Here is a 54,449-nt window from a genome sequence, read left to right as displayed (position 1 = left end):
CTGACCTCTTGGTCGAGCGGTTCGGGGGGCGACTCGACTTCTTGATCTACTCAGTGGCCGCCCCTCGCCGCACTGACCCGGACACCGGTCACGTGTATGCGTCGGTCCTCAAGCCGATCGGTTCGCCGTTCACCACCAAGACCCTCGTCTTCGACGAGAACGGTGTCCCGGAGGTGAAAGAGGTCACCACCGCGCCCGCTGAGGGCGACGACATCGAGCAGACCGTAGCGGTGATGGGCGGCGCCGACTGGGAACGGTGGATCACGTTCCTGGCCGACCGCTCCCTGCTCGCCGACGGCTTCACCACCGCCGCCCTCTCCTACATCGGCTCGCCCCTCACCGGGGCGATCTACCGGCAGGGCACCATCGGCGTCGCAAAGACCCATCTGGAAGCCACCGCACGTACGTTGGACGAGCGCCTCGGCAAGACCCTGGGCGGCCGGGCCGTGACCTCGGTCAACGCCGCTGCGGTCACCCAGTCCTCCACCGCCATCCCCGGCATTGCCCTCTACGTCGGGCTGCTGCGCGGCGTCCTGGGCGACGCCATGGTTGACCCGATCGGTCAACTGGTGCAGCTGTGGGACCAGCTGACCGGCGCCCGCCCCCTCGACCTCGACGCCGAGGGCCGGGTTCGCCTCGACACCTGGGAACTCACCCCAGCCGTGCAGAACGCCGTGGCCGACCGCTGGAGCACCGCCACCAGCGAGACCATCACCGAACTCGCCGACCTCGACTGGTTCAGCGACGAAGTCCGCAGACTCTACGGGTTCTCTGTCCCTGGCATCGACTACACCGCCGCCGTAGAAACCGACGTTCCCTGGCCCGCCCTCACCATTTGACCCGCGCCGCGACTGCCGCAGATCGCGTCGGGCATCGAGCACGTCTTCGCTGACGCGACTGCGCGGTGCTGACGGTGGTCGACTGGGGCGAATGCCGGGGCCGGCCGCCGTAGAGCCCAGGTTTGTGGCGGCTGCGGACCTTCGTTTCCATCTCCGAGCGCGCGCACTCCCCACACCTCGCATCGGCCCGACAAACCGGCTGAGGGGAAGGTGGATCTCGCCTCTGCTCAGGCGCGATGCATGGCCCGGTACGAGCGACGAGGGCTACCCTGTGACACCAATGAGGCGTACCATTTCACATATTTAGTCCGTTATGCGTATGGATGTTTACGGGGGGTACGACAGGAGCGAGCCCGCGTTGCGCCGGGCGGGCGTGGAGGTGAGAGGCATGGGAGCAGGCAAGAAGGTCAAGAATGCCGGGAAAACGACCAAAGGCAAGGTGAAGGAGACCACGGGCAAGGCTGTGGGAAACGAGAGCCTGGAAGCCAAGGGGCGGGGCGAGCAGGCGCTGGGTGACGTCAAGCAGGCTGGTCAGAAGGCCAAGGACGCGCTCAAGCACTGACGCTCAGGTGTCGAGGAGGCCGGCGGATGTTCCGCCGGCCTTCGTCGGCCCCCGCCCGCCTTCGCGCGGGGCTTGGTGCGCCGCGTACGAGGACACGCCGGCAGGTGGGCGGGTTACCCGCCGGTCTTACCTGGAGCGTGAGCGTCGGCGCCGCCGGGGCGGGGAGGTCTCGTACTCCTCCTCCTCTTCGTCCTCTTCGTCCTCCTCGTCCGGTTCGCCCTCCGGTTCGTCCTCTCCGGCGTACTCCGCGTCCTCTTCCTCGTCCGTGTACTCCCCGTCGTCCTCTTCCTCGTCCGCGTACTCGTCTTCTTCCTCGTCCGTTGCGGCGCCGTCGTCCTGGTCGGCGTACTCGCCCTCGCCCTCGTCCTCGTCTTCCCCTTCCCCTTCCTCCTCGTCCTGGTTCTCGTTCTCCTCGTCCTCCATGGCTTCTTCGTGGGTCCGGACGACCTCGCCGTCGCGGATCTCGCCGCGCCAGCCTTCCGGCTCGTCGGTGGTGAGGGTGGTGTGGCGCAGGAAGTTCTTGAGGTCGAGGCGCAGGCGGCGGCCCTGTGCCCGCCACAGGTTGCCGGTCTTCTCGAACAGCCCGGAGGGGTAGTACTCGACGACGATGACGATGCGGGTCAGTGTCGGAGCCAGCTCGTGGAAGCTGACGCAGCCGCGTGTGGTGCCCTTCGCGCCCTCGGAGGTCCACACGATGCGGTCGTCGGGTATCTGTTCCTGCACGGTGGCTTTCCAGCTCCGGGTGGAGGGCCCCACCTTGACCTTCCAGTCGCTTTCCGTTTCTTCGCCTCGGGAGACGTCGCGTACGCCCTTGGCGAATCCGCTGAAGTCCTCGTACTGGGTCCAGAAATCGTAGACCGTGCGCAGGGGGAGGCCGACGTCGAGCGCTTCGACGATGTTGACCACCTTGCCGCCGCTCTTCCGGCCGCGGCCCTTGCCGCCGCCGAGGCCCTGGGAGACGGTGTCGGTCACCTTGTCCTTGAGGTTGCCGAGCTTCTGCCCGGCAAAGGCCTTCAAGGGGGAGTCGCCCTGGAGGAGGCGACCGCCGATGCCGGCGACGTCGGAGAGGCTGCCGCCGTTGTCGGCGACGTCGTAGAGCTGATCGGTGAGGTCCGAGAGTTTGTCCGTGACCTTGTCGGCAAGCTGGTCGGCCTGGGCGCCGAGGTACCCGGACGCTTCCTTCAGCAGCTGGTCCAGCCCCGAGGGCTGGGACGAGGAGCGGTCTGAGGTTGCCATGGCCTACCTCCGCGTGGCCGTCTTGCGGGCCGCAGTCTTCTTCGCGGCCGTCTTCCGGGCCGGCGTGCGGCTGGTGGTCTTCTTGGCCGCGGTCTTGGACGCGGCGGACTTGGACGCGGCGCTCTTGCGCCCGGGGCTCTGAGCGGCTGTCTTCTTGCGCGGCGCGCCGCTGCTCTTCTTCGCGGCCGGTTTCGACGGGGCCGCCTTGGGGGCGGAGCTCTTCTTCGCGGGTGCGGACGCGCTCTTCGACGCAGTCCGGCCGCCGGCGGCCTTCGTCGGCGTGGCCTTTTTCGCGGTCGTCTTCCGCGCGTTCGCCGTCGTCGCGGTCGTCTTCTTCGCCGCCGTCTTTCGGGCCGGTGCGGAGTCCTTCGCCGGAGCCTTCTTGGCCGGGGCCGTCTTCTTCGCCGGTGCGCGCTTGGCAGCTGCGGTCTTCTTTGCGGGGGCGGCCCTCTTCGCGGGGGCGGGACGCCCTGCGGCCTTCTTGGCGGGCGCGGGGGTCCTGGCGCCCCGGGCGCGGGCCGGGGCGCGGGTCCGGCGCGGCGGGGAAGGTGCTTCTTCTTCCTCTTCTTCTTCCTCCTCAGGCTCCTCCTCAGGCTCCTCTTCCTCTTCTTCTTCCTCTTCTTCTTCTGCTGCTTCGTCCTCGGGCCCGGCGCCCTCCTCGTCTTCCTCTTCCTCCTCGTCGTAGCCCTCCGCGTCCTCGCTCTCGTACGGCTCCTCGTCCTCGTCCTCGGAGCGCTCCTCTTCCTGGTCCTGGTCCTCCTCGTCCCGGTCGCGGCCGGCGCCGCTGCGGGACAGTTCCCGGGTGCGTTCGTGGAGGGACCCTGCGAGGTCGGTGAGCTTGCGGTTGGCCGCCGCGGCCAGTGCCTGGCGGCCGGCGTCGAGGGCTTCGCCGCGCAGTTGCTCACCGAGGTCGGCGAACTGCGGCATCTCCTTGAGCCGGGAGGTGCCTTCCTTGAGCAGTTGCCCCGGTCCGAGTCCGAAGCGGCGCCCGGCGAGATAGGTCGCCGCGGTGAACGCCAGGCGGCCCTTCTTCGTGCGGCCGAGTAGGTAACCCCCAGCCAAAGCGGCTCCGAGTGCGATCTTGCTGGTGTCCTCCATGATCATCCCCTACCAGGGCACTGATGGACTGGTTGCTCTCCCGAGGGCGGCGGTTACACCGCTGCGTTCGCCCACCGAGGAGTGGGTGTCCGGCCAGGGCGGTCCGTGAAAAACTTCTGCCCCTACGGCGAGACTTATACGCGGATATAGTGACATTCTAGGTTCTGTGAGGCGGTCTTCCCAGAGGAGGGATCCATGACCGCAGCGGAGTCAGCACGCCCTGGGCGCGCCTCGCCGCACCCCGCCCGTGAGGACGGAGAACCGGAGAGGAAAGCACCCCGGCGCCCCGCACCGCGCCGCCGTTCCGGTACGACCGGTGCGGCTGCGGCGATGCGCGCCGCGGCCGAGCAACTCGCGGAACTCCTGGGCCGTTTCCCCGAATCGGTCTCCTCGCTGAAGCCGGCCGAGGACGGGTGGGAGGCGCAGGTGGAGGTGGTCGAGCTGGAGCGGATCCCGGACACCACCAGCGTGATGGCCAGCTACCGGGTCGCGCTGGACGAGGAGGGCGAGCTGATCTCCTACGAACGCACTCGCCGCTACAGCCGCGGCATGATCGACCGGCAGACCTGAACCGGGCCGCCGGCGGAAGGAGGCGCCATGACCATGGTGCCGCAGGGCGGCAGCCCCGTCGCGCGAGGGCAAGGGGGCGGCACGGGCAGCCTCTACGACGTCCTGGAGCTCATCCTCGACCGCGGACTGGTCATCGACGTCTTCGTCCGCGTCTCGCTGGTGGGCATCGAAATCCTCAAGATCGACGCGCGGATCGTGGTGGCAAGCGTCGACACCTACCTACGCTTCGCCGAGGCCTGCAACCGCCTCGACCTCGAAGCGGGCCGCAAGGCCCCCGCCCAGCTGCCGGACGTCATGGGCAACATGCTGGAGGGCGGTGCGCGGGGCAAGACCAAGGGAGCCCTCGGCGGGGCCGCCGAGGCCGTGAGCGATGCCCTGACCGGCAAATCGTCCAAGTCCGTGGAGCCGGAAGAAGAAGAGGAAGAGGTCGAGGAGGCACCCCGGCGCCGCCGGCCCGCTGCACGGCGGCCCGTACGGCGGGAGCGGGAGAAGGAGTAAACGATGCCCCTCTACGTGTACTCGATCACCGCCGAGGACCACCCCCGCCGCCTGGACGGCGTCAGTGGTGTCGGATCCGAACCCACAGCGCTGCGGACGGTCGCCGCCGGTCCCCTGTGCGCGGTGGTCAGCGACATCGCCGGAGAGGTCCGGCCCAAGCGCCGGGACCTCACCGCACACCAGGAGGTCCAGCAGCGGCTGATGGCCGACGGTGCGGTCCTGCCCCTGCAGTTCGGGTATACCGCCGCCGACGACCTGGCGGTCCGTCAGGCCCTGGAGAGTCACGCCGAGAGCTACCTGAGCACGCTTGAGCGCCTTGAGGGCTGCGCCGAGTACCACGTACGCGCATCGCAGACCGACGAGACGCCCCTGCTCCAGCAGATCCTGGATGATCTGCCCGAGGCGAGAGACCTCAACGCGCGGATCCGCGGCGGGGACCAGGACCCGCGCCTGCCGCTGGCCCTGGGAGAACTGGTCGCCCGTGAGGTGGAAGCCAGACAAGAGGCCCTGGCGGCCGGTTTCACCGAGGCGCTCGTTCCCTTCTCCCGAGAACACATCGCCCGGCCGCCGTCGGCGAACGATTTCCTCAACCTCTCGCTGCTCGTGCCGGACGGACAGCAGGAAAACCTCCGCGCGACAGAGGCCGACCTGGCCCGCGACGTCGGCAGCGGCGTCGAGCTGAGGTTCTCCGGCCCCCTGCCGCCCTACAGCTTCGTGTGATCCGCAACCACACCGCACCACACCAGACCGCACCGCACCGTCACCCGCACCACCAGGGAGGAGGCAGCCGGATGGGACTGCTGACCAGCCTCTTTACACTGCCCGTCGCTCCGGTACGTGCCGTCACCTGGGTTGCCCAGCGTGTGGTCGACAGGGCCGAAGAGGAGTACTACGACCCGGCGCCCATTTGGCGCCGGCTCGCCGAGCTCGAGCAGCAGTTGCTGCAGGGTGAGATCGACGAGGAAACCTTCGACCGCCAGGAGGACGAACTGCTCGACCGGTTGGAAGAGATCCGCGAGTTCCGGCAGCAACTGCCTTGAGAGCACCGGGAGCCATTCGTGAGCGAACCTCTGCCGGGCCGACCCGGATCCTTCGCCTCCCGCGCGCCGATGCAGTACGGGCAGAGCTCCTCGTCCAGCCTCGCCGACATCCTCGAACGGGTGCTGGACAAAGGCATCGTGATCGCCGGAGACATTCGCATCAACCTCCTCGACATCGAGCTGTTGACCATCAAACTCCGGATCCTGGTCGCCTCCGTGGACAAGGCCAAGGAAATGGGCATCGACTGGTGGGAGCACGACCCCTCCCTGTCCTCCCGGCACACCGGTAGCCCTCTCGAACAGGAGAACCGCCGCCTGCGCGCCGAGCTGGAAGCCCTGCGCCAGGAGCGGACGGGCGGGCGCGAACCCCTGGAGAGCGCCGAGGAGCCCGGCGGAGCGTCCGGCGGGGCGACGTCCGGCGGGGAGACGCACCGTGGGACGACGCCTGGTGGGACGACCGCCGGTGGGACGACCTCCGGTGGGGCGACACGAGGGCGTCCGCAATGACCACCGAACAGGACACACTCACCTACGTGTATGCCGTCACCCGGCACACGGAGCCGCTGCGCGAGCTCCTCGGCGGCCTACGGGGCGTGGGCCGGGCCCCCGTCGTGCTGCTGGAGGCGGGCCCGCTGGACGCCGGCGCGGTGGACACGGATCCACTGGCCGCCGGCCCGCTGGACTCCGACCGCGAGGCCGGTCCGGCCCCTGCCACCGGGGCCGCTGAGGCCCCTCTCGCCCTGGTCGTCAGCCCGGTACCGCGCCGGGAATTCGACGAGTCGGCCCTCAAGGACCACTTCGAAGACCTGGAGTGGCTCGAGAACGTCGCCCGCGCCCACCACGAAGTGGTGCAGGCCGTCGCCGCCCGGGAAACGGTCCTGCCACTGCGCATGGCCACCGTCTACCGGGACGACGGCCGTGCCCGTCTGGCCCTGTCCGAACAGCAGTCCGCCTTCGCCCGACGGCTGGCCGAGCTCAAGGACCATACCGAGTACGGCGTCAAGGTCTATCTCACTCCCTCGACCCCGGCCGCCGCCGACGCACCGCCCGGCAGTGCCGACGGGCCCGGCCCCACCACGCCGGGCAAGGCATACCTGCAACGCCGCAAAGCACAACACCACGCCCGCGAGACGGTCTACCAGCAGGCGCAGCAGGCATGCGAGGCCATCGAGGCGATCGCCGCGAGCTACACCCCGCACCGAATACGCCACGCTCCCCAGAGTGGAGCACTGACCGGTCCGGGGGAGGACCGCAGGGAAAACGTCGTCAACGACGCCTACCTGGTGCCAGATGGAGAGGCCGCCCGGTTCCGGGCCGATATCGAGCAGGCCGCCCGGGATTACCCTCGCATCCACGTCGAAGTGACGGGCCCCTGGGCCCCGTACTCCTTCGCCATGACACCCGATGACGAAGCGGCCCCGGCTGGTTCCGAGGGGCAGGGACAAGGACAGGGGCAGGGGCCATGACGCCGGCAGAGCCGCGCGAGCCGCTGGCCGGACGCCAGGTCGCCCTGGTCGACCTCCTCGACCGGCTCCTCAGCGGGGGAGTGGTCGTGACGGGTGACATCGTCCTGTCGATCGCGGACATCGATCTCGTCCGCATTTCACTGCGCGCCCTCATCGTGTCCGCCAGTTCCCAGACGGTCCCCTCCGGGGCGCCGAACCTTGCGGCAGGCCGACGTGGACGGTGACCCCCCGCAGGAGCCCCGCCGCGCCCGCACCGACCCGGATCTGGACAACGTGGGCGACACCATGGCGCGGGCGTTCCGGCTGGTCCAGGCGCCCCCCACACCGCGCGACGCCGGAGCGGCCAGTCCCGCCCACCGTATCCACGCCGACCCCGACACCGTGGGGGAGGATCTGCTCAAACTCGTCCTCACCATCATCGAGCTCCTGCGCCAGCTCATCGAACGCCAGGCCCTGCGCCGGGTGGACGCCGGCGACCTGACCGATGAACAGGAAGAAGAGCTCGGAGCCACTCTGCTGGCCCTCCACGACAGCCTCGCCGACCTGTGCGCCGAGCACGGCTACACCCTGGAAGACCTGAACCTCGACCTCGGGCCCCTCGGCACACTGCTGCCGCGCGAGGAGTGATAGCGCCGGGTTGATTGTCGGCTGATGGCATGATCTCCGCGTGACCAGCGAACTCAAGCAGCCAGGTTCCGCGAAGTATGTTCTCTTCGACGTCGACGGAACGTTGATCGACGCAGTCGCCAACCAGCGTCGGGTCTGGGAGGTGTGGGCGGCACGCTACGGACTTGACCCGGCTGCGGTCTATGAACTGGCCCTGCGGACACGCCCTGTGGAGACCTTCGCGGCGGTGGCCCCGGAGCGGGACCCGCACGAGTGCCTGGCCGTCCTGCATGAGCTGGAGGACGAGGATGTTCGGTCCGGCGTATATACCGCTTTCGAGGGCGCGTCGGAGTTGCTGGCCGGTCTTCCCTCGGGTTGCTGGGCCCTGGTGACCTCGAACTACGAGCACCGGGTGCGCGGGCGGTTCGCCAGGACCGGGCTGCCGGTTCCGGGCGTGCTCGTGGATGCCGCAGCCGTTACGGAGGGCAAGCCGTCACCGGTTCCCTATCTGCTGGCCGCCGAACGGCTCGGCGCCAGGCCGGAGGACTGCCTCGTCATCGAGGATGCGCCATCTGGAGTCGAGTCCGGGCTGCGGGCCGGTATGACGGTGTGGGGCGTCAACACCCCGGTCCCCGTGGACGGAGTCCACCGCCACTTCGCGACCCTGCGCGAGGCAGCATCCGACATCCTCGCCTTCACTTTGGAACCGGCGCGCAGTGCGTGAAGGGCTACCGCACGAGGCTCAGCCCTTCTTGACCCTCACACCGTGTCAGGCGGTCAGCTCGGAGACATCATGTTCACCATCGGAGACTTCGCCCGGCATGGCCGCGTCTCAGTACGGATGCTGCGTCACTACGACGCGACCGGTCTGCTGCGTCCGGCCCACGTCGACCCTGTCAGCGGCTACCGCTACTACAGCGCTGCCCAGCTCGCTCGCCTGAACCGGATCATCGCCCTCAAGGACCTCGGATTCGTCCTCCAGCAGGTTCGGGACATCGTGGAGGAGAAGGTCAGCGCGGACGAACTGCGCGGCATGCTGCGGTTGCGGCGGGCTGAGTTGGAGACCGCCATGGCTGCCGCAGGAGAACGGCTGGTCCAGATCGAGGCGAGGCTCCGAGCGATCGAGAGCGAGGGGCACATGCCCACGAACGACGTTGTGATCAAGAGCGTCCCCGCCGTCCGGGTGGCGGAGCTGACCGGGACTGCCGCGAGTTTCCAGCCCGAGGACATCAGCCCGGTCATCGGGCCGCTCTACGACGAGCTGTTCCGGCGCCTGGGCTCGGCGGGTGTCTCCCCCACGGGACCCGGTGTGGCCTATTACGAGGACGCCGCGGAGGGCGGCGGGAAGATCCGCGTCCATGCGGCCGTCCAGGTCTCCGCCCCGCTCCAGGAGGGCGCCGTCCGCATCCTCCACCTGCCACCCCTGGAGCAGGCGGCAACCATCGTGCACCACGGTTCGATGGACACCATGCTCCCCACGGCCCAGGTTCTGGCGCGCTGGATCGACGCCAACGGCTACCAGTTGACCGGGTACCCCCGCGAGATCAATCTGGAATGCCCCGAGGATCGGGACGAATGGGTGACGGAGCTGCAGGCACCGGTGATCCGGGTCTGACCTATCACCCCGGGCCCCCTGCCCCTTCGCCGCACCGCCCGGCCTGGTGCCGGGCGCCGCGTCACCGGGTGACCTCGCGGTTGAAGACCGAGCGCGACCACAGATAGCCGAGCAGGGCGAGCCCTGCGCACCAGGCAAGCGCCAGCCAGCCTTTGTTGCCGATCGGGGTGTCGAGCAGCAGTCCGCGCAGCGTCTCGTTGATCGGGGTGAAGGGCTGGTATTCGGCGAACCAGCGCAGCCCGGTCGGCATGGAGTCGGGGGTGACGATCGCGCTGCCGAGGAAGGGAAGGAAAGTCAGGGGCAGTGGGGCGTTGCTCGCGGCCTCGACGGTCTTGGCGCCCATGCCCATCGCGGCGGACAGCCAGGCCAGACCGAACGCCAGGAAGAGGAGCAGGCCCAGGGCGGCGACCCACTGGAGGGGCGAGGCGTGGGGGCGGAAGCCGATGGCGAGGGAGACGCCGGTGACCAGGACGAGTACAGCGGAGACCTGGATGACGCTGCCGAGGACGTGGCCGGTGAGGACGGAGCTCCGGGAGATCGACATCGTGCGGAAGCGGTTGATGATGCCTTCCGTCATGTCGGTGCAGACGGACACGGCCGTCGCGACGGCCCCCGACGTCGCGGACATCAAGATGATGCCGGGTACCACGTAGTTGATGTAGGCGCCGCGGTCGGTGCCCGTACCGATGCCGGTGCCGATCGCGCCGCCGAAGACGTACACGAACAGCAACAGCATCAGGATCGGCATCACGACGATCGAGATCGTCATCGACGGGTAGCGCTTCATGTGGATGAGGTTGCGGCGCAGCATCGTCATCGCATCGCGCAGCGCGTACGAACGTGTGGGGTTGGCGGCCTTGGGCGAGGTGAGGGTGACGGTGCTCATCGGTTCGACTCCTGGTGAGTTGCGGGGACGGTGTGGCTGTTCTGGCGGCCGGTGAGGGTGAGGAAGACGTCGTCGAGGTCGGGAGTGTGCACGGTGAGCGATTCGGCCTGTACGCCGCTGTTGTCGAGGACGTCCAGGACGGCGCGGAGATTGGCGAGGGAACCGTCGCTGGGGATCTGAAGGGTGAGTGATGCGTCGTCGCGGGTGGCGATGCCGAAGACCCCGGCCGCGGTGGCGAGGTCGGTCTCGTCGGTGAACTGGACCCGGACGTGCCCGCCGGGGATCAGCCGCTTCAGCTCCTCGGCGGTGCCCTCGGCGACGAGCCGGCCGTGATCGAGGACTGCGATGCGGTCGGCCAGGTGGTCGGCCTCGTCCAGGTACTGCGTGGTGAGGAAGATGGTCACGCCTTGCTCCGTGACCAGATCGCGGATGAGCTCCCACATGACGCGGCGGCTGCGCGGGTCGAGGCCGGTGGTCGGCTCGTCGAGGAAGATGATCCGTGGCCGGCCGACCAGCGTCATGGCCAGGTCGAGCTTGCGGCGCATCCCGCCGGAGAAGGTGGCCACGTTCTTACGGGCCGCCTCGGTCAACTCGAAGCGCTCCAGGAGCTCGGCGGCGCGCCGGCGTCCTTCGCCGCGGCTCAGGTGGTGCAGGTCGGCCATGAGGAGCAGGTTCTCCTCGGCGGTGAGCAGCCCGTCGACGGCTGCGAACTGACCGGTGACGCCAATCTGGCGCCGGACGCCGTCGGGGTCCTCGGCGAGTTCGTGGCCGCCGACCCGGGCCTGGCCGGCGTCCGCGGTGATCAGCGTGGAAAGGATCTCCACGGTGGTCGTCTTGCCGGCGCCGTTCGGACCGAGCAGGGCGAAGACCGTGCCCTCCGGTATCCGCAGGTCAATGCCGTCGAGGACCACCTTCTCGCCGTACGACTTGCGCAGTCCGACGGCGGAGATCGCGGCCGGACGGTGGCTGCCGGGGGTGGCGGCGTCGGGGGCCGGAGCTGGGAGCGGGGCTGCGGGGGCCATGACGGGTCCTCTCCTTACGTCGAGCGCCGGTATGGCGCCTCGATCGCTATCGATGTCGCCAGAGTGGCACATGTATGGCGCCATGTCGAGCACGTATGACGCCATTTACGGGAAACCTGTGGCGCCGGCATGCCTGAACCTCGGGATGCGAAGGCCGGATTACGCGAAGGCGCCCCCGCGCAGGCCCGGAGGCCGGCAGCGAGGGCGCCTTGGCGGTGGACGGGGCGTGGAGACGCTCCGCCGATGAGGCGGGGTCTCCTGCGGCCCCGGCCGGGGGACTACGCGCGGCGGATCACAATGTCGCCCACGCTGGTGCGGCCGTAGACCTCGACCGTCTCCTCGGACGTGTCCGGGCCGTCCGCTGTTCCCAGCTCGTTGCGGACGCGGCCCGCCTTGGACCGCACGTCGAGCCAGGCGGCGGTGCCCTCGGCGATGCCGATTTCGAGGCCCCCGGCAGAGGTCTCCAGCGTGATCCGTCCGCGTGCGACCGCGTCGACGCGGATGGCACCATTGGCCGACTTCGCGGTGACCGAGGACTCGGCGCGCATGACGTTGATCGGTCCGTTGGACGACTTGACGTGCAACTCGCCGCCGATCTCGCCGATCACCGTCGCCCCGTTGATGTTCTTGATGGTCGCCGCACCATCGATCCGGCTCACCCGCACCCGGCCCGACCCGTAGATGTCGGCCTCGCCCGTCGTGCGGTCGACGCTGACATCGCCGTGCGTGGTCTTCAGCTGTACGTCGGCAGCTTCTTCGAGCTCGATGTTGCCGGCGGCGACCGTCAGACGGCAGTCCCCGAACCGCCCCTCGCCGATGAGATCGCCGAGGCCCGTACTGCCGGTCAGCTCCGAGCCCGCAGGTAGTTCCACGGTCACGTCGACCGCACCGTACTTGCCGAAGGGGGAACGTTTCCTGGGCCCCTTGACCAGGAGTTTTCCGTCCGCGCAGGTGACCACGGTCTCCTCCGCCGCCTGGATGTCCTGCTTGTTGCCCGGGTCGCTGGGCGTCACCGCGACCACGGTGTCGACGCGCTTGCCCGCGATGATCCGTGCATGTCCGACCTGGATGTCGACGGTGGCGGAGAGGGGCTGGGGGGTGTCGAAAGTAGGCATGGCTGTGCCGTCCTTTGTGTCAGTGAAGGTGCGTGCGCGTGTTCGGTTGGAACGCAGTGGTGCGACGGCGACTTGGGACAACTGGCGGGAGCCGCGGCCGGGTGTGGCGGAAGCCGCTCCCGGTGGTGGCTAGCGAACCCAGCCCGTGAAGCCCTGACCGCCCCCGGTGCTCCGCCCGGTTGGGCTTTTGCGGCTGTGGTCCGTCGTGGGTTCGAGGGCGGCGGCGACGGCCCGGACCAGCCAGGCGTTGACCGAAAGGCCCTCGCGGTTCGCGGCCTCCTCGACCCGGACCTTGAGCTGGGCCGGCGGCCGGAAGTTGATGCGTGAGGTGGCGCCATCCTCGATGTCTACGGGGGCTGCCGCCGGAGGCTGCGGCGCCTGCACTGCTGTGCGGGCCTCTTCGAAGGCGTCGGCCGTCGGTGGCGCCGTCACCACGAACTCGGGGTTCAGGCCCCGCAGGCGTACGTCCACCGAGCCGGGCGCCAAATCGCGGGTGACCTCGTCCATCGCGTCGGACAGGGCGTTGAGCAGGGTGAGCCGGGCCGCCGATTCGAGCGGGGTGGTGAGCCGCTGGGCGAGGGCACGGGCTTCTTCGCCACCTGCCTCGGCGGCGAGCGCGAGCTCGTGCCGGAGATTATCCACGTACGGAGTGAGGTCCATGACGCAATAATGGCACCGCCATGGCGCCATGGCAAGCTCTATGGCGCCATGGTGTGGAGCTCTGTCACGGATGTGGCGCCAAGGGCCACATCGGCCAGCGGGCGGGAGGGGGCGCCCGTTCGTACGGGCACCCCCCCCGGGAGACGCCAGCCGCCCCGCTCCGGTGCTTGTCCCTGAACCTACGAGCCCGCCAAAGCGACTCCGCCCTGCGCCTCGTCGCGGCGCACCATGACTGGGCCTCTGACGCTCAGCCGGTGTGGACACGGGGACGGCGGACGCGGTCGGGCTCGGCCTCGCGCAGGACCTCTCGGGTGACCGGGGCGACCTCGCCCTGGCCGAAGAGGAAGAAGCGCAGGAAGTTGTGGAAGGGGTTGCCCTCGGTCCACTCGAAGTAGATGTGTGGAATGCAGCCCGTCGTGTCACGTACGTGGAGGAGCAGTGCCGCAAGGGCGTTGGGGATGGACGAGGACTCCAGGGTGAGCACGCGGTAGCGGTTGTGCAGGACCTCGCCGCGTACGGTCAGGCCCGCCTCGAACTCGGACGGGTCGAGCACGGTGACCTCGACGAAGACGAAGTCCTCCTGATCCGGCATGTCGTTGTCCGTCCGGATCTGATCGATCTTGTCGCGGTACTCGGCCTGGTCCCGGCTGTCGGGCTCGTTGGCGATGAACCGCATCTTCCGGCTGGCCATGTCCCGTACGAATCGTTCCGCCGTGTCGTCGAGCGTCACGCTGGTCACGCGCAGCTCGAAGGCGCGGGCCAGGCGGGAGAGCAGGGAGACGAGGACGATGCCCGCGATGAAGCAGGCGCCGATCTTGACACCGTCGGGGCGCTCGATGACGTTCACGACCGTCACATACAGAAGGACCGCCGAGACGACCGCGAAGCCGACGGTCCAGCCCCGCTGCGCCGCCTTGCGCGCGGCGATGGTCACGGCGATCGCGGCCGAGGACATCAGGACCAGGACGCCGGTGGCGTAGGCGCCGCCCTGGGCGTCGACATCCGCTTCGAAGATCCAGGTGACCAGGAAGGCGACCAGGGTGAAGACGATGACCATGGGGCGCACAGCACGGGCCCAATGCGGGGCCATGCCGTAGCGGGGGAGGTAGCGGGGCATCAGGTTGAGCAGTCCGGCCATCGCGGAGGCGCCGGCGAACCACAGGATGGCGATCGTCGAGACGTCGTACACCGTGCCGAAGGCGTTGCCCAGGTACTTGTGGGCCAGGTAGGCGAGAGCGCGACCGTTGGCCTGGCCGCCGGTCTCGAATTCCTTCTTCGGGATCAGCCAGGTGGTGATGAAGCTGGTGGCGATCAGGAAGACGCTCATGATCAGGGCAGCCGTTGTCAGCAGCTTCTTGGTGTCCCGGATGCGGCCCTTCGGCTGCTCCTCGGTGTCACCAGGATCGCCCTGGACGTGCGGCATGACCGCCACGCCTGTCTCGAAGCCGGAGAGACCGAGTGCCAGCTTCGGGAAGACGAGCAGAGACATGCCGATCATCACGAAGATGTTCCCGTGTTCGGCGGTCAGGGCGGTGGTCCAGTCGGTGACGACGTGTCCCTCGGTGAGTACGTGCCACATGCCGACGATCACGACCATGACGTTGAGCGCGAGGTAGGCCACGACCAGGGCCACCGCGACGCCGATCGCCTCCAGGAACCCCTTGAGGAACACGGCGCCGAGCAGCGCCACGAGGATCAACGTGATGAGCATCTGCTTGCCGTGCAGAGTGCTTTCCAGGTGGGGGTTCTCGATCAGGTGGGTGGAGGCGTCCGCCGCGGAAAGTGTGATGGTGATCAGGAAGTCGGTGGCGGCGAACCCCAGCAGGGTCAGGACGAACAGCTTGCCCTTCCAGAAGGACAGCAGCCGCTCCAGCATCGCGATCGAGCCCTCGCCGTGCGGGCTCTCCTCCGCCACGCGCCGGTAGACCGGCAGGGCGCCGGCCAGGGTGACGACCACGAGCACGATGGTGGCGACGGGGGAGAGGAGTCCGGCCGCCAGGGCTGCGATGCCGGGCTGGTAGCCCAGGGTCGAGAAGTAGTCGACGCCGGTAAGGCACATGACCCGCCACCAGCGCTGGCCCTTGTGCGGGTGCTCCGGCTCGGCGTGCGGCCCGGTGTGGCCCCCGGGTTTGCCCATGTCGGACAGACCCTGCAACATCCACGTCCGTATCCGGCTCGGAGGCGGGTGTTCGGTGGTCGCCATCGGCGTGCTCTCCTGACGTGCGGCTCAGCGTGCGTTTTCGGCCATCACGTGGACGGCGGCACCAGCGTATGCAGAGAGTGACGGGCGGGCGCGTGGATGACGCGTCCGAGGGCGTCAAGCTTCCGTTAAGAACAACCCCGTGGTGGCGACAGCGCATCGAGACGAAGAGGTCCACGGCGAATACGTACACGGGCTGAGTCGTTTGGACGAGCGGGGCGGCGAGTCAGGAGCGGACACTCAGTGTGATGTCCTGCGGTGGCTTGTGAGGTCTGGCGACCTCGTGCGCACGGATCCCGTCGCCGGCTTCGGCCAGGCCCTCCACCAGTGAGAGGAGCCCCTGCTTCTGCCGGAAGCCGTCGGAGCCGGACCGGGCGATCACCTCGGCTCGGTGGGGTTGCCCCAGCACCGCCCAGGCCGCGGGCGAGAGTGCTCAGGCCGACCTCCCGACACCGCGGCTAGGACCAAGGCACTTCATTGCGTTGGCCGTTGTCGGCGGGAATGCGACATCACCCGTGAAGGCAAAGGTGCAGTCGCAGATCTGCCAGCCACCTCTCGATGAGACCTGCTGGACTGATCGCGAAACGCGCTGCCTTTCACAGGACGGAACGCCATGACCACCACTGCTTCAGCCAACGGCCAACTCCAATCCTCCCGGTCCCCGCTGAGGGGGTGGCTGGCCGTGGTCTCGGTGATGCTGGGACTCTTCGCCATCGTCACCACGGAGATCCTGCCGATCGGTCTGCTGACCTCGATCGGATCCAGTTTCACCGTCTCGGACGGGATGGCCGGACTGATGATGACGATGCCCGGCTTCCTGGCGGCGATCGCCGCTCCACTGGTCACCGCGGCCACGGCACGCCTCGATCGCCGACTGATGCTCTGCATCTTCGTACTCCTGCTGGCACTGGCAAACTTTCTTGCCGCCGCGGCACCCGACTACTGGCTCGTTCTGACCTCCCGGATCACGGTCGGGATCACGATCGGCGGCTTCTGGTCGATCGGGGTGGGGTTGGCGGAGCGACTGGTGCCGCCGGCTTCGGTCGGCAGGGCAACTGCTGTGATCTTCTCTGCGGTCCCGCTGGGATCCGTCCTCGGCGTGCCGACCGGCACCTTCATCGGAGATCTCGCTGGATGGCGAACGGCCTTTACCGTCATGGGAGCTTTGACGGTTGGCGTACTGGTCATGCTGCTCTTATTCGTACCGCCGCTTCCTCCGGTCCAGGCCACCCGACTGAGCGTCCTCGGCGGCATGCTCCGCAGCGGCGGCACCCGCTTCGCGCTCCTGCTGACGTTCCTCGTGGTGCTGGCTCACTTCGGTACCTACACCTACGTAACACCATTCCTGGCGCAGGTCACCCACGCCAGCGACGGTCTGGTCACCGCATTCTTGCTGCTCTACGGTGCCGCCGGCATTATCGGCAACTTTTTGGGCGGCGCCTGGGTGACCGAGTATCCGCGGACCATCCTCGGGCTCGCGGCCGGCCTGATCGCCGCGGTGACCCTCCTGCTTCCAGTGTTGGGCCGCTGGGAGACGGGAGCAGTGATATTGCTGCTTGTGTGGGGCGTCGCGTATGGCGCCGTACCAGTCGCGTCGCAGACTTGGTTCTCCAAGACTGCGCCGCACGCCCCCGAAGCGGCATCGGTCCTGTTCACCGCTTCCTTCCAGGCAACAATCTCTATTGGTGCACTGGTAGGGGGAGTCGTCCTGGACCGCACCTCTCCGTCCGCGGTCATGCTGCTAGGCGGTTGCACCGCGGTTCTCATGGTCCTGGCAGTAGGCGCACGTTCCGTCGAGCGCCTCACCGGTCCGGGCTGCGCGGAGCGGTCCTGAACGTACACCGCAGCCGCAGTGGGCGCGTTCACGCTCGTCACAGCCATCGCCGAAGGCCGCCGGCGGCTCCGCCGGGCGGCAACGCGCCCCAGCTGTGAGGACGGTCAGCAGGACAGTGAGTGAACGCGCGCGGTCTTCGGCTTGAAGGTGTTTGGCGTGCGGGGAGGTTGAGGTGCCGGGCGTCGGCCGACCGTTGCGACGGGTCTGGGCCGACCGGCGCCCGGGTACGTCCCGCGTACGGGCCCGACGTACCTGGGGTCAGCCGCGCACGCCGAAGTCGACGCGGTCGGCGAGACCGGCGGCGGCGAAGGCGGCGATGAGGTCGTCGCGGCCCTCGGTGAAGTGGGCCCAGCTGTCGTAGTGGACGGGCACGACGCGGTCGGCGTCGAGTATCTTCGCGGCCTCTGCGGCGTGGGCGCTGTCCAGCACGAGCAGGCCGCCGTCGAAGACCTCGGAGATGCGCGGCGCTCCGGCGAAGAGCAGGGCCGTGTCCACTCGGGTGAAGCGCTCGGCGATCTCCTTGACCGCGTCGAGGGAGGCGTTGTCACCGCTCACATAGACGGTGGGCAGGCCGTCGCCGGTCAGGACGAATCCGACGACCTCCCCGCAGATCGGCTCGACCTCCTCGCGCTTGCCGGGGCCGTGGATGGCGGGCACGCCGGTCACGGTGACCTTGCCGGGTCCGCCGTCCCGGCGCTCCAGCTCGATCGACTGCCAGTCGGCGAGGCCGGTGGCCGCCGTTCCGAGACGCTTGCCGCCGCTGGGGGTGGTGAGCGTCAGGGGGATGTCGGCGAGCAGGGCCCGGCCGGAGGTGTCGAGGTTGTCGGCGTGCTCGTCGTGCGAGAGCAGGACCACGTCGACGCGCCCGAGATCGGCCGGACTGCCGTCAGCCGCCGCCGTCTTGGTCAGCACGACGGCCGGAGCCGGGTGGTCGCCGGGGCCGTCGAAGGTCGGGTCGGTGAGAAAGCGCAGGCCGCCGTAGTCGAACAGGGCGGTCGGGCCGCCGAAGACGCGGACGGGGAAGGGGGCGGTCTGCGGGGTCGCGGAAGACACGAGAGGATTCCTCACGGATAGAGTGCGTATTAACCGTGAGGTGACTGTAGGCGTGCCTCACGGATGAACGCAACCCGTACCATGAGAACCATGGAAGAGTCCGTGGGGGAAGAAGCCGCCATCCCGTCCGCGCCGGGCGAGGCGGAACACCCCGCCCTGGCCCTCGCCAACAGCGCCCTCGCACTGCCCGGCGGACACACCGCCGACCTCCTGGGCACCCCGGCGCGGGCCGAGCAGTGGCTGGTGCAGCGCGATCTCGCCCCGGTCGGCGCCTGCCTGTCGGAGGTGTGCGCGACGCAGCTGCGGTCGTTGCGCGAGCAGGTCAGATCGCTACTGGCCTCCCGCGTAGCCGGGCAGCCCGCGCTGCCCGCCGCCGTCACGGCGATCAACGACGCCATGACCCGCGTCCCGACCGCACCCCTGCTGTTGTGGGACGAGAAGAGCGGCCCCTATCGCGCCACGCCTCACCCCACCGCCGCGATCGTCGAGCACGCCCTGGCGGTTATCGCCGCCGACGCCGCCGACCTGCTCACCACCCCCGACGCCGCCCGTCTGACCGCCTGCGCCTCCCCTCCCTGCAACCGTTTCCTGCTCAAGCACGGCCGCCGCCAGTGGTGCTCCACCCGCTGCGGCGACCGCGCCCGCGCCGCCCGCGCCTACGCCCGGCGCACCGCGACGGAGTGAGGACGCCACGCCGCCGACTGCCCGGACAGGGTCAGCTTGATGCTTCAGCTGTAGATCGCGATCTTGTGGGCGGGGCGGGCCGAAGCGGGCTGCCTGTTACCGAAGTCGCTGGCGCGCGCCCCCGCCTCGTGCTGCTGACGGGCAGGCGCACGGCAGGCAAGTGCGCACAGCAGTCACGTCGGCGCTTGACCTCGACCCAACTAGAGCTTCTAGGTTCGTTCCAGAGCCGCGGGAACTGCCCAGCGGCGTCCTTTGGAAGAAGTTCGCCATGACCGAGCGCACAGCCCACATCGAGATCCCCGACCGCTACCGCTATGCGGTGATCCCGCACATCATGGTCGATGACGCCGCCGCGGCGATCGATTTCTACCGGCGAGCGTTCGGCGCCCGCGAGGACGTCAGGATCGATGCTCCAGGCGGTGGGATTCTGCACGCCGAGATCACCATCGGACGGTCGGTGCTGATGCTGGGCGACTCCGGCGAGGGCGAGCCGAAACCGGGCTCCTTCGCCGCACCGGCCTCGCTCGGCGGCAGCACGTCCGTGATGCTGCATGTATATGTGCCGGACGTGGACAGTCTGGCGGAGCGCGCAGAGGCCGCCGGCGCCGAAATCCTCCAGCCGCCGATGGACATGTTCCACGGTGACCGCACGGTCATCCTCAAGGACCCTTCGGGGCACATGTGGGTCTTTCTCACCCACATGGAAGACGTCCCGGAGGAGGAGCTCCGGCGCCGCCTGTCCGCCGCCGGGTGACCGGTCGCGGCGCGAGCCAATGGCGTGATCAACGCAGAGGGGTGCCTTCGCGTGATCGGAGCCTGGCCGAACTCGCCGACGGCAGCCATGTCTCGCGGAACACGGTCGACGGGCGCAAGAAGCCCGAGGGCAGGAACCTCCCGCCCGCGAAGAAGCCGGACAGGCAGATTCCTCTCAGTGTGCGTGTGTCTGGCGCAGAGGAGGAGAGAGACCAGAGGCTGTCAGCGCGGAGTTCCACTTCCGTACGGTGCGTACAGGTCCAGCAGCCGGGTCCGGGCCTGTTGCAGGCGGTGGGCGAGTACCTGGCCCACCCACAGCGCGACGCAGGAGCCCAACTGCCGGTCGCTGTCGCACATGAGGCTGTTCATCAGCCGGTTCTGATAGAGGCCCGGCAGCGCGATCGTCATCCGGTTGGCCTGCTTGGTCACCATGGGTTCCTCCTCGGCTCGTACGGCCCTGGTTCCGCTACCAGCCTCGGTGTGCCGGGGGGATCGGGGCAGGGGCCGACCGGCCCCTCGTGGCGGGCCGGTCAGGTCCCGCCGCTGCGGCGTTCGGGCTCGCAGCGCGCGGCGGGGGACTCGGCGGCGATGCGCTCGGCCCAGGCGGTGATGGCGGAGAAGTCGCGGAAGTCGCCGCCGTGACCGGAGGTGATCAGCGAACGCGCGACACGGCCCTGGGCGTCGTCGCGGACGCGGCCACCAAAGGTTTGATGGTCCACCGCGTCGAGGCGGATCATGGCGCGCCGGGCTCCGGCCACCGGCGGTATCGACCGCTGTGAGGCCGAGGTGTCCAGCGGGCCGCTGCTGAACAGCCACACCGGTGTCCCGGAGACCTGGGCGGCGCTGCGCCGCGCGAACCGGCGCGCGTCGCGGTGCCAGCGCCCGGCGTACACGGCGCCCCCTAGCACCACGACGTCATACGGTCGCACGTCACGTACGTCCGCGGCCGGCCGCACCTCGGTGTCCAGGCCGTGGCCCCGCAGCACTTCGCCGATCCGCTCGGCGATCTGTGCGGTGGAGCCATGCTTGGAGCCGTAGGCGACAAGCGCTCTTGGGGTCATGACGTGCACCTGCTTTCACTGCTTGCGCATCCAGTCGTCGGTGATGCCGCGTGGTCTGCGGGTGGTCCTACGCCGAGCGTTGCTCTGTGGCACAGCGGTCGCCAGAGGCCGAAAGACCCATCCCAGGGCCCGTTGAGGCCCCGTCGCGTGCCACGGCTGCCGCGGGCCACCCGGCAACCGCGCCTCCCGGCCGAGGGGGCTCGCGTCCGGAGTTCGCCGGTTCACCGCAGCCAGCCCCGGTCGCCCACGAACGGCAGGCGCTCCCACATCCGGCCGAGGCCCCAGGTGCGGCCGGCGCAGAAGACGGCGAGCGTGATCAGGACAGCCGCGTAGACCACGTGGTAGTCGACCAGCGGGTTGGTGGACGCGCTGAGGGAGCCGTCGGAAAGGTGCCGGGCGGGCGGCCATTCGGCCGTCCACATCAGCGCCATCAGGGCTGTGCCCGCCACCGCGGCCAGACGCAGCGCGACGCCGCTCGCCAGGGCGAGGCCGATGCCGAGCAGACCCAGCATGAACAGCCAGTCGGCCCAGGTGTCACCGGCCCAGTCGTGGAAGGTGGACTCCATGGGACCGGCGGCGACACCGCTGAGGAAGCCCTTGGTGGGCGAGCCGCCGTCGATCCATCCCTTGCCGGAATGCGTGGAGTAGCCCCAGCCGAAGGTCTTGTCGAAGAACGCCCACAGGAACGTGAACGCCGTCACGAGTCGCAGTCCGGCCAGCGTGCGTGCGAGAGCCGGCGATGACGCCTCGGCGCGGTCGGCGGTGGCGGCCCGCTTCGTGCCTTCCGCTCCGCTCTTGGGCCGGAAGGTGAAACGGTTGCGTACGTGTGCGTGGGAGTGCTGGGAGTGTCCGTGTACGGCCATGGTCCTCCGCTTTCTCTTCATGTCCACGCCCAGTGCGCCGACATGGACAATGTGGCGCCCGGCGCGGTCCCTGAGGTGGGGGCGTTCGGGCCACCCTGCGGGGCTGTTGGTCCTTTGGGTCGGGGCCGGTCGGGGCCGTTCGGCCCTCGCGGCCGACGCGGGACGGGGCGCAGGGTGGAAGCGCTCACCAGGCCGCTGTCCATGGGAGGACGCCATGCCCCGTACCGTGATCGCAGGAATGGACGGCTCGCCCGAGTCGAGCGCCGCTGCCCTGTGGGCGGCCGGCGAGGCGGCGCGGCGCGGGCTCTCCCTGAGGCTGCTGCACGTGTGGCAGGCGTGGCAGCCGGCCTTCGGGTACGCGCCGCTGGGTGCGACCGCGCTGCTTTCGGACGCGCCGGACGGCGAGGAACGCCGGGCCCGGCACATGCTGGACGAGGCGTACGAGCAGCTGCGGGACCGTCACCCCGGGGTGGAGATCACGGCGGAGCAGATCCCCGGGCAGCCGGTGGACGTCCTGCTGGAGGCCGCCGACGAAGCCGAGGCGCTGGTCCTGGGGTCGCGGGCGCCCAGTGCCCTGCGTGGTTTCCTGACGGGCTCCGTCTCGATGGCCGTCCTCGCCCACGCACGGCGGCCCGTCGTCCTCGTACGGCCGGAGGCCATGGCCGACGAGCGGGCAGAACTGGAGGGTGGGACGCGCGAGGGTGGAGCACCGCGTGAGGTGGTGCTCGGGCTGGACCTCTCGCATCCCTGTGACGCACTGATCGACTACGCCGCCGAAGCCGCCCGGACGCGCGGCGCCGACCTGCGGGTCGTCCACACCTGGAGTCCGCCGCCCGTCTTCGGGTACGACCCGGCCGCGGTGGACCCGCGGCACATCGTCGCGCTGGGAGCCGCCGAGGCGGAGGGGCTGGAGAATGTCCTGCGGCCGTGGCGGGCGAAGTTTCCCTCGGTGCGCATCGAAGCCCTGTGTGTCGCGGACCGGGCCGCCGAGCGGCTCGTGGAGACGGCCGAGGATGCCGCGCTGCTGGTGGTGGGGCGGCGGATACGTGGCGGAATCACCCACGTCGGACCCGTGACGCACGGGGTCCTGCACCACGCCCGACCCCCGGTCGTGGTGGTCGCGCACCGTTGAGCGGACCTTCACGGAAGGGAAAGTGGAGCCTGCGCGAGGCCTTCTCGCAGCGGGCCGTTTCGCCTTCGTCGCAGCCGGGCGGTCGGTGAGGCCGTGCCGAGGGGGCGGCGGTCACGGTGATTCGCGTATGTGACACACAGACGGTGACGGCCCTCGTTCGTGACGCCACCACCGCACCCTCGCTGCACAACGCGCAGCCCTGGGCGTTCGTCTTCCGCGCGGCGGACGACGTGCTGGGACTGCACGCGGACGCGAGTCGGCAGCTGTCGTACGCGGACCCGAACGGATGGGCACTGCACATCAGCTGTGGGACGGCGCGGGACAGCCTGTTCATGCTGCGCGTGGCGATCGCTCACCAGGGCCGGCAGGCCGAGGTGTCGCTGTTGCCCGGCCCCGGCCGCCAGGCGGACCGGAGTCGGAGCCCGGAGTGGGCCCGCCGCGTTGCTGGGCGGTGCCTGCCCGGCCGCGGTGTCCGCCGCGCCCCCTTCGCGTCAGGCCTTCGGGTGCTCGCCCTTCTCCGGCTGTGCGAGTTGGGAGGCGAGTACCGCTGCCTGGACCCGACGCTGCACTCCCAGCTTCGCCAGCAGGCGGGAGATGTGGTTCTTGACGGTCTTCTCCGAGAGGTAGAGCCTCTTGCCGATCTCGCGGTTGGTGAGTCCGTCGCCGATCAGCGCGAGGATGTCCCGTTCGCGCGGTGACAGGCCCGCGAGCTCGGACGGTACGGCGGGGCTCTCGACCGGGTCCGCCCGAAGCGAGCGCATCAGGCGGGCCGTGGTGGCGGGGTCCAGCATCGACTGGCCCGAGGCGACCGTGCGTACCGCCGAGACCAGGTCGGACCCCTTGATCTGCTTGAGGACGTATCCGGACGCCCCTGCCATGATCGCGTCGAGCAGGGCCTCCTCGTCGTCGAACGAGGTCAGCATCAGACAGGCCAGTTCCGGCATCCGGTCGCGCAGCTCCCGGCAGACCGTGATGCCGTTGCCGTCGGGCAGCCGTACGTCCAGGACGGCGACATCGGGGCGCAGCGCCGCGCCCCGCGCGAGGGCGTGGTCGACGGTGCCGGCGTCGCCGACCACCGAGATGTCCGGCTCGGAGTCCAGCAGGTCCGCCAGGCCACGGCGCACGACCTCGTGGTCGTCCAGCAAAAACACCCGGATCGGGTTCTGCTCGGTGAAAGTACGTGGCTCTGGCATGGCGACCTCTCGTTCCCCGGCGGTGGACAGGATGGCGAGCTGCCCTTGTGCCGATCATCACGCGCGGGGGCCGAATGTACTAGGGCCGACAGGCCCAACTCGCCCGGTGAAACAGGCACGGCGGGCACCACGTGCCATGTGCCGCGTGGCCGTCCCGGCAGCTTGTGACGGGCTGCGCGCGCCGCTGCACCAGGCGGCGGAGCGGTGGAGCGGCGGAGCAGTGGAGCGGCGGACCTGCGGGCCGCTCTGCGGGTCCCGGCGGCGTGCACGGCCAGCTGCTCACGCGCCTGAGGTACGGGCCGGAAGGCGCGGCCACCCCTCGCCGCGCCGCGGACGGGGTGCCGCGGCAGAGCGCGCGTGCCGGGGACGGACCGGCACCCTGACTCAGCTGCCCGAAGCCGCGGCCGGGTCCGTGCCCGCTGTACCGGCCACGTCCTCGGGCCACTGCGGGTGGACGTCGAAGAAACCGGTCAGGCCCGTGCAGTGCAGGATGCGCCGGAAGCCGGTGCTGTCGGTGACCAGCCGCAGCCGGCCGTGCCGAGCCCGGGCACGGTTGTGTGCCCGGCACAGTACGCCCAGCCCGGCGCAGTCGATGAAGGACACGGGGCGCAGATCGAGCAGAAGATCGGGGTGCGGGTCGGCGGTCAGGTCGTCCAGGCGTGCTGTGAGCGGCGTCGCCGTCAGGATGTCGATTTCGCCCCGCAGGGTCACGACGGTCGCGCCGCCGACGACGCGCTGGGCACTGTACGGCGCGGACCTCGTGTGGCTCTCGGTCATGAGGAGAGGTAACCGGTGCCGGGCGGCCGTGCGGAAGGGCTGTTCGGTCCCTGTCGGACGGTCCGACAGGTCCTGCGACGGTCCGACAGGTCCTGCGCGCCCCCGTAGGCGCTGGCCGACGGCACGGGGCCCGTCCGATGCGGCGATGGGGCCGGACGGCCCAAGCACGGCTACACCACCGGGAGAGGCTGGACCTGTAGGGGTGGGGTCCCGGGCTCCTGGCGCGGAGGCGGCCGGGAGCCGCAGCCGCTGTGATCGTCGGTCGGCCATCCTAGGAGTACGGCCGCCGTACCGGCACGCGGGGTCGGTCCTCCCGTCCGCTTCTGCGCAGCCTCCCGCACCGCGCGCACTGCCCCGCCATCGTGGTGCCGTACGGCTCAGAACCATTCAGACGCAGCGCACGGAAGGGTCGGCAGTGAGGCGTACACCCGTGATCAGGTCGGGGCGGATGCGGACGGCGTAATCCATCCTTTGCGTACTCCAGGGCCGCAGGAGCGTGCGGTAGCGGGCCAGTTCCCGAGGGTTGGTGACCAGGCGGGCATAGCCGGTGACGACCACGCTCCAGCCGAGGTGGGTGCCGGGGTCGATGTCGTCGGCCTCGTAGGCGACGACGGCACCCTCACCCACGGTCTGCCGGGTGTAACGCGTCAGCGCGGCATCACCGTGGGTGCGGATGACGATGTCTCCGTCGACCACGGCGTGGTTGACCGGGCGAACGGTCGGCAGCGCGTGCCGCGTAAAGACGATGCGCCCCAAGGACACACTGCCCAGGAGTCGCATCGCGGTGTCGCTGTCCAGGGAGACAGTGCTGCGTCCCTGCGCGTCGTTCGCCGGTTGGTCGTAGCCGGTCATGGTGTTCCCCGTAAGGTCGGTCATACACACGGTCCCGCAGCCGGACGTGACCTGTGGCCGAGCAGCCCGCACCGCGTGGAAGCGGCGCCGGGGGATCGGCGCCGCTTGTGATGCCACTGTCGTTGGGTGGGCGTTGTTCCCGAAGGTGCCGAAGGTCCCCTGGTCGGGGGCCGATTGTCCTTCGCGTTGGCCTTGGTAGGCCGTCGGCGGCGGCCTTGCACGGGGCATAGGCGTTATTGGGGCGAAGAGACGGGTACCGCGACCGATTGGCTGTCGCGCTGTGTGGTCGAGCACTAGGGTGGAAGGTGACAGAACCGTTGAGGGTCTGTTCATCGAGGGGACCTGGAGGACTTCAGGTGGAAAGCCCCGAGGAGGCCCGCGTACGGCTCCCTCAGCTGCGCCTTGACGAGCTCCTGGAGGAGTTGCAGGCCCGCTTGGACGCGGCCCGTGGCACCCGCGACCGTGTGCACAGCCTGCTGGAGGCGGTGCTGTCGGTCGGCCGCGAGCTCGACTTGGAGCAGGCCCTGCGCAGGATCGTGGAGGCGGCGGCGGTGCTCGTCGACGCCGAGTACGCGGCGCTCGGTGTGATCGGCCCGGACGGCAGACGGCTGTCGGCCTTCCACACGGTGGGGGTCAGCGACGAGCAGATCGCCCGGATCGGCCCCTACCCGGAGGGCCACGGCATCCTCGGCGAGCTGATCCACCACCCCGAGCCCCTGCGGCTGGCGAAGATCTCCGACCACCCGTCCTCATACGGATTCCCGGCGCACCACCCGCCGATGAACACCTTCCTCGGTGTGCCGATCCGGGTGCGTGAGCAGGTGTTCGGCAATCTGTACCTGACCGAGAAGCGCGGCGGCGCCCAGTTCGACGAAGAGGATGTCTCGGTCACGCTCACACTCGCCGTGGCGGCCGGAGTCGCGATCGACAACGCCCGTCTGTACGAGGAGTCGCGGCTGCGCGAGCGCTGGTTGCGGGCGAACGCGGAGATCACCCACCGGCTGATGTCGGACAACGCGCGCACCGATGTCCTCGATCTGATCGCCAGGCGGGCCGGGGAGATCACCGGTTCGGCGCTGGCGGCGGTGGCGCTGCCCATGCAGGATCCCGGTTCGCTCGCGGTGGAGATCGCGGTAGGGATGGACGCCGAGGCCCACCGGGGACTGGTCCTGCCGATGGACAAGAGTCTGATGGGGTTGGCCTTCTCCGGCGCCGCACCCGTCACCAGCGACGATGTCTGCCAGGACGAGCGAATCTCGCTGGAGCCGCCACGCTTCGCGGGGCTGGGCCCGGCCGTGGCCGTGCCCATCGGCACGGGCGAAGTGGGTGCCCGCGGTGTGGTCCTGCTGGCGCGCGAGGTCGGCCGACCGGCCTTCACGGACAACGAGACCGAAACGCTGCAGACGTTCGCCGCCCAGGCCGCCGTCGCGATGGAACTGGCCGAGCGCCGCCGGGACGCGGAGGAGGTCGCGGTACTCAAGGACCGTGACCGTATTGCCCGGGACCTGCACGATCTGGCCATCCAGCGGCTGTTCGCCACCGGCATGACCTTGCAGAGCGCAGGCCGCTTCATCGAACACGAGGAAGCCGGCGAGCGCGTGGCACGCGCCGTCGACGACTTGGACGAGACCATCAAAATCATCAGGTCGACGATCTTCGGTCTGCGCAGTCGCGAGGGGGCCGGGCAGGTCGGTCTGCGGGCGCGCGCCGTCCGGGTGGTGGGGGAGGCGGCGCCGGTGCTGGGCTTCGCTCCGAGCGTGCGGATGGAAGGCCTGCTGGACACCGACGTACCCAAGGAGATCGCCGACCACGTGGTGGCAGTGCTCTCCGAGTCCCTGACCAACATCGCCCGGCACGCGCGGGCGACGCGGGCCGAGGTCGTCCTGGCCACCGACGGGCGCGAAGTGCGTCTGTCGGTCACCGACAACGGTGTGGGCATCCCCGCCGGTGGCCGTCGCAGCGGGCTGCGCAACTTGGCGGAGCGGGCCGAGCAGTTGGGCGGCGGCCTGGTGCTGGCTGACGCCAAGGACGGTGGGACCGTGCTCGTGTGGTGGGTACCGTTGCCGAAGGCGTAGGGCACAGGATGGGCCACTGGCGCCTGGGGCTGCCGCCCGTCGGTGCGCATCGGGTCGTGGCATCGACGCTCGGCGGCGAACATCTTCGCGGGGGCGAACACCTCCGCGGGGACCCCTCCGCCCTCCCCGCCATGGTGGAGGGGCCCCCGCTCTGAGTCCCCGCCCAGCACCCCCGGAGCGGTTCAGGAGTGGGCCCCGGCTCGAACGGGGCCAGGGCGTGTTGCGAACAGGGCCAGGGCGTGTTGCGAAAGTCCCGCCTGCCCCGCGACGCCCGGCACGCGCGCTCGCCGCGTTGTCGGGATCGCCCACGGCATAGCTGTGGCGGTAGGCCGTCCTTGGCACTCATGCCGGGGTCGGGTGGTCGAGGAGGACGGTGCGGTTCGTCCGGAGCCAGGAACGTTCGGCTTTCATCTCTTCCGCGTCGCCGCGGGCGAGGAACGTCGCCCACGGCTCCTGGCCGAGGCTGCCCAGTCGTTGGATGCGGGCTGTCTCGCGGGCTTGGAGGCCGTCCAGGGCGTCGAGGACGGCTGCCGGGTGGGCGCGGTAGGCGGCGCACAGGGCGCTGAGGCGGTTTCGCAGGGTGTGGTCCCCGGTGATCGCTTCCCTTCGCTGCTGCTCAACGGGGCGCAGGGGCACGGTGTACCAGGCGAGTTGTGCGAGGTCGTCGAGGGCGTGACCGGGCGCGGCGAAGTCCCAGTCGATGAAGCCGACGAGCCGGTCACCGTTCCAGATGGAGTTCCATGGCCCCAGGTCGCCGTGTCGGATGATCATGCCGGGCCGCCATGGCTCCTCCTGTCCGCGCCAGCGTGCGTCGGCGGGGGGACGGAAGTCGCGGACCGCTGCGTGGTATTCGCGTAGCCAGGATCCCAGTTCCTGGATGCCGGTGGTCGAGCGCAGGGCGGGGGGCCAGGGGCTGAACGCCGGTTCGCCGTGCAGCAACGAGACGACCTCATCGGCGCCGTCGGTGCCGAGGGCGCGCGGGGCCCCGCTGAAGCCCGCCGCCTCCAGGTGAGCCAACAGGGCGTGCACTGCCGGCGTCCACTCGCCGACGGGCCGGCGGATCGTTTCGCCGACGCGCCGCACGGTCGTCACACTGCCCTGGTCCGTGGCACCGTCTTCGATCATCGTGCCAGCCTAGACCGTCTCCGGCATGGCCATTTCGAGCAACCGCCTGTGGGCGGCAGAGGGCGGATGCCGGTCCCGGGAAGGCCGGGAAGGCCAGGAAGGCCAGGTAGGTGCCTGGTTCCGCCGAGCTCGAAGCGCTCCTGAGCTCGCGTGCACGCGATCCGGGCAGTTCGAGCACTCGGACATCACCCCCCGCCGCGGACGCGGGCGAAGTTTTTTGAGGATTTCTCGCGACGCTGTCACACATCGGGGCCGACGCGGTTCAACCGAGTGTGAGGGTGCGCGGCGACGCCGACGCCTTCACACCGGGTCGGTTCACCGGCCGTCCGTCGAAGCCGTGTCACCACGCATAGGAGTCCCCGATGTCCATGGCCTACGTCATCGTCGCCGTCCTCACCGCTGCCTGGATCGGTTTTTCCGGGTTCTCACTCCTGCGCCGGGCGGAGTTCGTCACCCAGCCGCTGATCGACTACGGCGTCCCGCGTTCGTCGTGGACGCTGCTCGGGCTGGCCAAGGCGGCTGGGGCCATCGGCCTGCTGGTCGGCCTGGCGGTTCCCGCGATTGGTGTCGCGGCCGGCGTCGCCCTGGTGCTGTACTTCCTGGGCGCGGTCGTCACGGTGCTGCGGGCCCGCTCGTACAAGACTGTCGTCTTCCCCGTCCTGTATCTCGCGCCCGCCGTGGCCACCCTGATCCTCGGCCAGGCGGCTTGAGGGGGAGTGGTGTGTGCCTGGCCCCCGCCTGCCGGCAGGCGCACGCTCGCGCCGCCGGCAGCCGGGTTCACCGGATGCGTGCGGTCTCAATACCGGGAACCTGGTACACCGGGAATCTGGTACACCGGGACCGGATACACCGGATACACCGGATACGTCGAGAAGGCTCGGAATGGGTGTACTGGTTCCAACCGCCCCCGATCCGGGTACGCGGGGCCAGTGAACCGTCCGTCCTGCTCTGCCAGCGCCACAGGAAACCCTGCTTGTCACGCGCCAGCAGATCGGGGTGTCTGGCGCTCCCGAGGGCGCCCGGCATGAAGATGCTGTCGTACGGGCTCCAGCCGCCACCGATCCGCTTGAGGTTGCCGTGCAGCCACAGGTTCAGCGTTCCGTCGTCCTTGACGTGGTACGAGCCGTCCTGGGAGCCGGTCATCTCCAGGTCGATGGAGACCCCGTACTTGAAGTGCTTCCAGACGTACGCGCCGGAGCGGGCTCGAAGCCGCCCTTTCCGTCGGGCGTGTATACGTACATCTGACCCGACGGGAGGATTCCGGACAGTGGATGGATGTGGCGAACCCACTCCGGGCGCACAAGAGTCGGACCTGCCGCGCCGATGAAGCCGATGAAATTGAGCGCGCCCGGTTGCGTCGGCCCTGCGGATCCCCCCACGAGGTCTGGACCACAAGAATATCGACCGGCCGCCCGGCCGACCTGACCGGGGCGCACCTCATACCAACGTTTGCCTGCCTCCCGCCAACATGACGGTGGTGAGGGCCGCTGTGGCGATGGCTTCGGGGTGAGTGTCATGCCGTCCAGCCATCATGTGGCAGATGCACGACCGCGCCGGATTCCCCCCCTCTCTCTCACCGCATCCCCCTTCCGTGACTGACGCCGAGCGTCACCACTGCCTCACAAGCGTCTACAGGGGCAGGGTCAAGTCGAACACAATCCCGTCACGTCTTATCGTTCGGTCATCCACATGCGGTACATGATGCTCAAGTCAAGAACGAGTCAATGGAACTGGAATCCGTTGCTTCCCTATGAACACATGTGCCAACGTAGGGATTGCGAACAGCGGCGAGAAACTGACCCTTTCCGTCGGCCTGTTGAACCGCTCATTACGAGTCCAGCTTTGAGCTCTCACGGGGAGATGAGTTCGATTGCCCGGGCAGTTAGTAATTGGCATTGCCATTGCCGTGATCTATGCGGTCGTTGCCGCAGTCGTTCTCAAGTGGGGACGCAAAAGCAAGCAGGGCACGCTCCGCAATAACCCCACGGTAGGTGTACGCACCCGTGCGACACGCAGCGACGACCCCTCCTGGCGCAAAGGCCAAGAGGTTGCGCAGCGGCGCTACGCGCTGCTGCCTCCGGTCCTGGGCGTCGGCGCCATCGCCGCTCTTGCCAACGGCTTCGCCGGCGGACCCTATTGGGTTTTCGTCACCCTGGTCGCGGTCACTGCGGCAATCGATGCGGTGATAGCCGCCACGGCCGTGTCCGCAGCCGGAGCAGCGGCCCGCCGCGAGGGTCGAGGCCGAGCGTGACCTCGCGCTGTACGGGCGTGCGCCCGGTCCGACGCGCCTCCGCCCCGTGATCCGGGGGTGGAGAGCGAATCCTCCACCCCCGGCCCTTGATCGCCGTTGGCCACTGAACGGCACCCGCCAGGGTGCCCGGCCCACGGATCCACCGTCCCAGGCTTCGCGGCAGACGCCGCTTCTTCGCATGCCCGCTGGGAAAGCGCTTGCCGCATGGGCTCTGCGGACGGTTCCACCGCACGACGACTCGCAGAAGGTATCCAATGAAGCTGAGACGCACAATCACACTGTCCTGCGCTGCCGCAGTCCTCGCCGGGGGTGTCGCGTACGGTTCCGCCGCGATGGCCGCCACACCGGCCGCCGGCACCTCAACCACCGTCGCCCAGCATCACGTGAAGTACTCGGATGCCGACATCGTCGGCCTCCTGGTCTTCGCCAAGGGTCGTGCGGCGGACGACCACAAGGGTCTCGCCGGACAGATTCGGGCCCACCGATCCGCCCAGAGCGAGAAGGCCACGCTCGACGAGATCGCGCAGTTCACACGTCAACTCAAAGCCCTGGACAAGGACTTCCACGACAAGGTGACCGTGCCCGTCCAGGTCCAGGATCCCTTCCAGGCCAAGGAGGGCATGGAGCGACTCAACTCCGACATCACCAAGTTCATGGTCCAGAACAAGGCGGAGGCGAAGGACGGTGACGCCCACGCCAACGGCTGGGTCTGGCACGACGCCAACGTCTTCATCGAGATCAACGCAGTCGGTGCCATCAACGCTGTCGCCTACGCCAACGTCGGAGCGGCCACGGAGGTGGCCGTCGCCCTCGTCGTAGTGCCGTCCGCCGTGAGCTACGGGTTCGACATGCGCCAGCCCAACAGCCTGGACGCCGACAACACGGTCGCCGCGGTGGCCGCGGGCCTGTAGGCACCGCTCCGCGAAGAGTCACTGCTGTGCACGACGGCCCTGCCGCGCTCCGGCGCGGCAGGGCGCCGGGGCGTGCTCCGGACCGCGCCCGTCCACGTACTGCATCACGTATTGGGGTTCATCAGATGGCCAGCGCCTCTACCGGCGAGGGTTCCCCGCGCCAACTCGTCGTCTTCGTCGTATCGTCCCTGCTGATCTTCGGCTACCTGGCTTGCTCCCTTTTCTATACGCTGCCAAGCAATGCGTTGAGCAGCAGACATTCGAAGGGTGCCCGGTCGGCTCTCAACATCCTGACTCCGGAGAACTGGGCCTTCTTCACGCGAAATCCGGAGACCGTGCAGAACGGTATCTACGCCGTTGCTTCTGACGGCACTATCAGAAACCTGCTGCACACCCCCCAAGGATCACCTTCGAACATCTTCGGGCTGTCCAGGAAGCAGCGGGCGCAGGGCCCCGAATTGGGCTTCCTGAATGCCTCGGCCGCGCACAGCTGGACAGCCTGCTCCGGCGTGCTCTCTGAATGCGTCAAGAAGGCGGCAGCGCGCACACCCCACACACTGCGCAACAGCAGTCCGGTGCCCACCGTCTGCGGAGATTCCTATCTGACCCAGGAGCAGACCGTCCCATGGAGCTTCCGTCACGAAGTGCCCTACACCAAACGCGTCGTCGAGGTAGCGCACCTGGACGTACAGTGCGACTGAGCATTGCGGGGCGGGACCCCGTCAACCATGTCGCGCACCTGGTCGGAGGGCACGACCTTCGCTCACGCTGGTTCGGAGTCGGTCGCAGCGTCATCGCGATCGCGGAGCTCAGTGTCCTGTTGCTGACGCCGATGAAGGCGCTGCTCGTGCCAGTGGTGTCGATGGGGGACTTCCCGCGCTGCAACTCCGTGCGGGCCGCTTCGGCCCTCTGCCTGGGTGGCGATGGGGTGAACGACGAGGTCCGGCGCTGGGTGCTCGTCGCGGTGCTGCTCGCGGTGGCGAGTGGGTACCGGCCGCGCTGGACGGCCATCCCGCACGCGTGGGCCACCTACTCGATCGCGGTGAGCATCGCGGTGCCGGACGGCGGCGAATCCATCGCCATGATCATGTGTTTCCTCATGGTGCCCATCGCCCTGGCCGACGACCGCACCTGGCACTGGCAGCCGGCCACGAGCACGCTGACCCCGTCGTGGCGGGCACTGTCCTTCGTGGCGTTCCTCGCGATCCGGCTGCAGATCGCGTTCCTCTATCTCGACAGCGCCATCAGCAAGTTCGGTGTGGCCGACTGGGCGAACGGAACAGCCGAGTACTACTTCCTGCGCGACAACATGTTCGGCGTCGGCGCACCCTGGGATTCGCTGCTGCTGTGGCTGTCCAAGAGCCCGCCCGTCGTGGTGGGCCTCACGTGGGGTGCCCTTCTGATCGAACTGGCCATCGGCGTCTGTCTGTTGTCCTCACACCGGCGGCGCCGAGCGGCCATGGTGATGGACATCTTGCTGCACGGGTCGATCGTGCTGACGATGGGTTTGTGGAGTTTCGCACTCGTCATGATCGGCTCGTCGATCGTCTGCGCCACACCGGACCAGGCGCCTCCAGCCCCCGTGCCCGACGAGGAGGCGCAGGCTGCCGCGCCGGACAGGGAGCCGGCCCCCGTCGCATCCGTCTGAGGTGATTGCGGTCCCTGAGGCCCCTGAGGCGACTCACGTACCTTACGTGCCTTACGTACCTGACGTGCCGGAGCGCGCCGCGTTCCGGCACGACAGATCAGACTTGTCAGCTGATGACAGGTTCGCCGATCCGGAACCTGCTCCCGTTGCGTGGACCAAGGTGCGCCGCGATGTCGACGCGGCGCGTAGCATCCCGAGTCACAAACCGCGTGTCCGCCTCGGCGAGCCGCGCGCCGCTTTGCCCCCGGTAGCGGAAGAACACACTGAGGTGGTGGTCGCCAGGGCCTACGGGAATCTCCTGGCTGCCCCACTTCCCCGCGTTTTCCCTGCCGTCGAGTTCGATGACGGGCCGCGTCAGAAGACGGTGAAACAACGCGGCAACGGGCGATGGACTCACTTGGATCGCTACAACTGCCCTGTGATGCACCATGGTTGGAGCCTACCCACGTGACCCTCAACAGAGGATCAAAAGCTGTCGAACAACGCGCAATCGAGTCAGGGTGCGCGCTGGACCGGTCGCCAGCGGAACTGTTCGGGTTATGGCGTGAAGCAAGGCTCTCTCCGCTGCTCGGAAGAACACGGGAGAACACGGAAGGCGGGAAGGGGGACGTCCGAGTGGCGGGCATCGTCTCGTCGCCGGAGTGGTCAGGGGGTGGGTGCGGTGTCCCAGCCGAATTTGGAGCGCATACGGCCTGAGGCGATGTGGTGCAGGGCTATGGCGTGGTAGGGGACGGTGTTGTGGGGGATGGAGCGGAGGGGGAACCAGTCGAGGCCGTCGCATTTGGCGGGTTCGGCGTTGTAGGGCTCTCCGTGCCAGGTGAGGGCGCGGTAGAAGACGCCGAGTCGGGGCTCTTCGCCGGGGGCGCGGTGGTCGATGAAGTGGGCGAAGTCGAGCTGGTGGTCGTCGACGCGTACGCCGATCTCTTCCCAGCCTTCGCGCAGGCTGCCGGTGTCGGTGGGTTCGTCCGGTTCGAGGTGGCCGGAGGGGACTTGCCACAGGCCGGCGGCGTATCCGCCCTTGCGACGGGTGAGGAGTACGCGGCCGTCGCGAATGAGGACGAGGTGAACGTCGCAGATGCGGCGGTGGCGGCTGGGCTGGGTGGTCTGTGGTGCGGTCACGGTGATCGGGCTTCTGTCGTGGGGCGGGTGAGGGCACCGATTATTTCGGGGCCAGGCGGCTTCGGGGCTGCCTTTCACCGATCGGGTGAAGCGCGTCTCAACAGGGTTCTCCACGCAGGAATGCCTGGGTCCGGTCGAGTTGCAGGTGGATGAGTCGGGTGACGCGGCGCGGCGGTTTGGTGAAGAGTTCGTGCTGTATGGTGCGCGTCTTCTTGTCCCAGGCCCAGATGCCGGCGATGCGGCCCGCCACGGTGATGGTGGCGCGTACTTCTCCGATGGGATTGAAGGACCGCGCGGTGTGAGCGGGGTCGTGGCCGACCACTTGAGGCCCAGGTCGGTGATGTGGGCGCAGATGTCGCGGACCTTGTTCTTGTTGACGATGAAGTTGTCGTCGACGATGGCGAAGCCCTCGATTCCATACCGGTCGGCCATGTCAGCAAGTTCACGGCGTGCGCTGACCCCGGAGCGGTACTGGATACGGGTCTGGGAGGCGGCGCAGAGCCGGCAGGGGAAGGGGCAGCCCCGGCTGAACATCACATGCGCCATCCGTAGGTCCGTGGACGACAGCCGGTCGGTCATCACCAGATCCTCGACGGGCAGCAGATGACGGGCCGGTAAGGGCAGGCTGTCGATGTCCCTCATGAGCGTTCTCGGTGCGGTGCGCACGGGTCGCCCGCGTCGCTGGTAGCAGATGCCCGCCACGTCGTCGAAGCGGTGGGTGTCGGCGCGTGCGAGGAGTTCGAGGAGGGTGTCCTCGCCTTCACCGACGTCGACGGCGTCAGGTTCGATGTCGGCGAGCGTCTGCTCGGGATAGAAGTTGGGATGGACACCGCCCACGAGCACGAGTGGGTCGCAGCCGTAACGGAGGAGGGGATGGTGAACGCTAACGCCTCGAAGGCGCTGAAGTCCCGGACATGGTCGCCCAGGCTGACCGTGAACACGGTGACGTCGTGGCCGGCTGCCTCAGCGGTCGCGGCGAGGTAGAGCACCCCGAAGGGCGGGAACTCCTTGCGCTGTTCTTTGAACCGGGCCAGATCGAGGACCTCCGGATACACCAGGGCTACACGCATGGCTCCTCCAGTTCTCCGCAGCGGAGTCGAACGGGACCGGCGCACGACAGCCGGCCTACGGGACGGCCGCTGTCCTATGCCCCGGGGCGCAGGCGGTGCGGGCATGTCCGGGAACGGACCGCCGGGGCGGGCAATCCCCGTTGATGCCGTCTCTAGCAGGGGCCGACGGCCCGCCCAAGGCGCGAGTTGGCCACTTCGTCGGGTATTGGACTTGTCCCTTGCCTCGGTGGCGCGGGACGTACACCGACGTCCCCCCTGTCCTGACCTCCGGTCCCGTGGGCGGGTCTACCGTGCGCCCCGAGCGGTTCCCGCCGTCGTTGGGCGCTGTCGCTGATGCGGATCAGGAGGGCGACCATCAGCCAGTTGGCGACCATGGAGGAGCCGCCCTTGGCGAGGAAGGGCAGTGCCTTGCCGGTCAGCGGTATGAGGCCCATGACGCCGCCGGTGACGACGAAGACCTGGAGCAGCAGGGCGCTGGAGAGGCCGACGGCGAGGAGCTTGCCGAAGGGGTCGCGGGCCAGGAGGGCGGCGCTGAGGCCCCGTTGGACCAGCAGGCCGTACAGCATCAGCACGGCCATCACGCCGGTGAGGCCGAGTTCCTCGCCGACGGTGGTGAGGATGAAGTCGCTGTTTCCCGCGAATTTGATGAGCTCGGGATGGCCCTGACCGAGCCCGCTGCCGGTGATGCCGCCGCTGCCGAAACTGAACAGGGCCTGGCCGAGCTGCTCGGAGACGCCGGCCTCCCTCCCTGCCTCGGTGAAGGCGTCCATGGGGTTCTGCCAGGCGACCACCCGACCGTGGACGTGCGGCTCGACCGAGCCGACCACACCTGCCCCGAGCACAGCCATGAGCAGGCCGCACACCACCCAGCTGGTCCGCTCGGTGGCCAGGTACAGCATGATCACGAACAGCCCGAAGAAGATCAGCGACGTGCCGAGGTCCCGCTCGAAGACCAGTACGAGCAGGCTGAGCACCCAGATGGTCGCGATGGGCCCGAGCTGGCGGCCCGGTGGCAGCCGCATGCCGAGGAAGCGGCGGCCGGTCAGGGTGAGCGCGTCGCGGTTGACGGTGAGGTACCCGGCGAAGAACACCGCGATCATGATCTTCACGAACTCGCCGGGCTGCACCGACAGCGGGCCCAGCATGATCCATCGCTTGGCGCCGAACTGGTCGGCACCGAAAAAGGCAGGTGCCATCAACAGCACCATGGCGACGGCCATCGTCACGTAGATGTACCGCTGCAGCCAGCGGTGCTCGCGCACGACCAGCAGCACCCCGACGCACACGGCGACCGCGATCACCGTCCACACCAACTGGCTGTTCCCCGTCGGGGCGATCTTCAAATCCGGCCTGGCCACGTAGGTCACGTCGAGCCGGTGCAGCAGTACCAGGCCCACACCGGTCAGGAGCAGGGCCACCGGCAGGATCAGCGGATCCGCCCGCGCCGCCCAGCGTCGGACGGCCAGATGCGGCACCAGAGCCAGCAAGAAGACGGAGACCGCGAACCCCGCCAGCCCCGACGGCAGCCGGCCCTCCATCGACAGACCCACGTACGCGTAGCCGCCGACCGAGATGGACACAACGAGGACGAGCAGCCATGCCTCGGTACGCCGCCGGTTCGGTGCCTGCGCCAACGCCGCGAACGACATCGTGTGGGCGACGTCCTGCCCGGCCCGCTGGTCCCTCTGCCGGCCGGCCCCTGTTAATCCCCGCACCGATCCCCCTCCACTTGAACGCCCCCCCATACCGACAACCGCTGCGGGACGGGTTGCCCGGCGGCGGTGACGTGCCGGGAGACGATGATCAAACCCGACTGGTTCCCCGGTGTGCTGCTTCTCATCGAAACGTGCCAGGTCGCGAGAGCCGGCAGTCAGGCCGTGAGCCTGCGGTGGCAGACCTGAACAAGGCCGAACCCAGCGAAGATGTGGTCAAGGCGATCGGTGCGCGGGGAACCGTGCGGGCAACCCGCCACCCACCTACCCGCGGGCGAACGTCCGGCACCCTGGAGGCACACTGAAGTCGTGATCGACTTCATCGGCACCGCGCCCGCGCCCGGCACCCTGCCCTCCCACTGGCACGCCGGCTGGCCCTCCCCGAAGCACGACCCCGCCCCCGAGATCCAGATCCACGCGTACACCGAGCACACCGTGCTCCTGCGGCAGAACATGTCCGTGCACTTCGAGGCGCCGTTCCTGTTTCTTCTCTTCGGCAACGAACGTGCCCTGCTCCTCGACACCGGGGCCAGTCCGGATCCGGCCCACTTCCCGCTGCGGACCACCGTGGACGCCCTGATCGAGGAGTGGCTGGGCCGCCACCCCCGTACCGGGTACGAGCTGCTGGTGGCCCACACCCACGGTCACGGCGACCACATCGCCGCCGACGCGCAGTTCGCGGACCGGCCCGGTACCACCGTCGTCCCGCCCGGACTCGACGACGTGACCCGCCACTTCGGCTTCACCGACTGGCCGCGCCGCGCCGTCGAGCTCGACCTCGGCGGCAGAGTGCTCGACCTGGTGCCGGGGCCTGGCCACCAGCCGGCCGCGGTCGTCTTCTACGACCGGCACACGGGCCTCCTTCTGACCGGTGACTCGCTGTATCCGGGCCGGCTGTACGTCGACGACGCCGCCGCGTACGCCGAGACCGCCGACCGGTTGATCGACTTCTGCGCCGCCCGGCCGGTCAGCCACGTCCTGGGCTGCCACATCGAGATGACCACCACCCCGGACGAGGACTACCCGCGCGGCACCACCCACCAGCCGGACGAGCCACCGCTCCAGCTCACCGTCGCGCATCTGCACACCCTGCGCCGTGCGCTCGCCGAGACCCAGGGCCGTCCGGGCGCGCACCCGTACGGGGACTTCGTCGTCGTGCACCGGGGGTAGCGGTCGTCAGGCACGAGGGCGGGCGTGATCGTAGCGGTCCCGGTCGCGCCCGCCCTCGTCTGCGCCCCGGGAATGGGGGGCGGGAATTGGGGGGTTTTCCCCAGCGTGGGCGGGACTGTGGCCGCGTAAAGTCGCAGTGACTGATCATCGACCCAACTCGTTCCAGACGGGGGAACCTCATGCGACGTGGGCGGACGCGTCTCCTTGCGGCAGTGGCTTTGGCCGCTCTCACCACCGGAGGGCTCTCCGCGTGTTCGACCCTCGGCGAGAAGAAGACCTTTGAGGACGAGGCCGAGGTGCACCAGAAGATCTCCGCGATCCGTCTCGACACCGGGAACGGCGGGGTGAAGGTGGACGCCTCGGCCGGCGTTTCAACGGCCTCCGTGCACCGCAAGGTCAACTACCTTGGTGACCGGCCAAGTAGCACCTCGTTCAGTGTCGAGAACGGCGTCCTGACGCTCTCCGGCTGCGGTAAGCACTGCGGTGTCGACTACGTCGTCAAGGTGCCGGCCGGTCTTCCCGTGACAGGAGGCACCTCCAACGGCGGTGTCACACTGACCGATGTCGGCAGGGTCGATGTGCACACGAGCAACGGCGAGATCGTGGTGAACAAGACGACGGGCCCGGTGAAGTTGCGTACGTCCAACGGTGATGTGGACGTCAAGGCCGCCAAGGGCGGCGGCATCGACACGCAGACGTCGAACGGCGAGGTGACGATCCAGACGGCCACCCCGCAGAACATCAGGGCCCGCACGAGCAGCGGCAGCCTCACGGTCACGGCCCCGCCCGCCGACTACCAGATCTCGGCGAACGACTCCCACGGCGAGAAAAGGGTGGCGTTCAGGAACGACCCGTCGGGCAAGTACCACTTGGATCTGTCGACATCGAACGGTGACTTGACTGTGGAGTCGGCAGGTCAGTGAGCTTCTTGAGTGAAGCCACAGCTCACAGCCTCGCGGCCGTCGCTCTTCCGTCCGCCCTCCACGAAGGCTTCGTCTTCGGCGCGGGCGGCGCGGGCGGCGCGAGCGGCGCGGGCTGCGAGGATGCTTTCGCTCTGACCGGTGGAGGCGGACTGGCCGGCAAAGGCTCAGGCGTCCGCGTTCGCCCTGCTCGTATCAGCCCGGAGCGGCGATGGAGAAGCGGCGCCGGGAGCGTCCCCGCACTCTGATTACCAGGATGCGTGCCCGGAATTCGCGAGTTCGAGGGAACCCCTCAGGAGGCCGCGCCGCTGAGCACGGGGGCGTGGCACTGCGGTGAGGTGGTGCCGGTCCCGTGACCCGGCCTGTCCGGGCGCGCAGCGGCACTCGCGAAACCCGAGGCCCCGTGCCGCAGCCAGTGCCCCCGTGCAGCTAAATGCACAACAACTTGCTGCACACGGCACGGGTGGCGGACAGGTTCGTAAGTGCGGCACGGTGATGAACGTGCTCGCCGAAGGGTCGCACCAGCACCAGCATCAGCACCAGCGCCAGGGCCGTCGACGTCGATGTCGCCGACCCGCTCCCACCTTCGGGGCAGCGCAGCCGGGGGATCCGAGGTCCGCCCGCCCGAATGATTCGTTTCCGACGCACAACCATGCGCTGAGCAGGACGAATTGAGGATCGATGCAGAGTCTTCGCACGCTGACCGAGGAACGAACCGACGTCGGGGCCGAACGGTCGGTGCCGACCGACGCCGTGGGCGGGCGGTACCGCACACATATCGCCAGCACGCCCGATGAAATCCTGCGTGCACTGCCGCTGACCGCTGCCGCCGAGCGTTCCGTGAGCGCCGGGCGGCTGATGATCCGTCATGTACTGAGTGGGCAGGACGACCGTCTGCTCGTCGTTGTGGGGCCGTGCTCGATCCATGATGTGGAGGCGGGGCTGGCGTACGCCAAGTCGCTGGGCCGACTGGCCGGGCGCCTCGTGGACGACTTGGCGGTCGTCATGCGCGTGTACGTCGAGAAGCCGCGCACCACCGTCGGCTGGACCGGGTTGCTCGCCGACCCGGCGTTGGACGGCAGCCTCGACCTCGACCGGGGGTTGCGTACCGCTCGTGAGCTCATGCTGAGGATCGCCCAGCAGGGTCTGCCCATCGCCACGGAGTGGCTGAGCCCGGCGGCACCCGCCTATCTGGCCGACCTGATCTCCTGGGGGGCCATCGGCGCGCGGACCGTGGAGAGCCAGGTGCACCGGCAGCTGGCCAGTGGTCTGCCCATGCCGGTCGGCATGAAGAACGGCAGCAGCGGCTCGGTGGGTGTGGCCGTCGACGCCGTACGCTCCGCGGCTGCGCCGCACGCGTACCTGGGCTTCGACCGGGCAGGCAGGCCGGTGACGCTGCGCACGAGCGGGAACCCCGACTGCCAGGTCGTCCTGAGGGGCGGCGCGGGCCGGCCCAACTACCGGCCCGAGGACGTGCGCGAGGCGGTGGAACGGTTGGCTGCCGCATCGCTGCCGACCGGCCTGGTGATAGACGCCAGCCACGGCAACAGCGGCAAGGACCACGAGCGCCAGGCCGAGGTGGCCCGCGAGATAGCCGCTCAGGTCGCGTACGGCGACCCGCACATCCGCGGCGTGATGCTGGAGGGCTTCCTCGTCCCCGGACGGCAGGAACTCGGCCTGGACGAGCCCGTGTTCGGCCAGAGCGTCACGGACGCCTGCATGGGGTGGGAGACCACCGTCGCCGTGCTGCACGACCTCGCCGCGGCCGTCCGCAGCCGCCGTACCTCCCGGGCCGACGGCCGGTGACCCGCCCGCCCCCCAATACTCCGTGACGCGCCGGAAGAACAGGAGAAGTGAGCGTGCTCGACATCCCCGCGCTGGGTCCCGCCGGACCTTACCGGACACGTAAACGCACCACTGTGGCGGACGCATCGGGTGTCCCGGCCCTCGAACTGAGCCTGGTTCCCGCCCTCGTCGTCTCCCACTGGATCGACCAACTCCGTGCCAACCCGCCCCTGCCGACCGCGGAGACGGTGGCCCTGCTCGGGAAGGCGGCCGATGTCTTCGAGGACCAGGAGATCCTGGGGGACGACCTGGCGACCCACGAGCGACGCGTGGCGCAGCTGACGGGCACGCCGCTGAGGGTCGTGCGCGAGTGCGACCGGCTCATCGTGAGCGCCCTGCGGGACGCGGGCCGGATGGCGTCCGTGTCGCGGCCCACGGGGTGTGCCCCGCTCGGCACGACCGTGGACGCCGCGCCTTCGGCGGGCGCCGCGTGGCGCCGGGCCGGCGATGTCTTCGCCGTACAGGCGGCTGGCAACAGCCCGGGTGTGCACGCGATGTGGCCGGAGGCGCTGGTGCTGGGCCACCGCGTCGTGGTCCGTCCCTCCCAACGGGATCCGCTCACCCCGTCGCGCCTGGTCAGTGCGGTGCGCACGGCGGGTTTTCCCGAGGGGCACCTGGTCCTCGCGCCGTGCGACCACACGACGGCGGACCTGGTCGTGGAGCGTGCCGACCGCGCCGTGGTGTACGGCGGGCACGCCACCGTGGATAAATACGCCGACCGAGCCGACGTGCGGACGCAGGGGCCGGGCCGATCGAAGCTCGTGGTGACCGCCGACGCGGACCGTGAAACCGGCCTGCGGCTCGCCCGGGAGGGCGCCCTCTACCACGCCGGGACGGCATGCACCGCGACCACGGGCGTCCTGGTCGAGCGGGACGCCGCATCCTTCGCCGCCGAGCTGGCCGCCGCCCTGGCACGGGTGGCGCCCGCCCCGCCGACGGACGACGACGCCCTTCTGCCGTGCATGCCGGCGGAGGATGCGGAACGCCTGGTGACGGCGGTAAGGGACCGGGCCGAGGGCGCGGTCGTCCACCTGGCACCGAGGGTGGAGCGACTCGGCGGACCCGGCTGCCTCGCGGCGATCACGCCCGCGGTCGTGGAACTGGCGTCCGCGAAGGACCCGCGGCTCTCGTACGAACTGCCCTTCCCCTGTGTGTGGGTCGCCCCCTTCGACCGCGGCGCCCCCGAGGTCCTCGACGGCTCCCTCGTGCTGTCGCTGCACACCGGGGACCGGGAGTTGCTCGACCACGCCCTCGACCTCCCCGGGGTCTCCAACGTGTACCGGGGCAGGCCCACCTCCTGGACCCACCCGGACGTACCGCACGACGGACACCTCGGCGCGTTCCTGATGCGCGCCAAAGGACTGGCCCACACCGACGGCATGAGGAGTGACACGTGAAAATCAATTCCCGGAGCGGTCTCGACTTCATGGAGCGGATCCAGCAGGAGGTGACCGCCCACCGCCGCGCGTCCCCCGCCGACGATGCCTACTACAACGCCAAATTGGCGGAGGCCTGGCAGCGCGCCCGGCAGACGCCCGCCTACGGATCGCTCGGCGCGTTCTCACCGCAGGGCTTCCAGGGCCTGCCGGTCACCTCCAAGGACGACCTCAAGGCCCGGCCCCTCGAATACCTGCGGGTACCGGTCGACGAGGGTTTGAAGTACTACCAGACCACGGGCACGACGGGCGTTCCCACCCCCACGCCCCGCACGGCCCGGGACATGATCGCCAACACCGTCTCCGTGGCCGAGGCCTGGCGCGGGATGCTGGCGGGCGGTGGTCACCGCGCGCTGATCCTGCTGCCCTCGGACATCGTCCCGGTGGCCGATCTCATGGTCGGAGTCTGTGAGTTCCTGGACGTCCCCCACGTCAAGGCCTACCCGTACACCACCGGAATCTCCGACTGGGACCGCATCGTGGGACTGTGGGAGGTCTTCCGGCCCACGGTGGTGTTCGTGGCGCCCGGTGTGCTCCTGGAGTTCTCCCAGGTCCTCAAGAGGCGTGGTCTGCTGCCGCGGCTGCGCGAATCCGTCGAACTCCTCATGCTGCTCGGCGAGGTCAGCACCCCCGAGCTGCGCGCCATGACCGGGTCGTGGTGGAACGCGCGTGCCTACGACGCGAGTTACGGCAGCACCGAGAGCGGCACGCTCGCCGCGTGCTGTGAACAGGACCGGCTGCATCTGCTGCGCAGCGCCAACTACTTCGAGATCGCCGACGAGAAGGGTGTCGTGCCCGCCGAGGCGGGCCGCGACGGCCGGCTCGTCGTCACCCCGCTGAACAACGACGCCCGCCCCCTGCTCCGCCTCGACATGGGCGACGAGGTGTCCCTGTCCGGCGGCTGTCCCTGCGGCGCCGATGCCCAGGTGGTGACCGTCCACGGCCGCGGCGGCGACGGTACGGAGATCAAGGGCAGCCGGGTGCGCACCCGCGATCTGGAGGGGGTGGTCTATGAGAGCCGGGACGTCATGGGCTATCTGATCGAGGTCGTCGAGGACGGCACGTGGGCCAGGCTGCTGCTGGAACGGGACCCGGGCATCGACAGGGACGCCGAGCCCGCCAAGAACGACCTCATCCAGCGGCGCACGGGCGAACGCCTGGGCTTCCGCTGGGACGAGGTCCGCTTCGTCAACCGGCTGCCGGCCACGACGAAGAGCGGCGGCTCGCAGAAGAGCTGGAAGCGCTCCAACTTCCGGGTCGTCGACGAGGGGGTGCCCGCATGACGTACGACGTGCTGCGGCGGTCCTCGGGCGTCGTCTCCGGGGACTCCGACCTGTGGTGCACCTACGCGGCCATACGCACCCTCGCGTGGCTCGGCCGCACGGGCGATCTGCCCTCTCCCGAGAAGGCCGCCGCCTTCCTCGCCTCCCGGCAGAACCCCGACGGGGGTTTCGCGTGGTCCGCCGGGATGAGTTCCGACGCCTGGGCCACCTACTACTGCACCCAGGCCCTGGCCGACCTGCCGGCGGACAGCCGGGGCGCGGTCCGCTCGTCGAGTTCGGAGTGGGTGCACAGTGCCGCGCACACGGACGGCGGCTTCGCGATGACGCCGGGGCAGGCGTCCGACGTGTGGGCGACGTACTACGCCGTACGCACCCTGGTGGAGATCCACGGGGAGCAGCCGCCGGAGGAACTGTTCGGCTGGCTGGCGGCCCTCCAGGCTAAGGACGGCGGACTGGCGTGGAGCCCTGCCCATGCCAAGGACGGCGCCTCCGACGCGCGGGCCTGCTACTACGCCGTCACCGCGTGGAGCACGGCCACCGGCGGCACGGGTCCGCTGCCGTGGGACCGTGAGCGGCTGACGAACTGGCTGAAGGACCGGCAGAGCGCGGCCGGGGGATTCACCTTTCAGGCGGGGGACGGGACGGACTGTCTGTGGGCGACGTTCCGCACGGTCAGCGCCCTGAGCCGGCTCGGCGAAGCGCCACGTGACGTGGACGGCTGTGTCGCCTGGATCAGGGACCGGGTGGGGCCCGGCGGCTCCTTCTCACGCTGGCCCGGCTATCCGGTGGAGGACGTGTGGGCCGCGTTCTGCGCGGTGGGCGCGCTGCGGGAACTCGGCGCCCGGCTCGACGACATCGACGACGGCGTGGTGGAGACGATCCTGACGTTCCGTACCGGGCAGGGCGGCTTCACCTACCGTGCCCCGCAGCTCGCGTCGGACGTCCTCACCACCTCCGCCCACCTCCTGGCCGGCCGCCTCCAGGGTTCGGCGGCACGCGACGCCCTGCGATGGACGCAGAGCTGCATGCTGCCCAACGAGGACGGCATCATGTATATGCCTGGGCGGGGGAGCGAGGTTCGGTGCACCCTGTGGGCGCTGTCCGCGGGGGCGTACGAAGACGACGCCTCCGCCCGCGCCAGGATCGCGGACTGGCTCACCAGCGCGATCCAGAACCCGGACGGCGGGTTCGGATACTGGGAGGGCCGCGCCCCCGACATGGTGTCCACCTGCTCGGCCGCCGAGATCCTGCACCGGAGCGGCGGGGACCATGCCGCCGCCCTGCGCGGCATCGCCGACTACGTGGCCGGTTGCGCAACGGAGCCCGGCCGGTACGCCAACGTGCCCGGCGGCCCGGCCACACTGCGCTCCACCCTCCAGGCCCTGCGGGCGCTGCGACGGGCCACCGGGGCCGAGAGCGACCGTGTCGGCGAAGCGCTGGCCCGGCACCGGGTGCGGGGCGGCGGCTACGCCAACGAGAACAACCGGGTCCCGGACCTGCTGAGCACCTACGAAGCCGTACTGACGGCGGACGCCTTCGCGCTGGAGTGGGACGCCGAACACCTGACGCGCTTCCTGGACAGCGTCCGCACGGCGCACGGCGGATTCGCCTGGACCCCGCTCATGCCGACGAGCGGCGGCCCCCTCGCCGACTGCCTGGGGCGGCGCCTGGAACTGCGTCTGTCGCCCGACCACCACCCCCTCCCGCCGCTGGCCCTCTCATGAAAGGCGCCCGACCTTGCCGACCGTCGAAGTGACCAGCAACCCCCTGACCCCCTCGGCGCGCCTCAAAGCCGCGCTGCGCCTCACCCGGTGGATGGCGGCGCACGGTTCGCGGGCCGCGCACGTCGTGGTCTCCTTCCGGACCGCCGAACCCATGGCCTACTTCGCCGGCGGCATGCCGCTGACGGCGTACGAGGACGCCAGCGAGCCGGAAAGCCGGGCACGTTGGGCCTCTGTCGTCTGCCGCATCCACCCCGACCGCGACCACGCGTACTGCGACGAACTCGCCTCTGAGGTCGCGGAGGCGCTCGGTGTCGAGCGGGACGGGGGTCATCTGACGGTCCGGTTCGAGCCCACCCGGCCCGACCGGGTGTTCTACCTGCACGAGGGAACGATCACGAGCGGCGCACCCGCGACGGTCGGCCGCGACACGGAGAAAGGACTCCAGCATGCCCGCCCCTGACCAGAACGAGATCAGCGCCCGCATCGAGAACGTACTCGCCAAGCGCTTCGGCGACGCCGTCCGTTCACTGCCGCCCCAGGCGGACCTGTCCGACGCGTTGCCCGGCTTCGACAGCCTGGCGGCCCTCGAATACGTCACCGCCGTCGAGGGCGAGTTCGGCATCGAGGTCGACTTCGTCGGAGATGACGTCCGCTACTGGTTCAGCACGCTCGACCGGACCGCCGAGTACGTGCGCGACCGGGTCGAGGACCAGGCGGCATGACGAAGCCGGTGGCCCGTGCGGCGGTCCCGGGGGCCGGCCGGGACGAGATGGCCTTCGACACGTCGGGCACCACGGGCGCCGCGCGGCGCTGGCTCCGCTCGCCCCGGCAGATGGAGGCCGAGGTCGAGCTGGTGGGAAGCCGTCTGATCGGACCGGTGGACCACGTGATCAACTATGCGCCGCCCCGGCATCTGTTCGGCGCCCTGTTCGGCCAGTGGCTGCCTCGGCGCGCGGGGGTCCCGGTCCACCAGGCGTGGACCGACCCCTTCGCGCCCCCGCCCGTCCCCTCCGGCGCACGTGTCCTGGTCGTGTGCGTCCCGATGGCCTGGAACCTGCTGCACCGCTACCGGCCGGCACTGGAGGGGGCGCGCTCGGTCGTCGCCCTGCACAGCGCAGCCGCCCCGCCCCCGTCGGCCCACCGGCTCGTCCACCGCGCGGGCCCCCTGCTGCGCGCGTACGAACTCCTCGGGTCGACCGAGACCGGAGGCATCGCCCACCGGCCGCTGGCCCCCGAGGGACGCGCCGCGGCGCCGTGGCAGGCACTGCCCGATGTGACGCTGCTGCGGGACACCGACGCGCCCGGACCGAAGCAGCGCCTGGTGCTCAGCAGCCCGCGCCTGGCCCGCCCTTCGGACGCGGCCCGGCCACCGGCCCGGTGGTGCACCGGCGACCTGGTGGAGTTCACCGGTGACCGCGGCTTCCGGCTCGTCGGCCGTGACAGCTCCCTGATCAAGGTGAACGGCGTGAAGGTCCATCTGGACCGGGTGGACGAGCAATTGAGGACCCGGCTGCCACAGGCCGACTGCGTCGCGCTGCCACGGCCCGGCGACCCGCTCGCCGGAGAGGGCTACGCGATCTTCTGGTCCTGCCCGCACGGCGCGGTGGACGCGATGGCCGTCCGGGCGGCACTGCGAGACGTTCCGAGCCCCTCGGAAATCGTCGAACTGGCGGCCATACCGAGGACCGTCAGCGGAAAACCGGACCGGGCCGCCCTGCTCGCGGCGCTCCGGTCGCGCCCCGCCCCCCTCTGAGGAAGCGGCCGACCCCCCCTCTCGAACGGTACATACCAGGAGGTTCAATCCTGTCCAGGCTCATCGTAGTGACCGGCGCCAGCGCCGGCATCGGCAAGGCCACGGCGAAGCGGTTCGCCGAAAACCACGACAAGGTGCTCCTGATCGCCCGGCAGGAGAAACGGCTCACCGAGGCGGTACGCGAGATCGAGTCCGCCGTGCCGGGAGCCGATGTCGAGCCGCTCGCCCTCGACATGTCCGACCCGGGCTCGACGGACGTGCTGCGGGACCGGGTCAAAGCGACCGGACTGCCCGTCGCCGCCCTGCTGTGCTGCGCGGGCGCGGTGCCGCCGAGCGGCGACCCGGACACCGATGGCATCGGGTCGGTCCTCGCGGAGTGGCAGGACGCGTACCGCTCGAACGTGCTGACGTCCGTCGTCGCCGTGGAATCGCTGGCACCCCTCCTGGCCGACGGCGGCGGCATCGTCCTCTACAGCTCCATCGCCGCGTACCGAGGATCCGGCGGGACGGGCGGATACGGCGCCGCGAAGGCCGCCCTGCACTCGTACGTCCACCTCCTCGCGACGCGCCTTGGGCCACGCGGCATCAACGCCAATGCCATCGCGCCGGGCTACGTCGCCGGTACGGACCTGTTCGGCGACGGCCTCCCCGCCGCACGGGAGAAGAGTCTCGTCCGCCAGACCACGCTGGGACGCGCGGGAACTCCCGCGGACATCGCGGAACTCGGCTTCTACCTGTGCTCGCCGCCCGGCGGCTACATCACCTCGCAGATCCTGCAGGTCAACGGCGGCTCGAACCACGGAACCTGATGACCGGCCAAGTTCTGGCAGCAGCGTTTGCGACACCCGAACACGACGGAGAAAGCACGGTGACACCATGAACGCCCGCGAACAGGCCGACGCCCACATCCGAGCCATGATGCGTTGGCACTTCGATCCGGCGACGGGCTCGCGGTTCTGGCTGGAGCGCCGCGACCGACTGGGTTTCGACCCGGTAGAGGACGTGCGTCGCGTCGACGACCTGCTGAGGTTCCCCAACCTGGTCGACGAACTCCGTGACGTCCCGGTCGAGGACCTGATCCCGCGCGGCCTGAAGGCGACGGAGCGGGTGCTCGCGGTATACGAGAGCGGCGGCACCACCGGAGCGCCCAAGCGCTTCGTGATGTTCGAGGACTGGTTCGACCAGTACATGGAGTGGGAGAACGCCCACTACCGCGACGACGGCACCGGCCACGCGCTGGCGGTGGCGCCCAGTGGCCCCCACATGCTCGGCGAGTACTCCCGGCGGATCGCGCAGGCGAGGGGCGGCATCCGCTTCTCCATCGACCTGGACCCGCGCTGGGTGAAGCGTCTCATCGCCGCCGGTGACACCGCGGGCGCGAGCGCCTACGTCGACCACCTCGTCGACCAGGCCGAACTGGTCCTGCGATCCCAGGACATCGCGTTCCTGATCACCACACCACCCCTGCTCGCGCGGATGGCGGAACGGCCCTCGGTCCGCACACTGATCCAGGACAAGGTGCGCCTGGTGCTGTGGACGGGAGCGCACATGGACGCCGACACCCTGGACTACCTCGCCACGGAGCTCTTCCCCAAGGTCCGGTTCAGGGGCTCGTACGGCAGCACCTCCGTCCTCAGCGGCACGGTGGAGCGCCCCGACCCCGAGGGCACGGGCGGGACGGTCTTCGACTCCTACGCCCCCTTCGTCCTGTACCGCGTGGTGGACCCGGTCACCGGCGAGCCGGTCCCGTACGGGTCGGAAGGGGCCGTGGTCATGAACCACCTCACCCGGTACGGGCTCGTGCCCAACAGCCTGGAACGCGACCTGGCCACGCGGGTCCCCAGCCCCACCGGAGTCGGGGACTCCCTGAGGGACATCCATCCCGCCGCCGAGGTGGACGGTCAGAAGATGATCGAAGGCGTCTATTAGAGCGCCGTCCCCTGTCCTGCCTGTCCTCGATCTCGAACCCGACTCCGACTCCGCTCCGGAAAGGAGCCGCATCCATGCCACACGCACCCACGCCCCGGCACCTGGAGATCGACGGCGAGGGCCTGTCGCCCCGCTCGGTCGCCGCGGTCGCGCGCCGCGCGGGCGGCGGGACGCGGGTCACGCTCGGCGTGGCCGCCGTCAAGCGGATGAACGCCTCTGTCGGTCTCAAGGAGACCCTGCTGGCTCAGGAGATCCCCATCTATGCCGTAACCACGGGCTTCGGGGACAGCTGCGTCCGGCAGATCTCGCCGGACAAGGCATCCGAACTCCAGCGCAACCTGGTGCTCTACCACCTCAACGGCACGGGACCGGCAGCCGTGCCGGCGGTCGTCAGGGCGGCCATGCTGATCCGGGCCAACGCGCTGGCCCGGGGAGTCTCGGCGATCCGGCCCGAAGCGGTGTCGACCCTGCTGGAGTGCCTCGACCGGGACGTCCTGCCCCTGATCCCGGAACGCGGCTCGGTCGGCGCGAGCGGAGACCTGGTCCCGCTGTGCTACCTGGCCGCGGCGCTGATCGGCGAGGGACAGGTGCTGCACCGCGGCACCGTGCGCCCGGCGCTCGACGCACTGCGCGAGGAGGGCATCGAGCCGCTGCGGCTCGGCCCCAAGGAGGGCATCGCCCTGATCAACGGAACCTCCTTCGCCGCCGCCTACGCCGTCCTCGCCGCGGCGGACGCGCGGGAACTGGCCTTCACCGCCGACCTGGCGACGGCCATGACCATGGAGGCCGTGCACGGCAACGCGTCCGCGTTGCACCCCTTCATCCACGCGAACAAACCCCACCGCGGGCAGGTCCGGTCCGCGGACACCATCCGCACCCTGCTCGCCGGCTCGCGCCTCGCCACCTCCTTCGACGAGATCCTGGTGCGCCGGGAGAAGCTGGACGGGCAGAGCTACCTCCAACTGAACGAGCGCATCCAGGACAAGTACTCGGTGCGCTGCGCTCCGCAGATCGTCGGCATCGTCCGCGACACGCTCGACTGGACGGAGGAGTGGCTCACCACCGAGATCAACTCCGCGACCGACAATCCGCTCTTCGACGCCGAGGAGTCCGGCCTCCATCTCGGCGGCAACTTCTACGCCGGGCACGTCGGGCAGGCCATGGACAGCCTGAAGACGACGGTCGCCAACCTGGCCGGCCTGCTCGACCGTCAGCTGGCACTCGTCGTGGACGAGAAGTTCAACGAGGGTCTGCCGGCCAACCTCGTCGTGGCGCGTGGCCCGGACGACCCGGAGGCGGGACTGCACCACGGCTTCAAGGGCATGCAGATAGCGGCCTCCGCCATCACCGCCGAAGCCCTCAAACAGACAGGGCCGGTATCGGTGTTCTCGCGCTCCACGGAGTCGCACAACCAGGACATCGTCAGCATGGGCACCATCTCGGCCCGCGACGCGCGCACCGTCAACGGCCTGGTGCGCGAAGTGGCCGCCATCCACCTGCTCGCCCTGGCCCAGGCGATCGAGCTGCGCGGCGTCGAACGGGCGTCGCCCGCCATCCGCGCGGTGCACCGACTCATCAGGGAGCACAGCGACTTCGTCTCCCACGACCGCCGACTCGACCAGGACATCGTCTCGGTCGCCCGGCTGATCGAGACGGGCGCGCTGCGACGCGCCGCGGGGTTCGCGGACGACGACCCCGCCTGAAACCGACCGGAGCACCGCGATGCGGCGGTGCACGACCGAGGAGTTCCTCCCCATGATCAAAGATTCCCTGCCCAGGAAGAAGCTCGCCCTGTCCGGCGCCGTGGGCGCCGCGGTCCTGGCCCTGGGCGGCTCCGGTGTGCTCACCTCTCCCGCGCAGGCCGTGACCGAGCCGCGCACCCCCAGGATCCTCGACCTGGCCATCGGCAACGACGGAGTCGTACGGACCGATGTCGGCGCCCCCGGCCTGAGCGCCGGAGACGAATTCGTCTACTCCGACAAACTGCTGCGCGACGGCAAGCAGATAGGCGAGGACGGCAGCTCCTGCCAGGTGACCAAGGTGGACGGCGCCAAGACGACCACCAACTGCGTGCTGTCGCTGCAACTGCCGGACGGGCAGCTCACCGCGCAGTCCTTGTGGACCGAGGGCACCGACACGGTCCGGATGGCCGTGACCGGCGGCACCGGGGCCTACCGAGGCGCCTCGGGCGAACTGACCTGCAACAACATCCAGACCCCGCACGAGACGTACCACATCGTCCTGGACCGGTGACCGGCTTTCGCCGCTCCATCACGGCGTGGGCGTCAGCTCTCGTGCCGTGGCGCGTAGTTGGTCTGTTCGCGGGGACTGGCCATGTCGAGGAGCAGCATCGCGTCGTGGTCGGGGGTGCCGGGCATCGCCTGGTAGGTGACGAGGCGCTGGCCGTCCGTACGGAAGATGGCCATCACCTCGAAGTGCAGACACATCGGACCGACCTCCGGGTGCTCGAAGTGCTTCTCGCCACCGCTGCGCGCCTGCACGTCGTACCGCTCCCACAGCCGGGCGAACTCCGGGCTCTTGACCACCAGTTCGCCCACCAGCTGGGCCAGGGCCGGCATGTCCGGGTCGGCGCCCGCCATCGCCCGGAGGTGGGCGGCGCTGTGTGCCGCCATCCGATCCCAGTCGCGGTACAGCTTGCGGCCCATGGGGTGCAGGAACATGTAACGGGTGATGTTGCGCTGCTCCGGCGGCCAGTCGGTGATGCCGGGGAAGAGGCGCAGACCGGGCCGGTTGGCGGCCAGCAGGCCGTTGACGCTGCTGACCACGTACGCCGGCGACGGGCGCAGGGTCTCCAGCATGACGCGGACCGACTCCCGCACGGTGTGCGCCGGGTCGGGGGAGGGCGCCGGGGCCTGGCCCGCGGCGAGCGCCACCAGCTCGTGCAGGCGTTGCAGCGCGTCGGCGGGCAACCGCAGGGCCTCACCGAGCGCGGCGACGACCGCGGGCGAGGGCCGGGTCTCGCGCCCGCGCTCCAGCCGCGTGTAGTAGTCGACGCTGACCCCGGCCAGCGTCGCCAGCTCCTCGCGGCGCAGCCCCGGGATACGGCGGATGCCGGTGCCCGGCCGGAGCCCTACGTCCTGCGGACGGATGCGCCCCCGCCGGGCGCGCAGGAACCGTCCCAACTCGGTGCCTTCACTCATCGGTCCATTGTCGCAAAGGTCGTCGCGGGGAGGGGGGCCCTGTCAGGGCCAGGAACACCGTTCCCCCGCACGGTCCGGTCTGCCGGGAGCCACGCGTTCCGGGAAGGCTGGTGGCGACCGCCACGATCCCGCTTTCCGATTTTTCCGCCGCCGAGTCCCTGTCCGGCAGGGACGGCACAGTGAGGAGGAGTACCCGATGAGCGTCACGCGATCCGGGCCAGGCACGTGGCAGAAGGCCGGCGCGGAGGCCCCGGACGGGCCAGGACCGGCCGGCTCCGCGACCGCGGTCCTGGCCGCCGCCGTCCTCGGCTTCTTCGTGATCACTCTCGATGTCTCCGGCGTCAACGTTGCGTTGCCCGCCGTAGGGGATGACCTGGGAGGTTCCCTCTCGGGCCTCCAGTGGGTGGCCGACAGTTACACGCTGATGTTCGCGGCGCTGATGCTCTCCGCGGGCGCGCTCTCGGACGCGGTCGGCGCCCGGCGCGCCTACGGCTGGGGTCTCGCCGTGTTCACCGTCGCCTCGCTCGCCTGTGGTGTGGTGCCGACGCTGGGGGCGCTGACGGCCGCCCGGGTGGTGCAGGGGAGCGCGGCAGCCGTGATGGTGCCCGCCTCGCTGGCGCTGATCCGGCAGGCGTTCCCCGACCCGCAGGCGCGGGCCCGGGGGATCGCGCTGTGGACGGTGGGCGGCGCTGTCGCCATCGCCGCGGGACCCGTCCTCGGCGGGCTGCTCACCACGCAGTGGAGCTGGCGCGCGGTGTTCTTCCTCAACGTGCCCGCCGGTCTGGTCGCCTTCCTGATGCTGCTGCGGGCCGGGCCCTCCCCGCGCCGTCCCACCGTCTTCGACCCGCCGGGGCAGCTCACGGCGGTGCTGACGCTGGCCGGACTGACCTTCGCCGTGATCGAGGGCGGCCACCACGGTTTCACCGCCACCGTTCTGGCGGCGGCCGGGATCGCGGTGCTCGCCGGTGCCGGGTTCGTGGCCGTCGAGGCACGGCGGCGCTCGCCCATGCTGCCTCTGGGACTCTTCCGGCAGCGAGGTGTGAGCGTGCCGGTCGTCGCGGGCTTCGCCTGCAACGCCGCCTTCTACGGCGGAGTGTTCGTGCTGAGCCTGTTCTTCCAGGAGCAGCGCGGGCAGTCGGCCTTCTCCGCCGGGCTCATGTTCGTGCCGATGGCGGTGATCACCGCCAACTTCAACTACCTCTCACCGAGGGCGGTTTCCCGCTTCGGGCCGCGCGCGGTGGTGGTCGCCGGACTGCTGGTCGGGATGGCCGGTTGCTGCGGGCTGGCCGTTGTCGGCCCCGGCACGCCGTGGTGGCTTATCGCCCTGCCGATGATTCCGCTGGGCATCGGCGGCGCCCTCGCCATGCCGGCGCTGACCTCCCTGATGCTCGACAGTGTCCCCGCCGAGCGGGCGGGCACCGCGGCGGCCTTGCTCAACACCAGCCGCCAGATGGGCGGAGCGCTCAGCATCGCCGTCTTCGGCGCGCTCCTCGCGCGCGACTTCGCGCCGGGCATGCGCGAGAGCCTGCTGCTGGCCGCCGCGCTGCTGGCGGTCAACGCCGTGGGCGCGGCTGCGCTGCTGCGAGGACGTGAGGAGGACGCGGTCTGACGGGCGTGCCGGTTGCGGGGGGGGGGGGGGGGGGGGGGGGGGGGGGAGGAAAGAAAAGAAGGAGGGGCGGCGCCCGCTCCTTTCCCGTTGCTC

Annotated in this window: 58 protein-coding genes and 1 pseudogene (1 of these 59 running past the window's edge); 37 read left to right on the top strand and 22 right to left on the bottom strand. The window is 69.7% G+C overall.

What is annotated here, in order from left to right:
• Positions 1–839, top strand: the 3' portion of a protein-coding gene (gene fabV, locus ACZ5ID_RS24465; RefSeq protein WP_468901686.1) for an enoyl-[acyl-carrier-protein] reductase FabV. It extends 370 nt beyond the left edge of the window; only the last 839 of its 1,209 coding nucleotides appear in the window; its start codon lies off the left edge, out of view; its stop codon occupies positions 837–839.
• Positions 840–1,227: 388 nt separating this feature from the next.
• Positions 1,228–1,401 (top strand): CsbD family protein, encoded by a 174-nt coding sequence (locus ACZ5ID_RS24460; protein WP_406551861.1) that lies wholly within the window; start codon positions 1,228–1,230, stop codon positions 1,399–1,401.
• A 126-nt stretch (positions 1,402–1,527) separates the two neighbouring features.
• Here ACZ5ID_RS24460 and ACZ5ID_RS24455 read toward each other — a convergent pair whose 3' ends face one another.
• Positions 1,528–2,637 carry an SRPBCC family protein gene (locus ACZ5ID_RS24455; RefSeq protein ID WP_468901683.1) on the bottom strand — a complete coding sequence of 370 codons (1,110 nt, stop codon included), beginning with the start codon at positions 2,635–2,637 and terminating at the stop codon, positions 1,528–1,530.
• A gap of 3 nt (positions 2,638–2,640) precedes the next feature.
• Positions 2,641–3,735 carry a histone protein gene (locus ACZ5ID_RS24450; protein WP_468901681.1) on the bottom strand — a complete coding sequence of 365 codons (1,095 nt, stop codon included), beginning with the start codon at positions 3,733–3,735 and terminating at the stop codon, positions 2,641–2,643.
• A gap of 195 nt (positions 3,736–3,930) precedes the next feature.
• Between ACZ5ID_RS24450 and ACZ5ID_RS24445 the strand changes: the two genes are divergently transcribed.
• The 10 genes from ACZ5ID_RS24445 (at position 3,931) to ACZ5ID_RS24400 (ending at position 9,530) form a co-directional block, all read left to right on the top strand.
• Positions 3,931–4,305 (top strand): gas vesicle protein GvpO, encoded by a 375-nt coding sequence (locus ACZ5ID_RS24445; RefSeq protein ID WP_468901678.1) that lies wholly within the window; start codon positions 3,931–3,933, stop codon positions 4,303–4,305.
• 27 nt (positions 4,306–4,332) lie between these two features.
• A complete protein-coding gene (locus ACZ5ID_RS24440) occupies positions 4,333–4,803 on the top strand; it encodes a gas vesicle structural protein GvpA (protein WP_468901675.1) in 471 nt (156 codons plus the stop codon).
• 3 nt (positions 4,804–4,806) lie between these two features.
• Positions 4,807–5,523, top strand: coding sequence for a GvpL/GvpF family gas vesicle protein (locus tag ACZ5ID_RS24435; RefSeq protein ID WP_468901672.1), 717 nt, complete (start codon positions 4,807–4,809; stop codon positions 5,521–5,523).
• Positions 5,524–5,594: 71 nt separating this feature from the next.
• The gene (locus ACZ5ID_RS24430) at positions 5,595–5,843 is read left to right on the top strand and encodes a gas vesicle protein GvpG (protein WP_406551867.1); all 249 of its coding nucleotides are present in this window, start codon (positions 5,595–5,597) and stop codon (positions 5,841–5,843) included.
• Between the two features lie 18 nt (positions 5,844–5,861).
• Complete coding sequence (locus tag ACZ5ID_RS24425) at positions 5,862–6,350, top strand: gas vesicle protein (protein ID WP_468901668.1); 489 nt, start codon at positions 5,862–5,864, stop codon at positions 6,348–6,350.
• On the top strand, positions 6,347–7,309 hold the full coding sequence (locus tag ACZ5ID_RS24420; protein WP_468901666.1) for a GvpL/GvpF family gas vesicle protein: 963 nt from the start codon (positions 6,347–6,349) through the stop codon (positions 7,307–7,309). The genes ACZ5ID_RS24425 and ACZ5ID_RS24420 overlap by 4 nt, the downstream gene beginning before the upstream one ends.
• Entirely contained in the window at positions 7,306–7,533 is a 228-nt protein-coding gene (locus tag ACZ5ID_RS24415; protein WP_468901663.1) for a gas vesicle protein, read from the top strand. Before ACZ5ID_RS24420 ends, ACZ5ID_RS24415 begins: the two co-directional genes overlap by 4 nt.
• Positions 7,523–7,936, top strand: coding sequence for a gas vesicle protein K (locus ACZ5ID_RS24410; RefSeq protein WP_468901660.1), 414 nt, complete (start codon positions 7,523–7,525; stop codon positions 7,934–7,936). The genes ACZ5ID_RS24415 and ACZ5ID_RS24410 overlap by 11 nt, the downstream gene beginning before the upstream one ends.
• 40 nt (positions 7,937–7,976) lie before the next feature.
• Positions 7,977–8,639: an HAD family hydrolase gene (locus tag ACZ5ID_RS24405; protein ID WP_468901657.1), complete on the top strand. Its 663-nt coding sequence runs from the start codon at positions 7,977–7,979 to the stop codon at positions 8,637–8,639.
• A gap of 69 nt (positions 8,640–8,708) precedes the next feature.
• A complete protein-coding gene (locus tag ACZ5ID_RS24400) occupies positions 8,709–9,530 on the top strand; it encodes a MerR family transcriptional regulator (protein WP_468901655.1) in 822 nt (273 codons plus the stop codon).
• Between the two features lie 61 nt (positions 9,531–9,591).
• Here ACZ5ID_RS24400 and ACZ5ID_RS24395 read toward each other — a convergent pair whose 3' ends face one another.
• The 6 genes from ACZ5ID_RS24395 to ACZ5ID_RS24370 form a co-directional block, all read right to left on the bottom strand.
• A complete protein-coding gene (locus ACZ5ID_RS24395) occupies positions 9,592–10,416 on the bottom strand; it encodes an ABC transporter permease (RefSeq protein WP_468901652.1) in 825 nt (274 codons plus the stop codon).
• A complete protein-coding gene (locus tag ACZ5ID_RS24390) occupies positions 10,413–11,438 on the bottom strand; it encodes an ATP-binding cassette domain-containing protein (protein ID WP_468901650.1) in 1,026 nt (341 codons plus the stop codon). The genes ACZ5ID_RS24395 and ACZ5ID_RS24390 overlap by 4 nt, the downstream gene beginning before the upstream one ends.
• Positions 11,439–11,716: 278 nt before the next feature.
• Entirely contained in the window at positions 11,717–12,553 is an 837-nt protein-coding gene (locus ACZ5ID_RS24385; RefSeq protein ID WP_468901648.1) for a DUF4097 family beta strand repeat-containing protein, read from the bottom strand.
• A gap of 129 nt (positions 12,554–12,682) precedes the next feature.
• A complete protein-coding gene (locus tag ACZ5ID_RS24380; protein WP_468901646.1) occupies positions 12,683–13,213 on the bottom strand; it encodes a hypothetical protein in 531 nt (176 codons plus the stop codon).
• A gap of 247 nt (positions 13,214–13,460) precedes the next feature.
• Complete coding sequence (locus ACZ5ID_RS24375) at positions 13,461–15,416, bottom strand: APC family permease (RefSeq protein WP_468901643.1); 1,956 nt, start codon at positions 15,414–15,416, stop codon at positions 13,461–13,463.
• Positions 15,417–15,639: 223 nt separating this feature from the next.
• Positions 15,640–15,795, bottom strand: coding sequence for a hypothetical protein (locus tag ACZ5ID_RS24370; RefSeq protein WP_468901641.1), 156 nt, complete (start codon positions 15,793–15,795; stop codon positions 15,640–15,642).
• Positions 15,796–16,026: 231 nt separating this feature from the next.
• On the opposite strand from ACZ5ID_RS24370, the gene ACZ5ID_RS24365 reads away from it, so the two are divergent.
• Positions 16,027–17,247, top strand: coding sequence for an MFS transporter (locus tag ACZ5ID_RS24365; protein WP_468901638.1), 1,221 nt, complete (start codon positions 16,027–16,029; stop codon positions 17,245–17,247).
• A gap of 258 nt (positions 17,248–17,505) precedes the next feature.
• On the opposite strand, the gene ACZ5ID_RS24360 is transcribed toward ACZ5ID_RS24365, so the two are convergent.
• Positions 17,506–18,300 carry an MBL fold metallo-hydrolase gene (locus ACZ5ID_RS24360; protein WP_468901635.1) on the bottom strand — a complete coding sequence of 265 codons (795 nt, stop codon included), beginning with the start codon at positions 18,298–18,300 and terminating at the stop codon, positions 17,506–17,508.
• A gap of 81 nt (positions 18,301–18,381) precedes the next feature.
• On the opposite strand from ACZ5ID_RS24360, the gene ACZ5ID_RS24355 reads away from it, so the two are divergent.
• Together ACZ5ID_RS24355 and ACZ5ID_RS24350 are read left to right on the top strand one after the other, a co-directional pair.
• On the top strand, positions 18,382–18,984 hold the full coding sequence (locus ACZ5ID_RS24355; RefSeq protein WP_468901633.1) for a CGNR zinc finger domain-containing protein: 603 nt from the start codon (positions 18,382–18,384) through the stop codon (positions 18,982–18,984).
• 268 nt (positions 18,985–19,252) lie between these two features.
• The gene (locus ACZ5ID_RS24350) at positions 19,253–19,738 is read left to right on the top strand and encodes a VOC family protein (RefSeq protein WP_468901630.1); all 486 of its coding nucleotides are present in this window, start codon (positions 19,253–19,255) and stop codon (positions 19,736–19,738) included.
• Positions 19,739–19,959: 221 nt separating this feature from the next.
• Here ACZ5ID_RS24350 and ACZ5ID_RS24345 read toward each other — a convergent pair.
• The 3 genes and pseudogenes from ACZ5ID_RS24345 to ACZ5ID_RS24335 all read right to left on the bottom strand — a co-directional run.
• Positions 19,960–20,094: pseudogene (locus ACZ5ID_RS24345) on the bottom strand (regulator); the annotation flags it as partial.
• Positions 20,095–20,267: 173 nt separating this feature from the next.
• A complete protein-coding gene (locus ACZ5ID_RS24340) occupies positions 20,268–20,798 on the bottom strand; it encodes a flavodoxin domain-containing protein (protein WP_468901628.1) in 531 nt (176 codons plus the stop codon).
• Between the two features lie 221 nt (positions 20,799–21,019).
• A complete protein-coding gene (locus ACZ5ID_RS24335) occupies positions 21,020–21,661 on the bottom strand; it encodes a hypothetical protein (RefSeq protein ID WP_468901625.1) in 642 nt (213 codons plus the stop codon).
• 214 nt (positions 21,662–21,875) lie between these two features.
• Here ACZ5ID_RS24335 and ACZ5ID_RS24330 point away from each other — a divergent pair, with 214 nt between their 5' ends.
• Positions 21,876–22,793, top strand: coding sequence for a universal stress protein (locus ACZ5ID_RS24330; RefSeq protein ID WP_468901622.1), 918 nt, complete (start codon positions 21,876–21,878; stop codon positions 22,791–22,793).
• Between the two features lie 491 nt (positions 22,794–23,284).
• Here ACZ5ID_RS24330 and ACZ5ID_RS24325 read toward each other — a convergent pair whose 3' ends face one another.
• From ACZ5ID_RS24325 to ACZ5ID_RS24315, 3 genes are all read right to left on the bottom strand, one after another.
• Positions 23,285–23,986, bottom strand: a complete 702-nt coding sequence (locus ACZ5ID_RS24325; RefSeq protein WP_468901619.1) for a response regulator — start codon at positions 23,984–23,986, stop codon at positions 23,285–23,287.
• A gap of 384 nt (positions 23,987–24,370) precedes the next feature.
• Positions 24,371–24,763 (bottom strand): STAS domain-containing protein, encoded by a 393-nt coding sequence (locus tag ACZ5ID_RS24320; RefSeq protein WP_468901616.1) that lies wholly within the window; start codon positions 24,761–24,763, stop codon positions 24,371–24,373.
• A 387-nt stretch (positions 24,764–25,150) separates the two neighbouring features.
• Positions 25,151–25,615 (bottom strand): pyridoxamine 5'-phosphate oxidase family protein, encoded by a 465-nt coding sequence (locus ACZ5ID_RS24315; RefSeq protein WP_468901711.1) that lies wholly within the window; start codon positions 25,613–25,615, stop codon positions 25,151–25,153.
• Positions 25,616–25,971: 356 nt separating this feature from the next.
• Here ACZ5ID_RS24315 and ACZ5ID_RS24310 point away from each other — a divergent pair, with 356 nt between their 5' ends.
• Complete coding sequence (locus ACZ5ID_RS24310) at positions 25,972–27,690, top strand: GAF domain-containing sensor histidine kinase (RefSeq protein ID WP_468901613.1); 1,719 nt, start codon at positions 25,972–25,974, stop codon at positions 27,688–27,690.
• Positions 27,691–28,032: 342 nt separating this feature from the next.
• Here ACZ5ID_RS24310 and ACZ5ID_RS24305 read toward each other — a convergent pair whose 3' ends face one another.
• Complete coding sequence (locus ACZ5ID_RS24305) at positions 28,033–28,815, bottom strand: phosphotransferase (RefSeq protein ID WP_468901611.1); 783 nt, start codon at positions 28,813–28,815, stop codon at positions 28,033–28,035.
• Positions 28,816–29,177: 362 nt separating this feature from the next.
• Here ACZ5ID_RS24305 and ACZ5ID_RS24300 point away from each other — a divergent pair, with 362 nt between their 5' ends.
• Positions 29,178–29,525 carry a DoxX family protein gene (locus tag ACZ5ID_RS24300; RefSeq protein WP_468901608.1) on the top strand — a complete coding sequence of 116 codons (348 nt, stop codon included), beginning with the start codon at positions 29,178–29,180 and terminating at the stop codon, positions 29,523–29,525.
• Positions 29,526–29,592: 67 nt separating this feature from the next.
• Here ACZ5ID_RS24300 and ACZ5ID_RS24295 read toward each other — a convergent pair whose 3' ends face one another.
• Positions 29,593–29,958 carry a hypothetical protein gene (locus ACZ5ID_RS24295; RefSeq protein WP_468901606.1) on the bottom strand — a complete coding sequence of 122 codons (366 nt, stop codon included), beginning with the start codon at positions 29,956–29,958 and terminating at the stop codon, positions 29,593–29,595.
• Between the two features lie 727 nt (positions 29,959–30,685).
• Between ACZ5ID_RS24295 and ACZ5ID_RS24290 the strand changes: the two genes are divergently transcribed.
• The 4 genes from ACZ5ID_RS24290 to ACZ5ID_RS24275 all read left to right on the top strand — a co-directional run bounded on the left by ACZ5ID_RS24290 (position 30,686) and on the right by ACZ5ID_RS24275 (position 33,625).
• Entirely contained in the window at positions 30,686–31,066 is a 381-nt protein-coding gene (locus ACZ5ID_RS24290) for an SdpI family protein (protein WP_468901604.1), read from the top strand.
• A gap of 332 nt (positions 31,067–31,398) precedes the next feature.
• Positions 31,399–31,977 (top strand): hypothetical protein, encoded by a 579-nt coding sequence (locus tag ACZ5ID_RS24285; protein WP_468901602.1) that lies wholly within the window; start codon positions 31,399–31,401, stop codon positions 31,975–31,977.
• A 125-nt stretch (positions 31,978–32,102) separates the two neighbouring features.
• A complete protein-coding gene (locus ACZ5ID_RS24280) occupies positions 32,103–32,678 on the top strand; it encodes an SdpA family antimicrobial peptide system protein (RefSeq protein WP_468901599.1) in 576 nt (191 codons plus the stop codon).
• Positions 32,669–33,625 (top strand): sporulation-delaying protein SdpB family protein, encoded by a 957-nt coding sequence (locus ACZ5ID_RS24275; RefSeq protein WP_468901596.1) that lies wholly within the window; start codon positions 32,669–32,671, stop codon positions 33,623–33,625. The genes ACZ5ID_RS24280 and ACZ5ID_RS24275 overlap by 10 nt, the downstream gene beginning before the upstream one ends.
• Before the next feature lie 106 nt (positions 33,626–33,731).
• Here the strand turns inward: ACZ5ID_RS24275 and ACZ5ID_RS24270 are convergent, their stop codons facing one another.
• The 3 genes from ACZ5ID_RS24270 to ACZ5ID_RS24260 all read right to left on the bottom strand — a co-directional run bounded on the left by ACZ5ID_RS24270 (position 33,732) and on the right by ACZ5ID_RS24260 (position 35,066).
• The gene (locus ACZ5ID_RS24270) at positions 33,732–34,055 is read right to left on the bottom strand and encodes a hypothetical protein (protein ID WP_468901593.1); all 324 of its coding nucleotides are present in this window, start codon (positions 34,053–34,055) and stop codon (positions 33,732–33,734) included.
• A gap of 215 nt (positions 34,056–34,270) precedes the next feature.
• Positions 34,271–34,744: an NUDIX hydrolase gene (locus tag ACZ5ID_RS24265; RefSeq protein WP_468901590.1), complete on the bottom strand. Its 474-nt coding sequence runs from the start codon at positions 34,742–34,744 to the stop codon at positions 34,271–34,273.
• A 97-nt stretch (positions 34,745–34,841) separates the two neighbouring features.
• On the bottom strand, positions 34,842–35,066 hold the full coding sequence (locus ACZ5ID_RS24260; protein WP_468901587.1) for a hypothetical protein: 225 nt from the start codon (positions 35,064–35,066) through the stop codon (positions 34,842–34,844).
• 392 nt (positions 35,067–35,458) lie between these two features.
• Between ACZ5ID_RS24260 and ACZ5ID_RS24255 the strand changes: the two genes are divergently transcribed.
• Complete coding sequence (locus tag ACZ5ID_RS24255) at positions 35,459–35,728, top strand: hypothetical protein (protein WP_468901584.1); 270 nt, start codon at positions 35,459–35,461, stop codon at positions 35,726–35,728.
• 238 nt (positions 35,729–35,966) lie between these two features.
• On the opposite strand, the gene ACZ5ID_RS24250 is transcribed toward ACZ5ID_RS24255, so the two are convergent.
• Entirely contained in the window at positions 35,967–37,463 is a 1,497-nt protein-coding gene (locus tag ACZ5ID_RS24250) for an FtsW/RodA/SpoVE family cell cycle protein (RefSeq protein WP_468901709.1), read from the bottom strand.
• Positions 37,464–37,835: 372 nt separating this feature from the next.
• Between ACZ5ID_RS24250 and ACZ5ID_RS24245 the strand changes: the two genes are divergently transcribed.
• The 13 genes from ACZ5ID_RS24245 (at position 37,836) to ACZ5ID_RS24185 (ending at position 51,839) form a co-directional block, all read left to right on the top strand.
• Positions 37,836–38,696 (top strand): MBL fold metallo-hydrolase, encoded by an 861-nt coding sequence (locus ACZ5ID_RS24245; RefSeq protein ID WP_468901582.1) that lies wholly within the window; start codon positions 37,836–37,838, stop codon positions 38,694–38,696.
• 212 nt (positions 38,697–38,908) lie between these two features.
• Positions 38,909–39,619, top strand: a complete 711-nt coding sequence (locus ACZ5ID_RS24240) for a DUF4097 family beta strand repeat-containing protein (protein ID WP_468901579.1) — start codon at positions 38,909–38,911, stop codon at positions 39,617–39,619.
• Between the two features lie 678 nt (positions 39,620–40,297).
• Positions 40,298–41,422 carry a 3-deoxy-7-phosphoheptulonate synthase gene (locus ACZ5ID_RS24235; protein WP_468901577.1) on the top strand — a complete coding sequence of 375 codons (1,125 nt, stop codon included), beginning with the start codon at positions 40,298–40,300 and terminating at the stop codon, positions 41,420–41,422.
• A 113-nt stretch (positions 41,423–41,535) separates the two neighbouring features.
• On the top strand, positions 41,536–42,858 hold the full coding sequence (locus ACZ5ID_RS24230) for an aldehyde dehydrogenase family protein (protein WP_468901574.1): 1,323 nt from the start codon (positions 41,536–41,538) through the stop codon (positions 42,856–42,858).
• The gene (locus ACZ5ID_RS24225) at positions 42,855–44,180 is read left to right on the top strand and encodes a phenylacetate--CoA ligase family protein (protein WP_468901572.1); all 1,326 of its coding nucleotides are present in this window, start codon (positions 42,855–42,857) and stop codon (positions 44,178–44,180) included. Before ACZ5ID_RS24230 ends, ACZ5ID_RS24225 begins: the two co-directional genes overlap by 4 nt.
• Positions 44,177–45,904 (top strand): prenyltransferase/squalene oxidase repeat-containing protein, encoded by a 1,728-nt coding sequence (locus ACZ5ID_RS24220; protein WP_468901569.1) that lies wholly within the window; start codon positions 44,177–44,179, stop codon positions 45,902–45,904. Before ACZ5ID_RS24225 ends, ACZ5ID_RS24220 begins: the two co-directional genes overlap by 4 nt.
• A 13-nt stretch (positions 45,905–45,917) precedes the next feature.
• Positions 45,918–46,364: a hypothetical protein gene (locus tag ACZ5ID_RS24215; RefSeq protein ID WP_468901567.1), complete on the top strand. Its 447-nt coding sequence runs from the start codon at positions 45,918–45,920 to the stop codon at positions 46,362–46,364.
• Positions 46,351–46,626: an acyl carrier protein gene (locus tag ACZ5ID_RS24210; RefSeq protein WP_468901565.1), complete on the top strand. Its 276-nt coding sequence runs from the start codon at positions 46,351–46,353 to the stop codon at positions 46,624–46,626. The genes ACZ5ID_RS24215 and ACZ5ID_RS24210 overlap by 14 nt, the downstream gene beginning before the upstream one ends.
• Positions 46,623–47,657: a class I adenylate-forming enzyme family protein gene (locus ACZ5ID_RS24205; protein WP_468901562.1), complete on the top strand. Its 1,035-nt coding sequence runs from the start codon at positions 46,623–46,625 to the stop codon at positions 47,655–47,657. Before ACZ5ID_RS24210 ends, ACZ5ID_RS24205 begins: the two co-directional genes overlap by 4 nt.
• A gap of 68 nt (positions 47,658–47,725) precedes the next feature.
• The gene (locus ACZ5ID_RS24200; RefSeq protein WP_468901559.1) at positions 47,726–48,466 is read left to right on the top strand and encodes an SDR family NAD(P)-dependent oxidoreductase; all 741 of its coding nucleotides are present in this window, start codon (positions 47,726–47,728) and stop codon (positions 48,464–48,466) included.
• 67 nt (positions 48,467–48,533) lie between these two features.
• On the top strand, positions 48,534–49,586 hold the full coding sequence (locus ACZ5ID_RS24195; protein ID WP_468901556.1) for a phenylacetate--CoA ligase family protein: 1,053 nt from the start codon (positions 48,534–48,536) through the stop codon (positions 49,584–49,586).
• A 74-nt stretch (positions 49,587–49,660) separates the two neighbouring features.
• Entirely contained in the window at positions 49,661–51,289 is a 1,629-nt protein-coding gene (locus tag ACZ5ID_RS24190; protein WP_468901554.1) for an aromatic amino acid lyase, read from the top strand.
• Between the two features lie 52 nt (positions 51,290–51,341).
• Positions 51,342–51,839, top strand: a complete 498-nt coding sequence (locus ACZ5ID_RS24185; RefSeq protein ID WP_468901551.1) for an allene oxide cyclase barrel-like domain-containing protein — start codon at positions 51,342–51,344, stop codon at positions 51,837–51,839.
• Positions 51,840–51,871: 32 nt separating this feature from the next.
• On the opposite strand, the gene ACZ5ID_RS24180 is transcribed toward ACZ5ID_RS24185, so the two are convergent.
• Entirely contained in the window at positions 51,872–52,747 is an 876-nt protein-coding gene (locus tag ACZ5ID_RS24180) for a helix-turn-helix transcriptional regulator (protein ID WP_468901548.1), read from the bottom strand.
• Between the two features lie 196 nt (positions 52,748–52,943).
• Between ACZ5ID_RS24180 and ACZ5ID_RS24175 the strand changes: the two genes are divergently transcribed.
• Positions 52,944–54,356, top strand: coding sequence for an MFS transporter (locus ACZ5ID_RS24175; protein ID WP_468901546.1), 1,413 nt, complete (start codon positions 52,944–52,946; stop codon positions 54,354–54,356).
• Positions 54,357–54,449: the final 93 nt, after the last annotated feature.

Source organism: Streptomyces sp. NPDC031670 (assembly GCF_055580545.1).
The sequence above is the reverse complement of the archived record's forward strand: the minus strand, read 5'-3'. Positions and strand labels throughout refer to the sequence as shown.

Excerpts from the sequence above, each read along its gene's own strand:
- ACZ5ID_RS24300 (WP_468901608.1), top strand. The coding sequence starts at position 29,178 with ATGTCCATGGCCTACGTCATCGTCGCCGTCCTCACCGCTGCCTGGATC.
- ACZ5ID_RS24325 (WP_468901619.1), bottom strand. The coding sequence starts at position 23,986 with ATGCCAGAGCCACGTACTTTCACCGAGCAGAACCCGATCCGGGTGTTT.
- ACZ5ID_RS24385 (WP_468901648.1), bottom strand. The coding sequence starts at position 12,553 with ATGCCTACTTTCGACACCCCCCAGCCCCTCTCCGCCACCGTCGACATC.
- ACZ5ID_RS24380 (WP_468901646.1), bottom strand. The coding sequence starts at position 13,213 with ATGGACCTCACTCCGTACGTGGATAATCTCCGGCACGAGCTCGCGCTC.
- ACZ5ID_RS24420 (WP_468901666.1), top strand. The coding sequence starts at position 6,347 with ATGACCACCGAACAGGACACACTCACCTACGTGTATGCCGTCACCCGG.
- ACZ5ID_RS24185 (WP_468901551.1), top strand. The coding sequence starts at position 51,342 with ATGATCAAAGATTCCCTGCCCAGGAAGAAGCTCGCCCTGTCCGGCGCC.
- ACZ5ID_RS24375 (WP_468901643.1), bottom strand. The coding sequence starts at position 15,416 with ATGGCGACCACCGAACACCCGCCTCCGAGCCGGATACGGACGTGGATG.
- ACZ5ID_RS24280 (WP_468901599.1), top strand. The coding sequence starts at position 32,103 with ATGGCCAGCGCCTCTACCGGCGAGGGTTCCCCGCGCCAACTCGTCGTC.
- ACZ5ID_RS24455 (WP_468901683.1), bottom strand. The coding sequence starts at position 2,637 with ATGGCAACCTCAGACCGCTCCTCGTCCCAGCCCTCGGGGCTGGACCAG.
- ACZ5ID_RS24440 (WP_468901675.1), top strand. The coding sequence starts at position 4,333 with ATGACCATGGTGCCGCAGGGCGGCAGCCCCGTCGCGCGAGGGCAAGGG.
- ACZ5ID_RS24190 (WP_468901554.1), top strand. The coding sequence starts at position 49,661 with ATGCCACACGCACCCACGCCCCGGCACCTGGAGATCGACGGCGAGGGC.
- ACZ5ID_RS24305 (WP_468901611.1), bottom strand. The coding sequence starts at position 28,815 with ATGATCGAAGACGGTGCCACGGACCAGGGCAGTGTGACGACCGTGCGG.
- ACZ5ID_RS24270 (WP_468901593.1), bottom strand. The coding sequence starts at position 34,055 with ATGGTGCATCACAGGGCAGTTGTAGCGATCCAAGTGAGTCCATCGCCC.
- ACZ5ID_RS24285 (WP_468901602.1), top strand. The coding sequence starts at position 31,399 with ATGGCCGCCACACCGGCCGCCGGCACCTCAACCACCGTCGCCCAGCAT.
- ACZ5ID_RS24340 (WP_468901628.1), bottom strand. The coding sequence starts at position 20,798 with ATGACCCCAAGAGCGCTTGTCGCCTACGGCTCCAAGCATGGCTCCACC.
- ACZ5ID_RS24175 (WP_468901546.1), top strand. The coding sequence starts at position 52,944 with ATGAGCGTCACGCGATCCGGGCCAGGCACGTGGCAGAAGGCCGGCGCG.
- ACZ5ID_RS24195 (WP_468901556.1), top strand. The coding sequence starts at position 48,534 with ATGAACGCCCGCGAACAGGCCGACGCCCACATCCGAGCCATGATGCGT.
- ACZ5ID_RS24365 (WP_468901638.1), top strand. The coding sequence starts at position 16,027 with ATGACCACCACTGCTTCAGCCAACGGCCAACTCCAATCCTCCCGGTCC.
- ACZ5ID_RS24355 (WP_468901633.1), top strand. The coding sequence starts at position 18,382 with ATGAGAACCATGGAAGAGTCCGTGGGGGAAGAAGCCGCCATCCCGTCC.
- ACZ5ID_RS24390 (WP_468901650.1), bottom strand. The coding sequence starts at position 11,438 with ATGGCCCCCGCAGCCCCGCTCCCAGCTCCGGCCCCCGACGCCGCCACC.
- ACZ5ID_RS24235 (WP_468901577.1), top strand. The coding sequence starts at position 40,298 with ATGCAGAGTCTTCGCACGCTGACCGAGGAACGAACCGACGTCGGGGCC.
- ACZ5ID_RS24450 (WP_468901681.1), bottom strand. The coding sequence starts at position 3,735 with ATGGAGGACACCAGCAAGATCGCACTCGGAGCCGCTTTGGCTGGGGGT.
- ACZ5ID_RS24315 (WP_468901711.1), bottom strand. The coding sequence starts at position 25,615 with ATGACCGGCTACGACCAACCGGCGAACGACGCGCAGGGACGCAGCACT.
- ACZ5ID_RS24320 (WP_468901616.1), bottom strand. The coding sequence starts at position 24,763 with ATGACCGAGAGCCACACGAGGTCCGCGCCGTACAGTGCCCAGCGCGTC.
- ACZ5ID_RS24210 (WP_468901565.1), top strand. The coding sequence starts at position 46,351 with ATGCCCGCCCCTGACCAGAACGAGATCAGCGCCCGCATCGAGAACGTA.
- ACZ5ID_RS24295 (WP_468901606.1), bottom strand. The coding sequence starts at position 29,958 with ATGACCGGCTCCCAGGACGGCTCGTACCACGTCAAGGACGACGGAACG.
- ACZ5ID_RS24395 (WP_468901652.1), bottom strand. The coding sequence starts at position 10,416 with ATGAGCACCGTCACCCTCACCTCGCCCAAGGCCGCCAACCCCACACGT.
- ACZ5ID_RS24350 (WP_468901630.1), top strand. The coding sequence starts at position 19,253 with ATGACCGAGCGCACAGCCCACATCGAGATCCCCGACCGCTACCGCTAT.
- ACZ5ID_RS24250 (WP_468901709.1), bottom strand. The coding sequence starts at position 37,463 with ATGTCGTTCGCGGCGTTGGCGCAGGCACCGAACCGGCGGCGTACCGAG.
- ACZ5ID_RS24335 (WP_468901625.1), bottom strand. The coding sequence starts at position 21,661 with ATGGCCGTACACGGACACTCCCAGCACTCCCACGCACACGTACGCAAC.
- ACZ5ID_RS24435 (WP_468901672.1), top strand. The coding sequence starts at position 4,807 with ATGCCCCTCTACGTGTACTCGATCACCGCCGAGGACCACCCCCGCCGC.
- ACZ5ID_RS24330 (WP_468901622.1), top strand. The coding sequence starts at position 21,876 with ATGCCCCGTACCGTGATCGCAGGAATGGACGGCTCGCCCGAGTCGAGC.
- ACZ5ID_RS24415 (WP_468901663.1), top strand. The coding sequence starts at position 7,306 with ATGACGCCGGCAGAGCCGCGCGAGCCGCTGGCCGGACGCCAGGTCGCC.
- ACZ5ID_RS24445 (WP_468901678.1), top strand. The coding sequence starts at position 3,931 with ATGACCGCAGCGGAGTCAGCACGCCCTGGGCGCGCCTCGCCGCACCCC.
- ACZ5ID_RS24205 (WP_468901562.1), top strand. The coding sequence starts at position 46,623 with ATGACGAAGCCGGTGGCCCGTGCGGCGGTCCCGGGGGCCGGCCGGGAC.
- ACZ5ID_RS24180 (WP_468901548.1), bottom strand. The coding sequence starts at position 52,747 with ATGAGTGAAGGCACCGAGTTGGGACGGTTCCTGCGCGCCCGGCGGGGG.
- ACZ5ID_RS24400 (WP_468901655.1), top strand. The coding sequence starts at position 8,709 with ATGTTCACCATCGGAGACTTCGCCCGGCATGGCCGCGTCTCAGTACGG.
- ACZ5ID_RS24430 (WP_406551867.1), top strand. The coding sequence starts at position 5,595 with ATGGGACTGCTGACCAGCCTCTTTACACTGCCCGTCGCTCCGGTACGT.
- ACZ5ID_RS24220 (WP_468901569.1), top strand. The coding sequence starts at position 44,177 with ATGACGTACGACGTGCTGCGGCGGTCCTCGGGCGTCGTCTCCGGGGAC.
- ACZ5ID_RS24460 (WP_406551861.1), top strand. The coding sequence starts at position 1,228 with ATGGGAGCAGGCAAGAAGGTCAAGAATGCCGGGAAAACGACCAAAGGC.